This window comes from Clostridium paridis, assembly GCF_016765615.1.
GTDB lineage: Bacteria > Bacillota > Clostridia > Clostridiales > Clostridiaceae > Clostridium_T > Clostridium_T paridis.
Map to the genome: position 1 here is coordinate 57,672 of NZ_JAESWA010000023.1, position 57,671 is coordinate 115,342.

General features: G+C 29.6%; 50 protein-coding genes, 1 pseudogene and 2 other annotated features (2 of these 53 cut by a window edge). Of the genes and pseudogenes, 33 read left to right on the forward strand and 18 right to left on the reverse strand.

Translation table 11 applies throughout. From position 1 onward, the window contains the following. A protein-coding gene (locus tag JK634_RS13385; protein WP_202768181.1) for a TetR/AcrR family transcriptional regulator crosses the window boundary here: on the reverse strand, nucleotides 1-333 show its 5' portion. The gene continues 234 nt to the left of window position 1, outside the view; only the first 333 of its 567 coding nucleotides appear in the window; the start codon lies at nucleotides 331-333; the stop codon falls past the left edge of the window. A 216-nt stretch (nucleotides 334-549) separates the two neighbouring features. Here JK634_RS13385 and JK634_RS13390 point away from each other — a divergent pair, with 216 nt between their 5' ends. Next, nucleotides 550-1,251, forward strand: coding sequence for an ABC transporter ATP-binding protein (locus JK634_RS13390; protein WP_202768182.1), 702 nt, complete (start codon nucleotides 550-552; stop codon nucleotides 1,249-1,251). Nucleotides 1,252-1,263: 12 nt separating this feature from the next. Next, nucleotides 1,264-4,671, forward strand: coding sequence for an FtsX-like permease family protein (locus JK634_RS13395; protein WP_202768183.1), 3,408 nt, complete (start codon nucleotides 1,264-1,266; stop codon nucleotides 4,669-4,671). A 61-nt stretch (nucleotides 4,672-4,732) separates the two neighbouring features. On the opposite strand, the gene JK634_RS13400 is transcribed toward JK634_RS13395, so the two are convergent. Beyond that, nucleotides 4,733-4,942 (reverse strand): hypothetical protein, encoded by a 210-nt coding sequence (locus JK634_RS13400; RefSeq protein ID WP_202768184.1) that lies wholly within the window; start codon nucleotides 4,940-4,942, stop codon nucleotides 4,733-4,735. Nucleotides 4,943-5,046: 104 nt separating this feature from the next. Further along, nucleotides 5,047-6,351, reverse strand: a complete 1,305-nt coding sequence (locus tag JK634_RS13405) for an acetyl-CoA hydrolase/transferase family protein (RefSeq protein ID WP_202768185.1) — start codon at nucleotides 6,349-6,351, stop codon at nucleotides 5,047-5,049. Between the two features lie 382 nt (nucleotides 6,352-6,733). On the opposite strand from JK634_RS13405, the gene JK634_RS13410 reads away from it, so the two are divergent. Continuing rightward, nucleotides 6,734-7,696 carry a tRNA dihydrouridine synthase gene (locus JK634_RS13410; protein ID WP_202768186.1) on the forward strand — a complete coding sequence of 321 codons (963 nt, stop codon included), beginning with the start codon at nucleotides 6,734-6,736 and terminating at the stop codon, nucleotides 7,694-7,696. A gap of 52 nt (nucleotides 7,697-7,748) precedes the next feature. Here JK634_RS13410 and asnB read toward each other — a convergent pair whose 3' ends face one another. Then, a complete protein-coding gene (gene asnB, locus JK634_RS13415; protein ID WP_202768187.1) occupies nucleotides 7,749-9,338 on the reverse strand; it encodes an asparagine synthase B in 1,590 nt (529 codons plus the stop codon). A 50-nt stretch (nucleotides 9,339-9,388) separates the two neighbouring features. Next, nucleotides 9,389-9,646: a binding site (T-box leader), on the reverse strand. Nucleotides 9,647-9,786: 140 nt separating this feature from the next. Here asnB and JK634_RS13420 point away from each other — a divergent pair. Next, on the forward strand, nucleotides 9,787-10,716 hold the full coding sequence (locus tag JK634_RS13420) for an exonuclease domain-containing protein (protein WP_202768188.1): 930 nt from the start codon (nucleotides 9,787-9,789) through the stop codon (nucleotides 10,714-10,716). An 82-nt stretch (nucleotides 10,717-10,798) separates the two neighbouring features. On the opposite strand, the gene JK634_RS13425 is transcribed toward JK634_RS13420, so the two are convergent. From JK634_RS13425 to JK634_RS13435, 3 genes are all read right to left on the reverse strand, one after another. Beyond that, complete coding sequence (locus JK634_RS13425; RefSeq protein WP_202768189.1) at nucleotides 10,799-11,086, reverse strand: Dabb family protein; 288 nt, start codon at nucleotides 11,084-11,086, stop codon at nucleotides 10,799-10,801. Between the two features lie 32 nt (nucleotides 11,087-11,118). After that, complete coding sequence (locus tag JK634_RS13430) at nucleotides 11,119-11,682, reverse strand: oxidoreductase (RefSeq protein ID WP_243425616.1); 564 nt, start codon at nucleotides 11,680-11,682, stop codon at nucleotides 11,119-11,121. Nucleotides 11,683-11,760: 78 nt separating this feature from the next. Next, on the reverse strand, nucleotides 11,761-12,669 hold the full coding sequence (locus JK634_RS13435; RefSeq protein WP_202768190.1) for a helix-turn-helix transcriptional regulator: 909 nt from the start codon (nucleotides 12,667-12,669) through the stop codon (nucleotides 11,761-11,763). Nucleotides 12,670-12,953: 284 nt separating this feature from the next. On the opposite strand from JK634_RS13435, the gene deoD reads away from it, so the two are divergent. The 3 genes from deoD (at nucleotide 12,954) to JK634_RS13450 (ending at nucleotide 15,255) form a co-directional block, all read left to right on the forward strand. Then, nucleotides 12,954-13,661, forward strand: coding sequence for a purine-nucleoside phosphorylase (gene deoD / locus JK634_RS13440; protein ID WP_202768191.1), 708 nt, complete (start codon nucleotides 12,954-12,956; stop codon nucleotides 13,659-13,661). A 179-nt stretch (nucleotides 13,662-13,840) separates the two neighbouring features. Continuing rightward, nucleotides 13,841-14,764 carry a polysaccharide deacetylase family protein gene (locus JK634_RS13445; protein ID WP_202768192.1) on the forward strand — a complete coding sequence of 308 codons (924 nt, stop codon included), beginning with the start codon at nucleotides 13,841-13,843 and terminating at the stop codon, nucleotides 14,762-14,764. A gap of 83 nt (nucleotides 14,765-14,847) precedes the next feature. Then, nucleotides 14,848-15,255, forward strand: coding sequence for a DUF2752 domain-containing protein (locus JK634_RS13450; protein WP_202768193.1), 408 nt, complete (start codon nucleotides 14,848-14,850; stop codon nucleotides 15,253-15,255). Between the two features lie 48 nt (nucleotides 15,256-15,303). Here the strand turns inward: JK634_RS13450 and JK634_RS13455 are convergent, their stop codons facing one another. Beyond that, on the reverse strand, nucleotides 15,304-15,771 hold the full coding sequence (locus JK634_RS13455) for a GreA/GreB family elongation factor (RefSeq protein WP_202768194.1): 468 nt from the start codon (nucleotides 15,769-15,771) through the stop codon (nucleotides 15,304-15,306). A gap of 232 nt (nucleotides 15,772-16,003) precedes the next feature. Further along, a complete protein-coding gene (locus JK634_RS13460; protein WP_202768195.1) occupies nucleotides 16,004-18,349 on the reverse strand; it encodes an immune inhibitor A domain-containing protein in 2,346 nt (781 codons plus the stop codon). Between the two features lie 294 nt (nucleotides 18,350-18,643). Here JK634_RS13460 and JK634_RS13465 point away from each other — a divergent pair, with 294 nt between their 5' ends. The 6 genes from JK634_RS13465 to JK634_RS13490 all read left to right on the forward strand — a co-directional run bounded on the left by JK634_RS13465 (nucleotide 18,644) and on the right by JK634_RS13490 (nucleotide 25,412). Continuing rightward, entirely contained in the window at nucleotides 18,644-20,089 is a 1,446-nt protein-coding gene (locus JK634_RS13465; RefSeq protein WP_202768196.1) for an ATP-binding protein, read from the forward strand. Nucleotides 20,090-20,163: 74 nt separating this feature from the next. Next, on the forward strand, nucleotides 20,164-21,156 hold the full coding sequence (locus JK634_RS13470) for an acyltransferase family protein (protein ID WP_202768197.1): 993 nt from the start codon (nucleotides 20,164-20,166) through the stop codon (nucleotides 21,154-21,156). 269 nt (nucleotides 21,157-21,425) lie between these two features. Beyond that, entirely contained in the window at nucleotides 21,426-21,881 is a 456-nt protein-coding gene (locus JK634_RS13475) for a hypothetical protein (protein WP_202768198.1), read from the forward strand. A 149-nt stretch (nucleotides 21,882-22,030) separates the two neighbouring features. Continuing rightward, nucleotides 22,031-22,516: a carboxypeptidase-like regulatory domain-containing protein gene (locus JK634_RS13480; RefSeq protein ID WP_202768199.1), complete on the forward strand. Its 486-nt coding sequence runs from the start codon at nucleotides 22,031-22,033 to the stop codon at nucleotides 22,514-22,516. A gap of 126 nt (nucleotides 22,517-22,642) precedes the next feature. After that, nucleotides 22,643-23,773 carry a glucosaminidase domain-containing protein gene (locus JK634_RS13485; RefSeq protein WP_202768200.1) on the forward strand — a complete coding sequence of 377 codons (1,131 nt, stop codon included), beginning with the start codon at nucleotides 22,643-22,645 and terminating at the stop codon, nucleotides 23,771-23,773. Nucleotides 23,774-24,023: 250 nt separating this feature from the next. After that, nucleotides 24,024-25,412: a L,D-transpeptidase family protein gene (locus tag JK634_RS13490; RefSeq protein ID WP_243425617.1), complete on the forward strand. Its 1,389-nt coding sequence runs from the start codon at nucleotides 24,024-24,026 to the stop codon at nucleotides 25,410-25,412. Between the two features lie 141 nt (nucleotides 25,413-25,553). Here JK634_RS13490 and JK634_RS13495 read toward each other — a convergent pair whose 3' ends face one another. After that, nucleotides 25,554-26,552, reverse strand: coding sequence for a ketoacyl-ACP synthase III (locus tag JK634_RS13495; protein ID WP_202768201.1), 999 nt, complete (start codon nucleotides 26,550-26,552; stop codon nucleotides 25,554-25,556). Nucleotides 26,553-26,827: 275 nt separating this feature from the next. Here JK634_RS13495 and JK634_RS13500 point away from each other — a divergent pair, with 275 nt between their 5' ends. From JK634_RS13500 to hydF, 3 genes are all read left to right on the forward strand, one after another. After that, entirely contained in the window at nucleotides 26,828-28,294 is a 1,467-nt protein-coding gene (locus tag JK634_RS13500) for a methyl-accepting chemotaxis protein (RefSeq protein ID WP_202768202.1), read from the forward strand. Between the two features lie 147 nt (nucleotides 28,295-28,441). Continuing rightward, nucleotides 28,442-29,839 (forward strand): aspartate ammonia-lyase, encoded by a 1,398-nt coding sequence (locus tag JK634_RS13505; RefSeq protein ID WP_202768203.1) that lies wholly within the window; start codon nucleotides 28,442-28,444, stop codon nucleotides 29,837-29,839. Nucleotides 29,840-29,852: 13 nt separating this feature from the next. Next, on the forward strand, nucleotides 29,853-31,088 hold the full coding sequence (gene hydF, locus JK634_RS13510; RefSeq protein ID WP_202768204.1) for a [FeFe] hydrogenase H-cluster maturation GTPase HydF: 1,236 nt from the start codon (nucleotides 29,853-29,855) through the stop codon (nucleotides 31,086-31,088). A 37-nt stretch (nucleotides 31,089-31,125) separates the two neighbouring features. On the opposite strand, the gene JK634_RS13515 is transcribed toward hydF, so the two are convergent. From JK634_RS13515 to JK634_RS13530, 4 genes and pseudogenes are all read right to left on the reverse strand, one after another. Then, the gene (locus JK634_RS13515; RefSeq protein ID WP_202768205.1) at nucleotides 31,126-32,397 is read right to left on the reverse strand and encodes an aspartate aminotransferase family protein; all 1,272 of its coding nucleotides are present in this window, start codon (nucleotides 32,395-32,397) and stop codon (nucleotides 31,126-31,128) included. Nucleotides 32,398-32,408: 11 nt separating this feature from the next. Further along, nucleotides 32,409-34,343 carry a peptidase U32 family protein gene (locus JK634_RS13520; RefSeq protein ID WP_202768206.1) on the reverse strand — a complete coding sequence of 645 codons (1,935 nt, stop codon included), beginning with the start codon at nucleotides 34,341-34,343 and terminating at the stop codon, nucleotides 32,409-32,411. Nucleotides 34,344-34,395: 52 nt separating this feature from the next. Then, the gene (locus JK634_RS13525) at nucleotides 34,396-35,118 is read right to left on the reverse strand and encodes a phosphatase (RefSeq protein WP_202768207.1); all 723 of its coding nucleotides are present in this window, start codon (nucleotides 35,116-35,118) and stop codon (nucleotides 34,396-34,398) included. A 323-nt stretch (nucleotides 35,119-35,441) separates the two neighbouring features. After that, nucleotides 35,442-36,072, reverse strand: a pseudogene (locus tag JK634_RS13530) (SDR family oxidoreductase). Nucleotides 36,073-36,272: 200 nt separating this feature from the next. Here JK634_RS13530 and JK634_RS13535 point away from each other — a divergent pair. The 3 genes from JK634_RS13535 to JK634_RS13545 all read left to right on the forward strand — a co-directional run bounded on the left by JK634_RS13535 (nucleotide 36,273) and on the right by JK634_RS13545 (nucleotide 39,185). After that, nucleotides 36,273-36,623 carry a hypothetical protein gene (locus JK634_RS13535; RefSeq protein WP_202768208.1) on the forward strand — a complete coding sequence of 117 codons (351 nt, stop codon included), beginning with the start codon at nucleotides 36,273-36,275 and terminating at the stop codon, nucleotides 36,621-36,623. Between the two features lie 92 nt (nucleotides 36,624-36,715). Continuing rightward, on the forward strand, nucleotides 36,716-37,402 hold the full coding sequence (locus JK634_RS13540; RefSeq protein ID WP_202768209.1) for a PHP domain-containing protein: 687 nt from the start codon (nucleotides 36,716-36,718) through the stop codon (nucleotides 37,400-37,402). Nucleotides 37,403-37,562: 160 nt separating this feature from the next. After that, nucleotides 37,563-39,185: a glycosyltransferase family 39 protein gene (locus JK634_RS13545; RefSeq protein WP_202768210.1), complete on the forward strand. Its 1,623-nt coding sequence runs from the start codon at nucleotides 37,563-37,565 to the stop codon at nucleotides 39,183-39,185. A 47-nt stretch (nucleotides 39,186-39,232) separates the two neighbouring features. Here JK634_RS13545 and JK634_RS13550 read toward each other — a convergent pair whose 3' ends face one another. Then, the gene (locus tag JK634_RS13550; protein WP_202768211.1) at nucleotides 39,233-41,431 is read right to left on the reverse strand and encodes a sensor domain-containing diguanylate cyclase; all 2,199 of its coding nucleotides are present in this window, start codon (nucleotides 41,429-41,431) and stop codon (nucleotides 39,233-39,235) included. A gap of 382 nt (nucleotides 41,432-41,813) precedes the next feature. Beyond that, nucleotides 41,814-42,677 (reverse strand): class II fructose-1,6-bisphosphate aldolase, encoded by an 864-nt coding sequence (gene fba / locus JK634_RS13555; RefSeq protein WP_202768212.1) that lies wholly within the window; start codon nucleotides 42,675-42,677, stop codon nucleotides 41,814-41,816. Nucleotides 42,678-42,958: 281 nt separating this feature from the next. Between fba and JK634_RS13560 the strand changes: the two genes are divergently transcribed. The 6 genes from JK634_RS13560 to JK634_RS13585 all read left to right on the forward strand — a co-directional run bounded on the left by JK634_RS13560 (nucleotide 42,959) and on the right by JK634_RS13585 (nucleotide 48,817). Then, a complete protein-coding gene (locus tag JK634_RS13560) occupies nucleotides 42,959-43,099 on the forward strand; it encodes a hypothetical protein (protein ID WP_202768213.1) in 141 nt (46 codons plus the stop codon). Nucleotides 43,100-43,249: 150 nt separating this feature from the next. Beyond that, entirely contained in the window at nucleotides 43,250-43,681 is a 432-nt protein-coding gene (locus JK634_RS13565) for a DUF4489 domain-containing protein (protein ID WP_202768214.1), read from the forward strand. A 22-nt stretch (nucleotides 43,682-43,703) separates the two neighbouring features. After that, complete coding sequence (locus tag JK634_RS13570) at nucleotides 43,704-44,162, forward strand: DUF4489 domain-containing protein (RefSeq protein ID WP_202768215.1); 459 nt, start codon at nucleotides 43,704-43,706, stop codon at nucleotides 44,160-44,162. A gap of 129 nt (nucleotides 44,163-44,291) precedes the next feature. Then, entirely contained in the window at nucleotides 44,292-45,686 is a 1,395-nt protein-coding gene (locus JK634_RS13575) for a hypothetical protein (RefSeq protein ID WP_202768216.1), read from the forward strand. Between the two features lie 131 nt (nucleotides 45,687-45,817). Next, entirely contained in the window at nucleotides 45,818-46,645 is an 828-nt protein-coding gene (locus JK634_RS13580) for a PRD domain-containing protein (RefSeq protein ID WP_202768217.1), read from the forward strand. 168 nt (nucleotides 46,646-46,813) lie between these two features. Then, entirely contained in the window at nucleotides 46,814-48,817 is a 2,004-nt protein-coding gene (locus JK634_RS13585) for a glucose PTS transporter subunit IIA (protein ID WP_202768218.1), read from the forward strand. 41 nt (nucleotides 48,818-48,858) lie between these two features. Here JK634_RS13585 and JK634_RS13590 read toward each other — a convergent pair whose 3' ends face one another. Further along, the gene (locus tag JK634_RS13590) at nucleotides 48,859-49,554 is read right to left on the reverse strand and encodes a nitrite/sulfite reductase domain-containing protein (protein WP_202768219.1); all 696 of its coding nucleotides are present in this window, start codon (nucleotides 49,552-49,554) and stop codon (nucleotides 48,859-48,861) included. 138 nt (nucleotides 49,555-49,692) lie between these two features. Here JK634_RS13590 and splB point away from each other — a divergent pair, with 138 nt between their 5' ends. From splB to JK634_RS13630, 8 genes are all read left to right on the forward strand, one after another. Continuing rightward, nucleotides 49,693-50,703 (forward strand): spore photoproduct lyase, encoded by a 1,011-nt coding sequence (gene splB / locus JK634_RS13595; RefSeq protein WP_202768220.1) that lies wholly within the window; start codon nucleotides 49,693-49,695, stop codon nucleotides 50,701-50,703. A gap of 138 nt (nucleotides 50,704-50,841) precedes the next feature. Continuing rightward, nucleotides 50,842-51,213, forward strand: a complete 372-nt coding sequence (locus tag JK634_RS13600) for a GntR family transcriptional regulator (RefSeq protein WP_202768221.1) — start codon at nucleotides 50,842-50,844, stop codon at nucleotides 51,211-51,213. Nucleotides 51,214-51,218: 5 nt separating this feature from the next. Continuing rightward, nucleotides 51,219-52,076 (forward strand): ABC transporter ATP-binding protein, encoded by an 858-nt coding sequence (locus JK634_RS13605; RefSeq protein ID WP_202768222.1) that lies wholly within the window; start codon nucleotides 51,219-51,221, stop codon nucleotides 52,074-52,076. Then, nucleotides 52,069-52,866: a hypothetical protein gene (locus JK634_RS13610; RefSeq protein WP_202768223.1), complete on the forward strand. Its 798-nt coding sequence runs from the start codon at nucleotides 52,069-52,071 to the stop codon at nucleotides 52,864-52,866. Before JK634_RS13605 ends, JK634_RS13610 begins: the two co-directional genes overlap by 8 nt. Further along, complete coding sequence (locus JK634_RS13615) at nucleotides 52,863-53,495, forward strand: ABC-2 transporter permease (protein ID WP_202768224.1); 633 nt, start codon at nucleotides 52,863-52,865, stop codon at nucleotides 53,493-53,495. Before JK634_RS13610 ends, JK634_RS13615 begins: the two co-directional genes overlap by 4 nt. A gap of 106 nt (nucleotides 53,496-53,601) precedes the next feature. Further along, nucleotides 53,602-53,852 (forward strand) — a binding site (T-box leader). A gap of 62 nt (nucleotides 53,853-53,914) precedes the next feature. Then, on the forward strand, nucleotides 53,915-54,394 hold the full coding sequence (locus JK634_RS13620; RefSeq protein ID WP_202768225.1) for an Lrp/AsnC family transcriptional regulator: 480 nt from the start codon (nucleotides 53,915-53,917) through the stop codon (nucleotides 54,392-54,394). Beyond that, nucleotides 54,391-55,560, forward strand: coding sequence for an aminotransferase class I/II-fold pyridoxal phosphate-dependent enzyme (locus JK634_RS13625; RefSeq protein WP_202768226.1), 1,170 nt, complete (start codon nucleotides 54,391-54,393; stop codon nucleotides 55,558-55,560). Before JK634_RS13620 ends, JK634_RS13625 begins: the two co-directional genes overlap by 4 nt. Nucleotides 55,561-55,764: 204 nt before the next feature. Continuing rightward, entirely contained in the window at nucleotides 55,765-56,907 is a 1,143-nt protein-coding gene (locus JK634_RS13630) for a glycerate kinase (protein WP_202768227.1), read from the forward strand. A gap of 117 nt (nucleotides 56,908-57,024) precedes the next feature. Here JK634_RS13630 and JK634_RS13635 read toward each other — a convergent pair whose 3' ends face one another. Further along, on the reverse strand, nucleotides 57,025-57,671 hold the 3' portion of the coding sequence (locus JK634_RS13635; protein WP_202768228.1) for an EAL domain-containing protein. Its footprint extends 1,939 nt past the window's final position; 647 of the gene's 2,586 nt are visible here — the last part of the coding sequence; its start codon lies beyond the right edge, outside the window; its stop codon occupies nucleotides 57,025-57,027.

The following is a 57,671-nucleotide window of genomic DNA, read 5'->3' on the forward strand; positions in this document are numbered from 1 at the left end:
ATCTTTTTGTTTACAAAATAGTACTTTACATAAATCTTTATTAACATAAATCAATTCAAGAACCTTAAGTAATAATTGATCCTTATAATTTTCAATTGGAGTTTCATTAATGTATTCAAGTACCTTATCAAATAATTCATCTTCCATTGATTGAAGTAATTCAAAGGCATCATTATAATGAGAATAAAAGGTCCCTCTATTTATATCAGCCTTTTTACATATTTCAGTAACTGTAATCTCATGTATTTCTTTTGCTTGGAGTAATTCAAGTAAGCTTTCTTTGATTACACTTTTAGTATATAAAGTTCTCCGGTTTCCTTTAACACCAACCATAAGTATTCTCCTTTTATGAAATTATTAAATTTACATTAGATGCCATTAAATATACAAAATAGAGAATTGTGTACATTTAATAACAATGTAATTTTAGTTGACTATTGTCTATGTATAGCAGCTTATTTATACTATATATTGTATTATCAAATATACGCTATGTCTATTTAATAATATGTAATAAAGATTTAACTTAAAGAGAAAGGGGGCGAAATGATGCCTTTTATAGAAGTTATTAACGAACACAAAAGATATAAAATAGGAGAAAATATTGTTGTTGCAAACAATGGAATTGATTTTTCTATTGAAAAGGGTGAATTTGTTATAATTTTAGGGCCAAGTGGAGCAGGTAAATCAACAGTCCTTAATATACTTGGAGGAATGGATACTTGTGATGAAGGAAGTATATTAATTGATGACACAGATATAGCCAAGTTTAACCGAAAGCAGCTTACTAAATATAGAAGACATGATGTAGGCTTTGTATTTCAATTTTATAATTTAGTACAAAACTTAACTGCTAAAGAAAATGTAGAGTTAGCTGTACAGATTTCAAAAAATGCACTAGATGTAGATGAAACTCTTGAATTAGTGGGGCTTGGTCATAGAAAGGATAACTTTCCAGCTCAATTATCAGGCGGAGAGCAGCAAAGGGTATCAATAGCAAGAGCAATGGCTAAGAATCCTAAAATGTTACTATGCGATGAACCTACTGGTGCGCTTGATTATAAAACAGGAAAACAAATTTTAAAAACACTACAAGATACTTGTAAGAATACTGGGACAACAGTTATAGTAATAACTCATAACACTGCAATTGCTCCCATTGCCAATAGGGTAATAAGGATTAATGATGCTAAGGTTAGAAGCGTTGAGGTAAATGAGAATCCTGTTCCAATTGACGATATTGAGTGGTAGAGGTGAGCTTTTATGCAAGGTAAGTCGTACAAAAAATCAATAATAAGAGAAATTGCATCATCAAAAGCTAGATTTACTTCAATATTAGTAATAATTTTTTTAGGAGTATCATTTTACTCTGGAATTAAGTCAACTGGGCCAGATATGAAAAAATCTATAAATAGGTTTTATAATAGTCAAAATCTTATGGATAGTAAAATAGTATCAAGTCTGGGACTCACTGATAAAGATTTGGACATCCTTAAAAATAATGACAAAATATTAGATTATTACGGAACACATAGCATAGATGCAGGTCTTACAAATGTAAATAGTGTAGTAAGGTTTATGGAATATGATCCTCAAAATATAATTAATAATCTCATTATTTCAGAGGGGAGACTACCTGAAAATAGCGGAGAAATAGCTCTAGATGAAAAGGCTTTAAAGCAAGATAAGAATTTAAAAATAGGCGATAAATATGTAATAGAATCTGACAAAGATACAATGGACTCTTTTAAGAAAACTACTTTTAAAATTGTTGGTTTCGTAAGAAGTCCAATGTATGTGGATAATGAAGCAAGGGGAACAACGACTGTAGGAAAAGGAAGTATTGATTATTTTGCAGTATTAAATAAATCTGATTTTTCAATGGATGTATATACAGAAATATATGTAAGATTTAAAAATGTACAAAATATTGATACTTATAGCAATGAATATAAAGGCAAAATGGAACAAAATAATGAATATATTCAAAGTCTTTATTCAAAACGTTCAATTGATAGAATTGATGAAGTGAAAAAAGATGCGCAAAAAGAATTGGATAAAGCCTATAAAGAGATTGAAGATGGCGAAAATAAGTTGTCAAGTGCTCAAAAGGAAATAGAAGATGGGAAAGATAAGCTTGAAGCAGGTAAAAAACAATATGCTCAAGGAATAAAAGACTACGAGCAAAAGATTAAAGCTGGCGAAGCTAAACTTGCTGATGGGCAAAAACAATTAGAAAATGGTCAAATAGAAATTAATAATCAAAAAGAAAAGCTAGCAGAGGGAGAAGAGCAGCTTAATGGGGCAAAAACTCAGTTAGACAGTGCTAAAGAAAAGTTTTTGGCTCAAGGGATAAATCCTGATCAAGATACGAGTAATCTTAAAAATCAGCTTAGTGGACTTAAAACTTTAATTCAAACTTATGATGCACTTTCTAAAGATATAAATGATACCGTGAGTAGTACTCAAGATGGTGATATGATACCAACTCAAAAAATTCAGTATTGGAAAACTATTATATCGCAGCCAGGTTTAGGATTAGAGGGATTAAAAGGATTAATAGATCAATTAGAGACGGATCCCAGCAATAAAACCTTAGCGATCAGTATTTCAAAGGGAGTAGATGCAGCCTCAAAAAGTGCAAATGAAAATGCAACTAATTTAGAAACTTTAATAAATGGAATTACTAGTTATCAGCAAGGAAAGGCTCAATATGAGGAGCAATTAAAAGTACTTAATGGTGGTAAGTTACAGATAGATGCAGCTCAAAAGCAACTAGATGCTTCTAAAATAGAAATAACTAATGGGAAGAAGGAGCTTGAAGCAGGCAAGGTACAGGGGAAATTAGAACTCGACAAAGCTCAAAAACAATTAGTGGATTCTGAAAAGAAACTTATTGATGGTGAAAAAGAGATAGAGCAAAATAAACAAAAACTTTTAGATGCAAGAAAAAAAGTAGACGAAAATAAAGAAAAATTGAAAGACTTAGATAAAAGTAAGTACTATTTCTTTGATAGAAATGATAACCCAGGATATGGGGTAATTAAAGATTCAATTAAAAGTTTAGATAATATAGCATCTGTATTCCCGGTATTTTTCTTTCTAGTTGCAGTATTAATTTGCTTAACAACAATGACAAGAATGGTAGAAGAAAATAGAATTGAAATTGGTACATTAAAAGCTTTAGGATATAGCGACTTAGAAATATCTGAAAAGTTTGTAGTATATGCTGCATTAGCTAGCATTATTGGAGGTATTTTAGGAATATTAGTTGGATGTACAGCATTACCTAGTATAATTAATTCTGCCTATGGAATGTTATTTGTAATACCTAAGTTTAGTATATATTTCTATCCATCTTATATAATTCAGTCTATGGCGGCCTCAATATTATGTACCGTAGGTGCAGTGCTATTTGTTCTAGAAGTTGAACTAAAAAATAACCCTTCGGATATGATGAGACCAAAGGCTCCTAAGTTAGGTAAGAAAATCTTTCTAGAAAGAATTACTCCATTATGGAAAAGACTGAATTTTAATCAAAAGGTTACACTTAGAAATTTATTTAGATATAAGCAAAGAATGATAATGACAGTTCTAGGTATTGCAGGATGTATGGCTATGCTTGTTACAGGATTCGCTCTTCAGAGTTCTAACAAGGGTGTTTTAGATAGACAATTTAATAAGCTATGGCACTATCAAGCTATGGTAATTTTTAAAGATGATGTTAGTGAGAAAGATAGCAAGGAATATGATGATATTTTAAATGGACTAAAAGGATACAACAGCAGTTTAAATATTCATCAGGAATCAGTTACCTTTACAAAGGAAAACATGAACAAGCAAACAGCTACTCTGTATGTGCCAGAAGATGTAGAAAACTTTGATAAATTTGTTACACTAAGAGATAGAGTTACTGAAAAGAATTATAAAATATCAGATGATGGGGTTATTATTAATGAAAAGTTAGCAAAACTTTTAAAGGTATCCTCTGGAAATACAATAGTTATGAAGGATGAGGATAATAACTCTTATAATGTTAAGGTTAGTGAAGTATCTGAAAACTACCTTATGCATTCTATTTATATATCACCCACATACTATGAGAAGATATTTGGCAAAAAGCCAGTATATAATGCTCAATTTTTAAAACTAAAATCTGATGCTCAAAGTGATGATGAAATTTCTTCAAAGCTTATGGAAAGTAATAAAGTTATAAATGTCACCTTAACATCAAAGATAATAGATTCAAGTAAGGAATCTGCCAATAGTTTAAACATAGTTATGGTAGTTATAATCTTAGCTTCTGGTAGTTTGGCATTTGTTGTATTATATAACTTAAATAATATAAATGTATCCGAACGTATAAGAGAACTATCAACTATAAAAGTACTAGGATTTTTTGATAATGAAGTCACTATGTATATATTAAGAGAAAATGTAATACTTACATTATTAGGAGTTCTTGTTGGTTCCTTTATGGGTAAAATACTTTATTCGTTTATAATAGGAACAGCAGAAACTGACACTATGATGATGTTACCAGATGTATTTATGAGTAGTTATGTATTTTCTGCATTAATAACCATATTATTTTCATTATTAGTAATGATTATGATGCATATAAAACTAAGAAATGTTAACATGATTGATGCATTAAAATCAAATGAATAAAATTATAGCAAATCAAAAGAGCTGAAGTTACGCTAATTGTGACTTCAGCTCTTTTTTAAAGCTATTCAAATAATTCATTAACAACATCATCTATTCCATAGAAGCAAGTATCTACTAGCTTCTCACCATCACTAGCTTTAATTTCACTTATCATACTAAGTAGATGTTTTAATAAAATAGTATTCTTGTCCACGTCCTCTTTCATTTTTCTAACAGTTTTATTAGTTGAAGAAATCGCATCCATTATTTCTTTGTTATCTACAGTTCTCATTTTTTCATTCCTCCTTAATTTTTATTTAATTAACATTCTGAAGTACTAAATATTGTCATGAGAAAGATAAAATTTTAACAATGTCGGCTATTAAAACTCATAATTTATGCTTTACGAATATTAAATCTTTTTTCCCATTCTTCCATCAATGATTGTCTAAAGTCTGGATGTGCAATATTAATAAGTGCCTGACCTCTTTCTTTTAAGGTTTTTCCTCTAAGGTTAGCTACACCATATTCAGTTACTATATATTCAACATCATTTCTTGAAGTGGTTACTGCAGAACCCTCAGCTAGAGTTGGTACTATTCTTGAGATTTTCCCATTAGACGCAGTAGATGGCATAGCTATTATAGATTTACCATCCCTAGCCATATCAGCACCTCTTACAAAGTCTACCTGGCCTCCAACTGCACTAAATTGCTTTAAACCTATTGTATCAGCCACAACTTGTCCCAAAAAATCTACCTGTAAAGCTGAATTTATACATACCATTTTAGAATTTTGTGCAATAACTGTTGGATTATTTACATAGTCTACTGAATACATTTCCACCATTGGATTATTATCTAGAAAGTCATATAATCTCTTAGTACCCATAGCAAAAGTAATTACTACCTTATCCTTATGTAAGGTTTTTCTTTTGTTTGTGATTACACCAGCTTCTACAAGTTCAACAACTCCATCAGAAATCATTTCAGAATGAATACCTAAATCTTTTTTATCTTTTAAAAATAGAAGTACAGCGTCTGGAATTGCACCTATTCCAAGTTGTAGGGTAGAGCCATCCTCTATTAGAGAAGCACAATTCCTACCAATAGCCTTTTCTACTTCTCCTATTTTGGGTAGCTGTAATTCTGGAAGAGGGTAGGAGGTTTCAACTATAAAATCAATATCCGAAACATGAATAAAGGAATCACCTAAGGTTCTGGGCATTTTATCATTAACTTCTGCAATAACTAATTTTGCTGATTCAGCGGCTGGTTTTGTATAATCATTGGATACACCAAAGCTGCAAAAGCCGTTTGCATCAGGGGTGCTTACTTTGATAAGAGCAACATCAACGGGTAAATATTTATCTCTAAAAAGTTTAGGTATATTTTGAAAAAAACAAGGTGTGTAATCTGCATCTCCTTCTTTTACAGCGTTTCTTGTACAAGGACCTACAAATAATGAATTAAGTTTAAAGTTAGGTTTCATTTCAGGTTTAAGATATTCCCCTTTTCCTAAAGTAAGCATTTGAATAAGCTCAACATTCTCATACTTTTCTTTATTGGTTACTAAAGCGTGTACCAATTCCATAGGTTCACCTACAGCATGTCCTAAAACAACCCTATCATTAGATTTTATCATAGCTACTGCCGCTTCAGCGGTTACTAGTTTACTTTCATATATTTCTTTCCAATTCATAAGTTTTCACTCCCCCTAGTATTTTGTAAACTTTTGAAATAACAATATATTTTTTCTTTTGATTAATTTAATAATTGGTAAAGGATCCTTTTCGAACTAACTCGTTAAACATTTAACAACTATGTTAATAATATAACAATTAAAAAGGAAAATCAAGCATATTTTCAGAAAATTTAAAAAAAAGATTTGTATGATAAATTATTAGAGCAAATTATCATGTAAAAGCTATATTTAGGTAGGTAGTATGGAGTATTTAAAACAATCAATATTCAAATCAATCATATTAATTAACAATAGCAATGTAGTAGATTTTTATTTATAATAAATATAATGCAAAAATCATATTACAAAAGAAGTAGAAAATTAGATGAGGAGTTATTAGATGAAATATTACTTAGCACCAATGGAAGGAATTACTGGATACATATATAGAAATGCTTATGTGAAGTTTTTTAATAATATTGATAAATATTTTGCACCTTTTATAGTACCTAATCAGAGCAGGAGTTTAAAAACTAAGGAATTAAGAGACATTTTGCCTGAGAATAATAATGGAATAAATATAGTGCCGCAAATTTTAACAAATGATTCAGAAGGGTTTATTTCTACGTCTAGAAAGCTACAGCAATTAGGTTATAGTGAGATAAATTTAAATCTAGGATGTCCATCTGGAACAGTAGTTTCAAAAAACAGAGGGTCAGGATTTCTAGCTCATAGAGAAATATTAGATGTGTTTTTAGATGAAATATTTAAAATGGATGATATAAAGATTTCTATAAAAACTAGAATAGGGAAGGATAGTCCAGAAGAATTTTCAGAATTATTAAGGATTTATAACAAATATCCTTTAGAAGAATTAATTATTCATCCAAGAATACAGAAAGACTTTTATGGTAATAAACCTAATTTAGAAGTATTTAAAGATGCACTAGCTTTAAGCAAGAATCCCATATGCTATAACGGAGATATTTTTACATCCGAAGATCATAATGAATTGGTACAAGCCTTTCCAGAAGTGAATACAGTAATGCTAGGAAGAGGGATACTTGCAAATCCCGGGCTTATGAATATAATCAGAAATAAAGCAAGTATAGATAAAAAAGTATTAAAGGAATTTCATGATGAAGTATTTAATAAATACATAGAATTATTTAATGAAGAGAAAAATGCTATATTTAGAATGAAAGAATTATGGGGATATATGATTTACATATTTTCTGATAATAAAAAATATGCTAAAAAAATAAAGAAAGCACAAAAGCTTAGTGATTATAATGCTGCAATTTCAAGTTTGTTTGCGGAGCAGGAGATTATTGAAGGAGCAGGTTTATTTTATAATAAGTAATAAAAAAAACTATAGAAAACCCAGGATATTTTTATCCTGGGTTTTAATTAAATTATTTTCCGCTATCACCATAGTTTGATAATACTCTAGCACTAGGATCGTTAACGTTACAGCCTTCCCATTCTTTGTTTGGCATCCAGTAATCAACTATCATTTCTGCTTGTCCTGGATAGTATTTTTCAAAGATTTCTCTATATAGTAAGGATTCTTTTGTAAATGGAGCAGCATGATATTTATACTCTTCACATTTTCTTTCAAAATCTCTATCACTATATTGTGCTTCAGCGTATTCTTTTAAATAGTCTACCATAGAGTGTCCTACAGCATCACTAAATGCAGCTTTTTCACGATATAAAATATTGTTTGGAAGATAGTCACCTTCAAAAGCATGTCTTAAAAGATATTTTCCCATGTTGTATGTGTTTAATTTTTTTTCTGGATCTATAGCCATAACATATTTTACAAAATCTAAATCACCAAATGGTACTCTTGCCTCTAAAGAGTTTGAAGCTATACAACGATCTGCACGAAGTACATCATACATAAATAGTTCCCTAATTCTCTTTTGTGATTCCTTTTGGAATTCTGCTGCACTTGGAGCAAAATCTGTATATTTATATCCAAATAATTCATCAGAAATTTCACCAGTTAGAAGTACTCTAACATCGGAAATTTCATGTATTTTCTTACAAATTAAATACATTCCCATACTAGCTCTTATTGTTGTAATATCAAAGGTTCCTAGAATTTTAATAACCTCATCAAGTGATTCAAGAACTTCTTCTTTTGTCATATAAACAACAGTATGATCACTGCCAATATAATCAGCAACTTCTTTTGCATATTTTAAGTCAATTGCATCTTCTGCCATTCCTATAGCAAAAGTTTTAATTGGTTTTTCAGGGTACATTTTTTGAGCAATTGAACAAACTAATGAACTATCTAGTCCACCACTTAACAAGAATCCTACAGAAGCATCAGCATCCATACGTTTTTCTACAGCAGCTACCAATCTGTCATGGATTCCTTTGCAAATAACTTCTAAATCATCAGTGCAGTAATCCCCTTCTACTTTTGCGATATCAGAGTAGCAAGTAAATTGACCATCCGCATAATAGTGTCCTGGTGGGAATGGCATAATTTTATCAGTAAGACCTACTAAATTTTTTGCCTCGCTTGCAAACATGATTTTACCTGATTCAGAATAGCCATAGAATAGAGGTCGAATTCCAATTGGATCTCTTGCTGCAATAAAAGTATCCTTTTCCCCATCGTATATAACAGCTGCGTATTCTGCATCTAGTTTTGCAAACATATCTAATCCATATTCTAGGTACATTGGAAGTAATATTTCGCAATCACTATCAGAAATAAACTTGTGACCCTTTGCTATTAGCTCTTCTTTCAATTTACGGAATCCATAAATTTCTCCATTACAGATAGATGCATCTCTTTTTCTTGTGAATGGTTGCATTCCGCTAAAACTTAAATCCATAATAGCAAGTCTTTGAAATCCTAAAATACCAGAAGGTAAGGTAAGTATTTCTGTCATATCTGGTCCTCTTAGTTCAGTTCTCTGTAAAGCCTCAGCAAATTTTTCATGTTTCATGTCTGTTCCTGTATAACACATAATTGTACACATATAAATAGCCCTCCTACGTATATAAAAATAGCGTCAAATCGTCTTATAAATAATAGGACGAATTGACGCTTATCCGCGGTGCCACCTAAATTACCATTTTGGTCTCTCTTACCAGCTACTACTGGTGCCCAAATAACGCATGGATTACGGCGCGCCTACTTTATCAAAAATATTCTAAGAATACTTTATTGATATTTCAGTTTGCAGCTACGGAGTGTTATTCAAAAAAACTCTGCCACTGGGTTCACACCATCCCCAGTTCACTGTTGGTGAATATTTTTTTTACTTCTCTCCATCATTGCTTTTTCTTGGATTAATTTTAAACTGATTTGATATCTTTTGTCAATACTTTTTTTATTATTAATAAATATTGTAATGCAAAAGAGATAAATTATTATTATAATAAGTAAAGTAATATAAAATTAATACTATTTAATGGAGAACAGAAATGGATTTTATAGCGATAGATTTTGAAACAGCAAATGAAAAAAGAAGTAGTGCATGCTCAATTGGTATTGCTGTAGTGAAAAATGGACATGTAGTAGAAAGAATACATCACTTAATAAGACCTATGGAAATGAGGTTTATGCCTATTAATATCGGAATTCATGGAATAAGACCAGGAATGGTTGAGAATGAACCTGAATTTGACGAAGTATGGGAAAAAATTAAACATTATTTTCATGACAATTTAGTAATAGCACATAATGCCTCTTTTGATATATCAGTCTTAAGAAAATGTGCAGAGCTTTATAATATAGAACTTCCTAGTTTCGAATACATTTGTACAATGAAGCTTGCTAGGAACTTTTATAAAAGCATAGAAAATGCAAGGCTTAATACTGTAAATAATTTTTTGGGATATGAGTTTAAGCACCATGACGCTCTATATGATGCTCTTGCTTGTAGTAATATACTACTTAACATATCACAGGAATTAGAATGTACAGATATTAATGAAATTTCTACACTAATAGGAGTATCGATTGGAAAAGTAGAAGGGGATATATATAAGCCATCTTCAACTAAAGGTAGGGTAGCTAAAACCTCTAATAGAATCTATTATCTTAAAAAAGATAATGTATTGGATAGATTACAATTAGACGCATATAAAAATGAAGTAGTAGTGTTTACAGGAAAGCTATCTTCTATGTCTAGAGATGAAGCCATGAGTTTGGTTAGAAAGCTGGGAGGTAGTACAGGAAGTTCTGTTACTAAAAATACAACAATTTTAGTAACTAATACTAAGGATATAAAAGCCATGCGTAGAGAAGAAATGAGTAATAAACTCAAAAAAGCAACAGATTTGAATGCAAAAGGGCATAGCATAAAATTTTTAAGTGAAGAGGAATTTCTAGGTATCGATAATAGAATTTAAGATTAGTATTTATTTAATTCCTAATATAGCCTAAGAAAATCATAATGATGAATTTTCTTAGGCTATTAATATCTTAAAATGACTATACTTTATAGCATACAGATGCTTGAGTATCTAAAATACTTCCAATAAATTTAGCAACCTCAAGATGTGCTGGATGAGACAGATATACATCAAGGGCTTCTAAAGATTCAAATTTAGTAATAAGAATTAAATCATAGTTACTTTGTCCAGGGCGGATATTTACTTCTACTTGTATATCCATTAGAACTTCTATTTTCCCTCTCATACTTAAAAGTACTTCTTGAGTTCTCCTAATGGTATCTTCCTCCCTATTCTTTAATTTTAATAATAAATTATTAACAATCATATTTACCCCCTATAATATTTAATAATGAAATGTTAAATGGTTCTTATTATTCCGCCATCAATAATATGTTCACAGCCTGTAATATATGAAGCTCTATCTGATACTAAGAAAGCAACAAGTTCAGCTACTTCTTCAGGTTTTGCAGGACGACCAAGTGGTATACCACCAAGAGCATCCATTAATTCTTGGCGAGCACTAATATAATCACATTTTGAATTTTCAGCCATTCTTTCGATAAGGCGTTCGGCAGCTTTTGTTTCTGTAAAACCAGGAGCAACTGTATTTACACGCACCCCATCTGAGCCAAACTGTGTAGCTAAGTTTTTACTGTAGTTAGTTAATGCAGCTTTTGCAGCTGAATAGGCCATAGTCATCTTGTCAGGAAGTTTACGCTGGATGGATGAGATATGAATTATAACTCCTTTTTGCTCTTCAATCATGGATGGTAAAAATCCACGGTCTAGACGTACTGAGGAAAATAGATTTTGATTAAGGGTTTGAAGCCAATCTTCATCGCTTAATGATAGAGCACCCTCAGTTGAAGAGGAAGATCCACTAAGTTCTTTACTAATATCAAATTGTGAGAAATCATTCATAATTAAATCTCATTTACTTAGTTTATTTATATTACTAACTAAGTATAAAAAATTAAACCTGACTACAATGGGTCAAGTTTAATAAATATATTTAGAGATCAGTATATTAAGACGCCTCGCCATTTCATCTCGTATATTTTGGGGTTCAATTACTTCTAACATAGTACCAAAAGATAAGAGATAGTTATAAAGCCATTCACCTTCTGGCATTTGACTAATTACAGTATAAGAACCATCTTCATTTTTTATAATTTCTTTTTCTTGAAATTCATCATATACACGGTAAGCACCTTCAGAAGAAAATTTCAAATTAATATTAATGTTCTTGGTATGAAAATCCCCAGAAGATTTATGTGAAAGCTCATGTGAATCAGTGTGGGTACAAGATTTTTCTGTAATAAAGACATTAGCCATACGTATTATTTTAAAAGTTCTAACTGAATTTTTTTCAAGGCAATATCCTATAAGATACCAAGCTTTATCTTTGAAGAGTAGCTTAAAAGGCTCAACATTTCGATTGCTTTTTTCTCCTATAGAGTTAAAGTAAGAAAAGTTAATTACTCTCTTTTCAAGTATTGAACTTTTTAGGAGATTAAAAATGTCTTTCTGTTTCTCATAATTTCCCCAATTAGAGAAATCTACTTCAATCCAATTGATATTGCTTTTATTAAAGAAGCTGCTTAATTTTGAGAGGGTATCCTTGAGTTCAGGATATCCAGTAGCAGATAAGCTTTGAAGAGCAATAAGAATTTTATCTTGTTCTAATTGGGATAGTAGAGATTTATTCAATACATAGTTATCAATAAGTGAAATTCCACCACCTTTGCCTTGAGTTGAATAAACAGGTATTCCAGCTTCAGATAGTGCATCAATATCTCTATAAATTGTTCGTACGGAAACTTCAAAATGATCAGCTAATTCTCTTGCAGTTATGGATTTCTTTTCTAACAGGATATATATTATTTGAAATAATCTACTAATTTGCATTTTATCAATCACCTCATATACAAGTATACATAATATAATATGACAACGCTATGTCATGTTATATTAATAGTAAATATTCAATAGCATTTTAAGCATGATTTTCAAAAATAATGGTATTGGCATTTAAGCTATTAGATGGTAAAATTCAGTTAGGAGTTCAAAAGATGTTTTATAAATAGAACTCCCTCAAGAAAATTTAACGTAGATATTTTTAATATTAAAGTGAAAGCGATTTCGGAAATCTTTAATTAAGTCAATCTAAACAAAAATTTGGAGGAATAAAAATGAGTGTACACATTAATGCAAAAGAAGGTCAAATAGCAGAAACTATATTATTGCCAGGAGATCCTTTAAGAGCTAAATTTATAGCAGAAAACTTTTTAGAAGATGTAATATGCTATAACGAAGTAAGAGGAATGTATGGTTATACAGGAACATATAAAGGAAAGAAAGTTTCTGTTCAAGGAACAGGTATGGGTATACCATCAATTTCTATATATGCAAATGAATTAATTCAAAGTTATGGTGTTAAAAATCTAATTAGAGTTGGAACTTGTGGCTCTTATAAAGAAGAAGTTAAGGTAAGAGATTTAGTAATTGCAATGGCAGCATCTACTGATTCTAATATCAATAGAATTAGATTTAATGGTATAGATTTTGCTCCAACAGCTAGTTTTAAATTATTAAAAAAATCTTATGACATAGCTGTAGAAAAAGGGTTTGATCCAAAAGTAGGAAACGTGTTTAGTACTGATACTTTTTATAATGATAATCCTGAAGCATGGAAGAAATGGGCTAGTTTTGGATGCTTAGCAGTAGAAATGGAAGCTGCAGCTCTTTATACTATCGCAGCAAAATATAATGTAGATGCATTAGCATTATTAACTGTAAGTGATTCTCTAGTAACTAGTGAGGAAACGTCAGCAGAAGAAAGACAAAATACCTTTACTAGAATGATAGAAGTTGCATTAGAAACTGCTATCACACTTTAAAGAAATATCACTAAAATGACATTAATTAGATACAACTAATATACAATTAATGTACAAATAAAAAACATCTCCTTATTATGATTAATTCATAATGAATATAGGGGATGTTTTTTTATGAAGATAATTAAAATTTAAAAGGATATTTGCCTCATAAATTTAATAGATTGGAAGGTGATCCTTTGATTAAGAAACAAAAGATTTATAGAAAAAGAAAAAAGAGAAGACGACTAAGAAAATTTATTATTAGTCTACTCATAATAATTCTTAGTGTACTATGTTTTATTTTATATAAACAAAACAAGCAATTAAAAACAAAACAAGTACAAGCGCTGGCATCAAATAAAAAACCAGAAATTAGTGATAATAAAAATTTAGAAAATGATATAGGTTTAACTAATAATGAAATTAAAAGGGAAGTAAAGCAAGATTCAAATAGTTATGATGCTGCAAAAATACAAGATTACTTATCAAAAAATAAAAAAATTAATGATGGTGAGAAAATTGCTTTTTTAACTTTCGATGATGGACCATCTACCACCGTTACTCCAACAATTCTAAATATACTAAAACAGAATAATGTTAAGGCAACTTTTTTTGTAATCGGAAAGCAGGTAGATGAAAATGAAAATACTAAAGGAATACTTAAAGACATTTATAATCAAGGACATGCTATAGCAAATCATACATATTCTCATAATTATACCAAGCTTTATCCAAGTGGAATTGTCAATGTACAAGCATTTGTGGAAGAAATAGAAAAAAATAACAAAGCACTAAAAGATGTATTAGGAGAAGACTTTCAAAGTAGAGTAATAAGATTTCCAGGTGGACATGCATCCTGGAAAGGTGTAGAGAAATTAGACGAAGAGTTAGATAAGAAAGGGTATAAATATATAGATTGGAATGCTCTTATAGGAGATGCAGAAGGAATTACTAGAACAAAAGAGCAATATATTAGTAGATATAGTGAAACTTTTAATGGACAAGAAAAAGTAGTTATACTAATGCATGATACATATGGAAAGAAGAGTACAGCAGATGTACTTCAATACATAATTACAGATTTAAAAAATAAAGGATATGAATTTAAAACGTTGAAATAAAGTAGATAATATTGTAGAAAGAACTATTATAAGATATAATGTTCGAGAAAAATATAACTTAGATTATGGATGGATAGAATCACATGAAGAATTTAAAGATAAATGAATTAATTAAAATTGGACTACCTGTAACCCTACTGTATGCTATTTTAAGAGTAGTAGGAATTGGCTGTCCTATCAAATTTCTAACAGGTATTTCATGTGCAGGATGTGGAATGACTAGAGCATGGATTAGAGTTATTCATTTAGATTTTAAAGGAGCATTTTACTATCATCCGTTATTTTTTTTACCTCCAATATATCTTCTGTTATTTCTATTTAGAGATAAGATATCAAAAAAGATTTTTGTTATTTTAATAGCAATTGGAGTAGCATTATTTATAACAGTATATGTATTTAGACTTGTTAATCCGGATGGTATTGTTATTGATATAAATATTAAAAATGGTTTTATTTATAAGTTTATAAAAATTATAATAAGCGGGAAATAGATATATGAAAAGATGACTAATGTTTAGGATTCATTAGTCATCTTTTATTTAGGATAGAATTTCTAATACCTCTACTGTATAGCTTCCTCCTGGAGCATTGACTTCAACTATATCTTGAGCTTTATGGCCAGTTAAAGCTTTGCCTAAATCAGATTCAATACTTATTAGCATGTTCTCAGGATCTAGGTCCATTGTAGTTACTAATGTTATGATCTCTTCATCATCATCTTCAATAAATTTTATTCTAGCTTTACTATTAATTCCTAGGACTGATTTATCAGGACCATTATCATCGATTATTGTTGCAGTTGAAATCATAGTCATTAAATATTGAATTCTATTATCATTTTCTCTGTAATTTCTGCAAGCTTCTTTATATTCTGCATTTTCAGATCTATCACCATGAGCAGCAGCTACTAATTTTTCTTTAGCTATTTCGGCTCTTTTTACTGTCATTCTATATTCTAATTCATCTCTTAATTTCTTCATATTTTCTTCTGTAAGTAAATTATTCATAGAAAATTCCCCCTAATATATGTTATAGGGTTTTTGATAGGAAACTTAACTTATTCTTGTTTGAAAATGTTGGTTTCTGGACATTTTCAGGCATGAATAAGTTAATAGTTGAACTTAAAACCCTATATGTTACTATTATATATTATATATAAAAAAATAAAAGTTACTTAATAAATAATATGTAGAAAAAATAGCTTGGATAATCCATCCAAGCTATTTTGAACTAAAAAGATTATCTTAATTTAACAACTATATTTGCTTTACGGCTGTCATCAGTTTGATCAATTACATTCACTTTAATTCCAAACTGAGGTAATAGAAGACCTGAATCAGGGTTCTCTTTAGTAATATAAGTGTCTTTATCCAAAAAATCTGGATGTTTTGAATCTGAATCATCTCTTAGAGTAAGAGGTTGTCCAGGAGTACTATAATCTATAAGCATTTTTGAATCTTTGTTTGTTGAGAAGGTAGCATCATGCACTTGATATCTTGTTTCTGCAATAGAACCGTCACTCCATTTTAATATTTTTTGGTCAGCATCTACAACGCCTAAGAATCCATGACCAGGATGGTCTGCAACTATATTATCGCTATATAATTCATCAGCATACCATACCAATAGTCCAGGTTCATAATTCATAAGGCTTAATCCACGTTTAATATCCTGAAGACCTTTGTCAACACCTGAATGATTTCTTAATTCAAGTAAATAGTATTGGTCTGTTAGTTTTTTACCATCATTTTTACTGAAACCATCAAATGTAAAGTTAGAAGTACCTTCAGCATTATCAAAGAATGATACCTTTCCATTAACATTAAGAGTTATATCATCTATATAGAAGCCTGCCATTTCTGCAGCAACATCAGTCCAATAGTTTATTTTTAATTTTATCTTTTTGCCAGCGTATTGATTAAGACTAAAGTTTGCATCAATCCATCCATTAGATTTGCCTGTAATACCATTTCCAGGATTTTGTTCATTTGGATTAGTAGTTGTAGTGATATTTCCAGGAATGCTTGTCCAAGTATTTGTGCCATCTTCTTGTACTAAGATAGAGCCATAATCCCAATCTTGTTCAATATCATACCAAGTCTTAAAGTTAAAATCAGCAGTTGTTGCATTTGTTAGGTCTATACTAGTTGTCATAGAATTATTTAAATCATTTCCTTTTCCACTAAAGTATAGGTAGCTTCCACTGTATGGAGTTGTGATTGTTGTAGCCTTCTTTGGAAGCGTAACTTTGACAAAATCATTATTCTCAGCCTTTATACTAGAAGCATCTAAAGTATATTCCTTACCTTTAGTAGTAAGCTCGGATAAATCAACTGAATTTCCATGAGCCCAATTTCCACCATAGGTTTTTTGAAAATACTGTTTTGCATATGGACTGAAACCTACAGGTTCAGTTCCAGGTACTTTTCCAGCCCAACTACCACTAGACATAATGGACCAATAGCCTATTGGTTCACCTTTTCCAGAATAATTTATGTCATATTCATCAGGTAGACCTAAATCATGACCAAATTCATGGCAAAATACACCGGCAGCTCCGTCTTCGGGCATTGTTGTATAAGGATATGCTGACATATCTGTACCAGGAATTTTAAATGGAACAGCAGAGCCGTTAACTATATCATAAACTTTTGAACTATGTGACCATATTGCATTATCCCCTAAAGCTCCACCACCAGCTTCTTGTCCCATACCAGAGTGAATTACCATTAGATGATCGATTATACCATCGGGCTCATTAAGATCTCCATCTCCATCTAAGTCATAAGGGTCTTTTAAGTCATAATCATCAAGATTTGCATCTTTAGAAGCATCAACTAAGGCTTCTTTTATGAGGTCACGAATTTTTACATTATTGCTAGTTGCACTATCTGCACCATAATAAGCTGCTGGCTGACTAGCTTTATACCAACCATAAACATTTCCTTCAATATCATAACTTTTACCAGACTGTTGATCATAGTATTGTTTTAAAGAAACAAAATTTTCACCATTAGGACCAGCATATCCTTTACTTCCGAATATCATGTCTTGATAATGAGTTTTGCTGTAATCTTTATAATACATATCAGTATCATTAGAAGTCAATGTATTATGTGGTAAATCAGGAAATTCTATTAATAGAACAAGAGCCTTATCTTTAGTAACACTTCCATCCCAGGAAGTTTGAGGATCATTTTTCTTTTTCTTTTTATCAGAAGTCTTTTGTAATTTTCCATTTTTAATTGCCTCTTTTCCATAGGTCTTTAAGCCCTGAAGTGATTTAGAATCTAATTGTGAAGGATTATTGTTAGATGTAGCTTCTTTTTTCGATAAATAATCCTTAAGAATTTTATTCGCCTCTTCAGTGGTTGCATTACTTGGAATTGTTCCTTTTTTCTTTAGCATAGCCAATAATTTATCATCATTAGCTATAGCTAGGTCACCATCTTTCTCTATGCTTGCTATAGCTTCAGAATCTTGAGGTACTGTATTTGATGTAAATTGGTTAATGTTTAGAGTACCTGTTGTACTTAAAGTTACTACTGCAGCTGTCACTAATCCGATGATTTTTGATTTTAGCAAAATAAATTACCCCCTTTTTTTAATTTGTTAATTTATATTGTAAAGTCTAAACACATTACTTAATAAATTTACCATAAATTACATAATATGTAAAATGACTTTTTAAGATTTAGCCATTATAAACAAAACTTAATTAAAAAAAGTGCATTTTTTATTTATAATTATTAGATTCTTATTTAATTACACAAATTACTAGTGAATTTTCTTAGGAACTTATTTGACGATTAGCTATTGAAATAGTATCCTAATATTGGTTCGTAATTGATTTTGGTTTTCAGGAGGTACGAAAAATATATGTTGCAACATACAAGTGTAGAAGAAGCTAGTTATATATGTGAATCAAAAAATAAATGTAAAGAATTAGGCATGAATCCTAATGAACCTAGGATGCCTAAAAGTGTTATGACAGAAGAAGAACTAGCTAGGAAGAAAGAAGATTATAAAGAAATATTAGAGGTTGTAACATTTTTTAGTGAGAAGATAATTAAATCTTTGGAAAAAAGTACGCCGATATTAGTGGCTGTTTCTGATGAAAAGGGTTATTTATTAGAAACATTAGGTGATGAAGCTATAAAAGGAACTATGCTCCAATTAGGAATTAAACCAGGTATACAATTTACTGAAGAGGATATGGGTACGAATGTTGTTAGCTTAACTCTTGAACAAAATCAACCAATACAACTAATAGGAAGTAATCACTATCACACGTTTTTACATGGCACAGCTTGTTATGGCGTACCATTTCATTATTCGGACGATGATAACTTGTTAGGAAGCATATGTATAATGACTGCAGTGATACTTCACAACCCGTTTTTCTTAACTACATTAACTACTGTTGTTGATGCAATAGAGCGCGAACTATTACTTAGAAAACAAAATCGTAAAATTAATAAGCAACAGGAATTACTATATATGGCAGAAAGAAAGCAAAGAGAACTTCTTGAAAAAGACCTTATTATGAAGGATGAATTTATAACTACTATTACTCATGAATTTAAGACACCAATAAATGTAATTTATTCAGCTATACAATTAATTGAGCATGTATATATTAAGTTAATTCCTAAACAAGTAAGGAATCTTATTACCAGTATAAAAAGAAATACATTTAGGCAATTAAGACTTGTAAATAACTTATTAGATATAACTAGATTACATTCAGAACAATATAAATTAAATATGAGAAATGTTGATATTGTGTTCTTAACTAAATCAATTGTTGAATCAGTAAAGGAATATGCTGGGCAGAAAAAGATTAATTTATGTTTTGAAACTAATGTAGATAGCATCAGGACTGCAATTGATGATGAGAAATATGAACGTATAGTACTAAATCTCTTATCAAATGCAATTAAATTTACAAATGAAGGTGGAAGTATAACTGTTAAGGTTAAGGAGAATACAAGTGATAAAACCTTAGATATTTCAGTTAGTGATACAGGTATAGGAATTCCAAAAGAAAAGTATGAGATGATTTTTGAAAGATTTGGACAAGTCGATAGTAATCTTTCAAGGCAGGCAGAGGGCAGTGGTATAGGATTAACTATCGTAAAGCTATTGACTGAAATATTAGAAGGAAAAATAAGGGTAGATAGTGAAGTGAATATAGGAAGCACATTTATGGTAACTCTACCTATTAAAGAAGAGATAACTGAAAAGGAAATAGAAATTTTCTTAGATGCAGACAATAGATTGATTAATGCTATTAACGTTGAGTTTTCAGATATATATTTTTAAATAAATTATCAATTAAACAACTAATATGGTTTATAGCTAATTTGAGTGTTTTAATTAGAAAGGAATGCAATTATATGATTCAATATTCAGTTATAAGTAAATATAGAAATAAGCTTATGGGTATAGCAATTCTTTGGGTTATGCTTTTTCATGCGAAAATATCTTATACTAATAATGTAATTTCATTTATAAAAAAAATTGGATACGGTGGGGTAGATATATTTATTTTCTTATCTGGATTTGGATTATATTTGTCTCTTGAAAAAAATAGAGAAAACGTACTTAATTTTTACGAAAGAAGGATAAAAAGAATATTGCCATACTACATGCCATTTATTTCAATATGGATAATTTATAAAAAGTTCTTTAATGGTGGAATAAGTATTAGAGAAGCTTTAGGTAATATATTTATGTTTGGTTACTGGATTAATTTACAAAATCAATTTAATTGGTATGTACAAGATATTTTTCTATTCTATTTAATATCTCCTATTCTATATTTAATAATTAGTAAAAGTAAAAACCCATATAAAAGCATGTTTAAAATGATTATTATATTTTTTATTAGTTGCATTTGTTTTTTCGGTAAATTTAATCTGATAGCGATATCTAGATTGCCCCTATTTGTAGTAGGAATGTATTTTGCACATAATTTTACTAAGGGAAAACAAATAAGTTTAAATAAATTCATAATTTTACTAACACTAAATATAATTGGGTTAATTAGTTTATATTATTTTATAACTTATAAAGCTGATTATTTATGGAAATATGGATTGTGGTGGTATCCTTTTGTATTTATCACACCAATATTAATTTTTATACTATCATTTATATTCGGTATACTAGAAAAATTAAAAATGAAGCTCATTCTTAAATGTTTTGAGGTAATTGGAGTATGCTCTTTTGAACTATATATGATACATATTTTTTTCTATGAAATATTTGATAATTATAAGGTTGCACACAATTTGGGATTTATATTATTAATTATTGTTATTTTTATAGCTAGCATATCATATCATTATTTTATTTCTTATATATTAAAACTAATAAAGAAGAATTAAGGTTGATTTTTTGATGCATAAATAGAAGTTTATAATAGAAATAAAAGTCGTGCAAAAGAATAGTAATTTGCACGACTTTTTTAGTAGATGTCAACAAATGTTAACATAAAACTTAGTTACATAAGTTTCATGTAATTTCCATCCAGTAAAGCAAATAACTGTATTACGAAAAAAATAGATTTTTTATGTAACGCAAAATTACATAAATGCATACTATAAATTAGATAAACAAGAAGTTTATCAAATAAAATTGTAGGGAGAGATGGGATATGGCAGTAGATGTAAATAAAGTTAGAGATGAAGTAACTAGTTCTATATTAGGTTATATGGGAACAAGTATAGATCCTAAGGCATTTGCACTAGCATTTTCAGCAGCATTCGCACTAGCATTTGCAAAGGCAGAAGCAGAAGCTAAAGCAGAAGCAGAATCTGAAGCAGGAGCATTAGCATTAGCTGCAAATAGAAATGTAGATGTAGAAAGAGAATTCCACAAACAAAAACAATATAATGAACAAATTAATCATAACCATATAACTCAAAGTCAAAATCAAGGACAAACTTCTAAGAATGATGCTGATAATGATGCTGACACTGAAGCAGAATCAGGAGCATTAGCAGGAGCAAAAGCAGGAGCAGCAGCAAAATCAAAAGCAAAAGCAGAAGCAGAAAAACGTGTTGATGTAGATATAGATATAGATAAGAAAAAAGACGGACCTAAGTGGTAAGAAATAAATTATTCTAAAGTAGACATAGTGGAGATTTTCTCCACTATGTTTTTAACAATTAAAAGAATTTATCTAAATATGTTTATAATATATTTAGAGTCTTAAGTTTAAGTCAAATAGTTTTAAGAACTTAGCTTAGGAGGTGAAATATGATTAAAGATAATATACCAGATAAAGAAGAGGTCGAAGTTGAAGTCGTAAATGATAAAGAAGCAAGCTTAAGTACCCAAGAAAGTCACCAAAAGAATATACAAGATCTTGATCAAGAACAAAGTGTTGTTTCCAAACCGTTTCAATTTAATTCGCAGAATTTAAGTCTCATACTTGGTGAGGAAAAGAAGGATTATTCAGGTAAGATCGTTGGAATAACTTATCTTGATAAGTATAATCAAATAGTACCAGATGTAACTATTTTGCTATACTTTGGAAGTGATCACGAGTATCCAGTATGTAGAACAAATTCCGATAAAAATGGAAAATATATTATAGAGAATATTCCACCAGGGTATTACACTATAGAAGCATATATTGGCAAAAACTTTGTATACTCTTCTCATTTTATTAAGGTTTTACCTTGTGAAAAAGTTGAGCATTCAATTTTTTTAAAGTATATTAAAAAAAGGGAAAGTTATTAGATAGATAAGAATAAAATAATAAATCCACTATGCAAATGAGTATAGTGGATTTCTATTATTTAACGAAAGTGTTTATGAGAGATTATGGTATAATTACTTTTATAAAGGGGTACATAGGAGTTTATCATGGAAAATGTAATGAAGGAATTAGGGGCTAAAAAAGTTATAGACCGGCAAGATATACTTAAATTAAAAGAATATATAGAAAAAAAGTATGTAGACTATACAAAAAAAGAAAAATTGGATATTTTAAATAGAGCAGTTCACCAAGTTCTAGATAAAAGCATAGAAGGACTTGAAACTGAATATAAGCACGAAATCAAGATACAAGTGTTAAGAAATACTATATCTGGGGAAGCAGATACTACATCTTTAGCAGATATATTTAATATTTACATATCACTTGAAGGAAAGTCAGAAAATTATATTAGCACACTTGTGAAATGGACAAGTTTACATATAAAAAATGATAATTCTAAAGCAGAGTTAGAGTTATTAGATAAGAAGAATAATGCTCATGGAGTTGCGTTGCAAAAGGGAATAAGTGATAATCTATTAAAGAATAAATCATTAAGTGAAGTGCCTTATAACAGCGCACAAAATATAAAAATAGCTAATAATAATATAATTAATATACTTATTCAAAAAAAGATATTACTTTCATTCTTAACTATTACAATAATTACGGTAGGAATCATAGGTATATATAATATCAATAGTAGAAGAATTAAAGTCCATTTAGAAAATTCAAGTATAGGAAATAGTATTGATAATAAAGATGTAGACTCAGAAATAAAATCAGATTTATGGAAAGAATCTAATCTACCAGAAGATTTTAAATACAGGGATATTAATAAAGATAAGTTAAAGGAATTTCTAATTAAAAAAAATTCTTTATTAGCTGAAGAACCGTATTTTACAACTGTGATTACAGTATCTAAGGAGTATAATTTGAATCCTTTAATATTATTTGCCGTTTCAGGCCAAGAGCAAGGGTTTGTACCTAAGGATGAAGTTGATGCTAAGAAAATAGCAAACAATCCTTTTAATGTGTATACAAGCTGGAAAAATTATAACACAGATATTAGAGATGCTAGTAAGATAGCATGCGTGACAATAATAAATTTGTGTAAAGATAGGCCGAAAGATGAGGATGCATTCAAGTGGATAAATACAAAGTATTCTGAAGATAAAAATTGGTTTAAAGGAGTAAATCAAATATACGTAGATTTAAAGAATGAGTTAAATGTTAAATAATTGTAAAAGTAAAAAAAGTACGTTAAAGCCATCATATAATTGTGATGGCTTTTATTTTATCTCATGGATGATTTTTTTTCTTTCAAAAATATGAAATTTTTTATCTGAATTATATATACGAAACTAATCTCATAAATATAGAGTATAGTTTTTGAAATGAGGTTTTTTTATATGTATTACTTATTAAAAATATTACATTAACAATTAAAATTTGTAAGATTCGTATTAATGATTCAGGGAGGACGTCATATTGGAGAAGGAAAAAAATAAACGTAAAAAAACAATAAAGGGTATTATAATTTCTATAGGTATTTTGATTATTATATACTTAGGAATGACCATTTATTTTACTAATCATTTGTATTTTGGCTCAGAGGTTAATAGTATTAGTGTTTCTGGTAAAACAGTAGTAGAAGCTGAAAAACAGCTGCCGTCTGAACTTGATGCATATAAGTTAGTGATAGAGGAAAGAGATGGTAAAAAAGAAGAAATTAATGGATCAGATATTAAGTTAAAGTATGAGCCTAATGGTGAGATTCAAAAGCTAAAGGAGAGACAGAATCCCTTTGGATGGATTTCAGCATTTTTCAATTCTAGTAATAGTAAGATAAAAGAAGGTATATCTTATGATAAGGAATTATTAAAAAAGCAGATGGATAGTTTGGAGTGTTTAACAAATAAAAGCATAGTGGAGCCTAAAGAGCCAAGTTTCAAATATGAGAATAATAAATATATAATTATAGATGAAGTCAAAGGAAATAAGCTAAATAAGAGTATTTTAGAAGAGAAGTTAGCTAATTCCATAAACAATATGGATAAGACCATTAGCCTAGAATCAGCAGATTGCTACGAAAAACCCCAATATACTGCAGCTTCACAAAAGGTAATAGATACTCAAAATTTGCTTAATAAATATGTATCAACTAAAGTTACTTATAACTTAGGTTCAAAGAAACAAATTGTAGATGGTGCAATTATAAATAAATGGCTTCAAGTTAATGAAAAGTTTGAAGTTGTGTTTGATGAAACAAATATAAAAAAGTATTTAGATACACTTTTTGATGGTTTGAATACAGTTGGAAAAGAAAGAGATTTTCATACAACAATGGGAACTACTATAAAAATCAGCGGTGGAGATTATGGTTGGTTAGTTGATAAATCAAAAGAAGTTGAGAATTTGATAGCATCTGTTAAGGAAGGACAAACAGTAGATAGGGAACCTAAATATTCTCAAACAGCTATATCACAAGATGGAAATGATATAGGGAATACCTATGTAGAAATAAATATGACAAGGCAACATTTATGGTTTTATAAAGATGGTAAATTAATTGTTGAAGGGGATGTTGTTACAGGTAATGTAAGTCAAAATCATTCAACACGAGTGGGAGTTTATAGGATAAAATATAAGCAGACAAACACTATGCTAAAAGGCGAAGATTATAATGTACCTGTTAGCTTCTGGATGCCATTTGATGGAGGAATTGGAATTCATGATGCAAGATGGAGAAGTGCTTTTGGTGGAAATATTTATAGAACAAATGGATCCCATGGTTGCGTCAATGCCCCATACTATGTTGCAAATGCAGTATTTAATAGTATTCAGGTAGGAAATCCTGTGGTTTGTTATTATGAATAAGATAGAACTTTTATAGATTAAAAAACTTCTTCTAGTTACTCAATTACTAGAAGAAGTTTTTTAGCTTTTTATAGGATACTTAATTTATTAATGAATAAGTAAGTTATTATTTGAACTTACAACCCTATATTTTAAATATAACTAATATCTTAAAAGTATACATGAAGCAACAACACCTGCTCCCACTGTCCAAAGAATGACGTGGTCACCGCGTTGTATTTTATTTTTTTCAATAGAATCAGTAAGTGCGATAAATGGACTAGTAACTCCGGTATATCCAAATTTGTTTCCGACAAAAGGAAACTTGTGGTTAGGTTCCTTTAAGGCTTCTTGGATTAATTCAATATTTTTCTTAGCAAACTGAGATAAACAATAAAGCTTAATATCATCCTTTGAGAGGTTGTTTCTATCAAGAATTTCATTTATTGAATCAACAGAACTAGCAAAAGCTTCATCGGTATCAAAATCAATCCATTCAATTATTCTATTATCCTTTTCAGTGTGTTTATCTAATGGTAGAACCTTGGAAAAACCTGAGGGTGGGAAATTTATATATCCACTTAATGAGCTATCCACATAAGAGGAACTATCTAGAAAGTCTGATGGATGATTATCTACATTTTCTAGTAAAATGGCACAAGCTGATTCTCCAAAATTAGAATAAGTAATGGCTTCAGTTCGTCTTGAATATCTAACCAACTGGTCAGAGCCAATAACTAATGCGTATTTTATTCTATCATTAGTTTTCATAATTCTGCTGACTTGATCAACAGCAATTATCATTCCTGCGCAATTTCCATTCATATCATATGCAATTGCTTGCTTTCCTAGTCCTAATGCTTCATGAATTTTGACTGCATTCGTAGGTGATAAAAATTCTGGAGTTGTAGATACAAATACTACTAAGTTTATGTCATTTACATCAATATTTGCATTTTGTATTACCTTTTTTGAAGCTTCAATGGCCATAGTTAAAGAATTTTCATGGAAGTCCTCAGAAATATATCTTGAATCTCTTCCTGTAACTTCAAGTAGCCCTGATATATCTGTTCCTTGCTTCGAAAAATGCTTCATAAAGTATTCGTTTGAATATTTTGTTTCAGGGTGGTAATATTCTATTCTGTTTATTTTTACGTTCATTTCAATCACTCCTACATTAAATATTTCTAAAAATAATATTTATATATCTATATCGTTGGCAAATTTAATTACTTTAGGGATTTATTGTAAGTTAATTTGCTTTGTAAAATTATAGAAAGGATAAAAATGTTAATTCAGATGAAATATTTAGTAAGTTATAATAAAATATCAAAAAACAGAATAATATGGTAAATTATGTGGAAAAACATACGAAAATTAACTATAATTAATAAATATACGGAAATATTAATTATAGCTAAGATGGAGGAAGATTAATGGATTATAAAAAAAATGTAGAACTAAAAAATAAAATCATGTTAGTAGGATTTTTGCTATCAGTGTTATTAAGAGTAGTTTTTGATATTTTCTTAAAGACAGATACAAAGTCAATATTAATTCTTATAGGGCTTTCTGTGCCATTAATGCTGATTGCATTAATATTAATAAAAGCTAAATATGTTATTCCAACTATGCTTTATACAATATTTATGTATACAGTAGTTATATGTATAATGTTTTTAACAGATCCAAGCTGGGCAAATTTTATTTTAATTTACTATGGAGTAATATTAGTTAGTGTATATCAAGATTTAAGAGCCACAATATTAGAAGCCATTGCAAGTATAGCACTTATAGTTTATTTCTTTTTAACATATAAAACTACTTTGTTTATTTCGGTAGGCTATGAGGAACTAGTATTTTATGTGTTATACGTTGTTGCAGGTTCAGTTATTTTATCAATTAATGCAGTTATTACAAAGATTGTTTATAAGAATTTAGATGAAGAGCAGAAGTTAACAAACGATGCAAAAGCAAAGGCGGAAATGTTATTAAATAAAATTTATTACACCATAAGGACTTTAACAGAAGCAAATGAAAAAATTAAAAGTGGAATTACTGTCACTGGACAAATAGCAGAAGAAATAACAACTGCTACAAGTGAGGTTGCAGATAGAGCATCAAGACAAGTAAATATAATGGATAGTATGAAAACTTCAAGTAAAGTAGGAGTAGAAAAAGTAGGAGAAGTTTCAAATGCAATTAAAACTATGGAATCTCTATCAGTATCAACTGAGAATGTAGTTTCAGAAGGTACAAGCAAGGTAGATATACTTTCTTCAGAAATGAATAAGGTTAATTCAAATATTTTAAATGTAGTGGATATGATTAGTGAACTAAGTGAGGAAACTACAAAAATTGTTCAAATTATAAATAGCATTACAGAAATATCAGAACAGACTAATCTTTTAGCACTTAACGCATCAATAGAAGCAGCTAGGGCAGGAGAGCATGGTAAAGGGTTTGCAGTAGTTGCAGAGGAAGTGAGAAAGCTTGCAGAGGATTCCAAGATTTCTACAGATAAGGTTGAGGCAATATTGAGTAATATATCGCATAAAACTAAAGTTGTTGCAGGGGAAATACTTAAGGAAAAAGAATCTATTGAAATATGCAATAAACATACTGATGATGTTAAGGCATTATTCCAAGATGTAAATATTAATACAACAAATGTGCTTAATCATTCAAAAGATGTCAGTTCTCAGTCAGCTGTAGTGGAAGATACAATGAAAAGTACATTAAACTCTGTAAATGATATTAGCGAAGATGTAGAAACAACAGCAGCTGCAATGGAGGAAATATTTGCAGCAATAGATGACCTTAATGCTGGAATAATAGAAATAACAAATAGCTATAATGATTTAGATGAGATTTGTAATGAGTTAAATTCCATAAAACTATAAAGTTAAAATCACCATGAAAATGGTGATTTTTAATTTTAATAGATAAACGTAATTAAAAAGTTAACATTGGAAATTTAAAGTATACATATTGAAAAATCTCTATCCTTGATATAGCATAAATATATAATATCATCAAGGAGTATAGTTATGGATTATAGAATTGAAAAAGATATGCTTGGAGTGAAAAGCATAAATGATGAGAAATATTATGGCATTAACACAATAAGAGCTATGGAAAATTTTAATATTGGAGATAAATTTGTAAATATAGATTTTGTAAAGGAAATAGCACTTATAAAAAAAGCGGCAGCAATGGTTAATATTAAACTTAAAAAGTTAGATGAAGAGAAAGGGAAAGCAATAATTAAGGCTGCAGAGGAAGTAGTAAGTGGATTGTTTGATGAAAATTTTCACATAAACGCATTTCAGGGAGGGGCTGGAACCTCTACTAATATGAATGTTAATGAAGTTATAGCAAATAGAGCATTAGAATTATTAGGGAGAAAAAAAGGAGAATATGATATAATTCATCCTAATAACCATGTTAATATGTCACAATCTACAAATGATGTATGTCCAACAGCTCTTAGAATTGCAGCAATAAGAAAGATAAGAAAACTTGCAGATGCTTTAGCTAGTCTTCAAGAAGCCTTTCAGATAAAGGAAGATGAGTTTGCAAATATATTAAAATTAGGAAGAACAGAACTTATGGATGCTCTTCCAATGATGGCTGGTCAAGGTTTTGGTGCTTATGCTAAAGCCATAGAGAGAGATAGATGGAGAATATATAAGGTTGAAGAGAGACTAAGAGTAATTAATATTGGTGGAACCGCTATAGGAACAGGATTGAATGCAACCAATAAATATATATTCATGATAACTGATTTGCTTCAAGACCTTACAGGAATAGGATTAGCACGATCAGATTTTCCAATGGATATAACACAAAATGCAGATGTTTTCGTTGAAGTTTCAGGACTTTTAAAATCCTGTGCAGTTAATTTAATGAAAATATCAAACGATTTAAGATTACTAGGATCAGGCCCTAGAGGTGGTTTTGGTGAAATTTTACTTCCAATGGAGCAAGCAGGATCATCTATAATGCCTGGAAAAGTAAATCCTGTAATACCAGAAATGGTGGCACAAGTAGCAATGAGAATAATATCTAATGATAGTGGTATAACTTTTGCGGCAGCTAGTGGACAGCTTGAATTAAATGCATTTATTCCAATAATTACAGAAAATCTTTTAGAATCCTTAGAATTATTAGAAAGAACAATAATAATTTTTAGAGAAAAATGCATTGAAGGAATAGAAGTTAATAAGGACAAGTGCAAAGAAAACTTAGAGAAATCTACAGCTATGACTGCTGCGTTAATAAATCATATTGGCTATGACAAAGCAAGTGAAGTTGCAAAAAGATCTTTAGCTTCAGGAAAAACATTAAGGGAAATTCTAATTTGCGAAAAAATATTATCAGAAGAAGAAATAAATAAGATACTTAACCCATTAGAGTTAACAAAGCCAGGAATACCTGGAAAGTAAGGAGAGTAATAATATGAGTTTAAATTCAACACCTAGATCAGAAAGAGTACATATAGCCCTTTTTGGTAAAAGAAATGCTGGTAAATCAAGTATAATAAATGCAATAACAGAGCAAGAAATTTCTATTGTATCAGAATTCAAGGGAACCACTACAGACCCAGTATATAAGTCTATTGAAATACTTCCTATAGGGCCTTGCGTAATTATCGATACAGCAGGTTTAGATGATGAAGGGGAGCTAGGAGAATTAAGAAAAAAGAAAACTTTAGAAGTTTTAGATAAAACTGATGTAGCATTAGTTGTAGTAGATGGATTAATTGGGGTAACAGAATATGATATAAAAATAGTAAAGGAAATAAAAGAAAAGAATATACCAATATTAGGGGTACTTAATAAAATAGATTCTAATGACTCTTATACAGATATGGCTCAAGATATGGCTAGAAAACTTTCAATACAAGTTGTTCCAGCTTCAGCAGTGGCTAAAAAAGGAATTAAAGAAATAAAAAATAAAATAATTTCTCTATTACCACAAGAGGAAGATAAATTTAAGATAGTTGGTGACTTAATTAACCCAGGTGATTTGGTTGTTTTGGTTACACCTATCGATAAAGCAGCACCAAAAGGAAGAATAATTTTACCACAACAGCAAACTATAAGAGATATTTTAGAAAGTGATGCTATAGCAATAGTTACCAAAGAGTATGAGTTGAAGCAGACTTTAGAAAGTTTAGGAAGAAAACCTAAATTGGTTATAACAGATTCTCAAGTATTTCTAAAAGTTTCTGCAGATACGCCGAAGGATATAATGTTAACTTCATTCTCTATATTATTTGCAAGATATAAGGGTGATCTTGTTGAGATGGTTAAGGGAATTAAAGCCATAAAGAATCTTAAAGATGGAGATAAGGTGTTAGTTTCTGAAGGATGTACTCACCACAAGCAAGCTGATGATATAGGAAGAGTTAAGATACCTAGATGGTTAAGACAAATAACTGGTAAGGAATTAACTTTTGAGTATTCTTCTGGAATGGTATTTACTGACGATGTTAAACAGTATTCATTAATTGTACATTGTGGTGGATGTATGCTTAATAGGACTGCAATGTGCTCAAGAATTAATGATGCAAAGGAGTATGATGTTCCAATAGTGAATTATGGAATGTTAATCGCATATGTACAAGGTATATTAGAAAGAGCATTAGAACCATTTCCAATGGCTAAGCTTGAATATGAAGAATTAGAGTAGTATATGAAAAAGGTGGGAAGCAAATGCTTCACACCTTTTAATTTATTTTTTTAAATACAGTTTCTAGGTCTAATATCATAGAATCAATATCATCTTTAGTAATAACTAATGGTGGTTGAAATGCTACAACATCTCTGTTTAATCCATTTTTACCTATTAAGAATCCAAGATCCTTCATTTCCTCTAGTATGATATCCGTAATTTCGGCTGAATTAAGAGCTTCATTATTTGATTGAATTTGTAGACCTAACATAAGTCCTATACCTCTAACTTCTCGTATAAGTGGAGAAGTTAGGTTTTCAAGTTTATGTCTTAAATAGTCACCCAATTCCTCTGATCTTTGAACTAATGAATTTTTTTCAATATAGTTAAGAACACTTAAAGCAGTATAGGCTGTTACAGGGGTTCCTCCTAGTGTAGAAGCAGAAGGTTTATTAAAGGACTTAGCAATCTCATCAGTGGTTGAGAACGTTGAAATAGGAACTCCATTTCCCAAAGCCTTTGCAGTAACTATAATGTCAGGAATAACATCATAGTGCTCAATACAGAACATTTTACCAGTACGTCCATAGCCGGTTTGAACTTCATCAACTATTAAGAGTACATTATATTTCTCTAATAATTTTTTTACTTCTTTTATATAATTTAGAGGATATAATATTATTCCACCATTTCCTTGTAGTGGCTCTAATATCATTGCAGCAATTTTGTCTCCATGGTTCTTCAAAACTTCTTCAAGTTCTGCTAAGGACTTCTTCATAGCAATTTCATAACTAGTAGTGCTAGAATATGGTCTTTCAATAAAAAAGATATTTTCTTTAATTAAGTTATCATCTAATCTCCACATTGGTATCCCAGTAACGCTTAGTGTTAAGTGAGTTCTTCCATGAAGACCACCCGTTAAAGCTATAAATCCTGTTTTTTTAGTATGAAGCCTTGCTAGTGCCATCGCACCTTCATTAGCTTCGGAACCAGTAGCACAGAAGAAGGTTCTCTTAATATCTCCAGGAAGTATATTTGAAAGTTTCTCTGCAAGATCTACCATTGGTTGAGTTAAATATAATGTGCAAGTATGTTGTAATGCACTTAATTGTTCAATGGTATCCTTAAGTATTTCCGGATTGGAATGTCCACAATTCATTACTGATACACCTGAAAAGAAATCTACATATTTTTTATTATTTTCATCAAACAGATATTGCATTGAGCCTTTTACTATTTGAGGTGGATTTTTATAGAAGTTTGCAGTAGCGGGAAACATGTAATCTTTTCTTTTTTTTAGTATATTATCAGGTCCAATATAATTCATGATTTTACTCCTTATATAATTGTTTTAAATGATAAGGCTCCTAAAGTAAAGCCTGCTCTAACTGGCTTTAAATCCAAAAATAATTCATCACATTTTGATTTATCTTCTATTGCTTGTTTATAAATTTTAATTATATTTTCTAATTCACTAATAGAATAGGTTTGTCCTTCGATTCTTAAGCTTAGTGGATTATCAAAATTTAAGTCCTTTAAGATTGGCAATAAACAAAGTTCTTTTGAAGTAAATAAGTGATTCTTTCCATTCTGATCTATATATACAGGATTTTCACCTTTATCCGTCATCAATACTAAGATATTATTATCAACATATTTATTATCAGCTTTATCATATGGCTCTAATGCATCTATATTCTCATAAACATTATGATCTAAATACATAACTCTCATAGGTCCGTGTACAATTAATTCTAAGGAATCATTAGAGGAACTTATAAGTCTTCCAATTTCGTTATTCTTAGTTTCAAAAGATAATGTGAATTCCTTAACTCCTAAATTTTTATAGAATTCAACAGACTTATTGTTATAAATATTTAAATTGTAGTTTGTAATTAATGGGTATTTATTTGCATATTTTCTTATGGCACCTAAATTAGATACTAGAAGTCCATCAAATAGATGACCATGATTTGATAAATATTGATCAATAATTTCAAATTGAAGTTCATTCATCATTTGAGGTAAATCAAGATATATCTTTGTATTATTTTTCTTATTTACTAAATCATTTAACTGCTCAAGAGTGATAAATTCATCTGGACATAAAACTTCACTAGGAAGATAGATTCTATCAACACCTTGTTCCAAACACAACTTAGCTTGTTCATAATTATTTACTTTTACTGATAGCTTGTGTTTAGAAGTGGCATTTGAAGTGTAGCTGCTCAATTCTGATAAAACCTCGTTAATAGCCTTGTCAGTTATTTTTGGCTCTTCAGTTGGAGAAGAGAATACTTTACCTGTAGAATAGAACTTACCAGTACCTTCATAGCGAGTATTTATAAAATCTAATCCTGGTCTGCCAAAAGCATATGCAGTAGTAAAATCTCTTTTTCTGCCTTCAAATAATTCTTCAGCATGCTTCTTTCTATTAAAGCCTAGAGGATCTTCTATATATCTATCAATAGCTTCTCCGTAAATATTTATTAAATTAACGATAAAGTCAGCATCCCTCATTCTTCCTTCTATCTTAAAGGATGTTATACATGATTCAATAAGTTCAGGAATATGTTCATACATATACATATCCTTAGCAGCTAAAGGATATTCAGTAGCGTAGACATTACCATCTTTTTTTACTTTATAAGACCATCTGCATGGCTTAAAGCATCTACCACGATTTGAACTATTTCCTAAGACTACTGAACTATAATAGCAATTAGCGCCGTTAACTGTACACATATCACCATGCATAAAGTATTCTGTCTCTATACCAGTTTGGTTTTGTAAGTGTTTAGCTGTTTTGAGATCCATTTCTCTGGATAAAACAACTCTGGACACACCTAAATCTTTTAAAGCTTCAACCATTTCTATATTATGTACATTCATCATAACTGAAGAATGTATTTCAAAGTTCTTTAAATTATGCTCTTTGCAAATTTGTATAATTGCAAGGTCTTGAACGATGATTCCATCCACAGCTATATCATTTAAATACGTAAGGTATTCTATTGCTTCATCAATTTCAGAATCGTTAAGCATATTATTTACAGTCACATAAAGCTTTTTCTGAACCTCATGAGCTAGATCTAAAGCTTCCTTAACCTCTTCATCAGAAAAGTTATAACCCTTACGCATCATCCTCATATTTAGTGATTTACCACCAATGTAAATTGCATCGCAATTTGAATTTACAACGCTTCTGAATATTTCCATATTACCAGCAGGTGCTAATAATTCTATTTTCTTTCCGTTAAAAAATCTTGCCATAATTCCTCCTAAAGTATAACGCTTATATCATTTAAAGTATCTTAATGATTAGTTAAATATCTTTTCCTTTTTCTCTAAGAAAATCAAGAAAAGCAGATTTACTACCATTTATTATTAAATCCTCAGGCATATCTATATTCTTAAGAATTTCAATTGCAGCATCAAAATTGCCTATATGAAAACATGAGTGAGCATCACTATTTAAAATTATTCTAACTCCATGTTCTTTACATAAACGAGCAATTTTTGTACAGGTTTTGTCACTTCCAATTCTTGATCTGATAAAGGAACTATTATTTATTTCAATCAATATGTTCTTTTCTTTTGCTTTTTTTACTAAAGCTTCTTCATGTATTGGAAATCTTGGATTTCCTGGGTGACCGATAATATGTACATTGGGATTATCCATTGCGTTTAAGAATGCAGAGGTATTTAGATCTGCATCATCACTGGATTGCATCACTGGTTCATGAATACTTGCAATAATAATATCTAAGTTTTTTTGTACGTCCATAGGTAGGTCTAAATTTCCATCATAATCTATAATATTTGCTTCAGAACCATAAAGCATTGTTACGCCAAAAAGTTCTCTTGGCATTATTTTTATGTTACCAAAATACCATTCATGTGGAGCTCCTGGCATTGTAGGACCATGATCAGTCGTACCTAAAAGTTGAAGGCCTATTTCGCTAGCGTATTTTGCATTTTCTAACAATGTAGTATAAGCATGACCACTAGCTACAGTGTGGGTATGCATATCGAGAATATATTTCATATCTTCAAACTCCTTCCGAAATAATAAATTTTAACTAACCTTATTATATATTAAAAATTATACTTTTAGAGGTTAATTCACAATTTATACATATCTTTAAATGAAATAATGTGAAAACAAAAGAAATATATAGTATATGAAACTTAATGAATGCACATTACTTATTATAGCAATTTATGATTACAAATCATAAATAAATGCATTATTTTTATAAAAACTACAATTTTTTAATAAATTTGAGCTACTATAATTGAAAGCATATCTAATAATATATTAATCATTAGATATGCTTTTCTATAGTGTATATATTTACTTAGTAGTTATTAAGAGCTTGTATAACCACCACCATCCACATGTAGAATTTGACCAGTAACATAACTAGAATCATAAGAAGCTAAGTATACATAAGCTGGAGCTAACTCTACTGGTTGCCCAGCTCTTTTCATAGATGTATCATCTAGACCAAATGTAGAAACATTATCAGCTGAATAACTTGATACTATTAGTGGAGTCCATATTGGACCAGGAGCAATTCCATTTACTCTAATACCTTTTTCAACCAAGTTAAGTGCAAGTGATCTAGTGAAAGTTACAATTGCTCCTTTGGTTGAAGAGTAATCTATAAGAAACTTATTTCAGTTATAAGCTGTTATAGAAGAAGTATTTATTATAAAACTTCCACTTTTAAGATATGGTAGAGCAGCTTTGGTAACGTGAAAAAGAGGAAAAATATTAGTTCTATAGGTGGTTTCCAATTCCACTGTCTCCTCCAGTAATTAGCGCAACTTTATCTTTTAATTTACCACTACCTAAATAGTTAGGATTATCAAAAATTGGTTTAGGATACATAAGTGCTTCAATGCCAGGTTGCACTGGTTGATGTTGGGGTGGAAAAGTTTTAGGCTCATTTTTACATTCAACAGAATATCCGAAATATGGATAAGAATTAAACATTTATATCCTCCCTTAAATATTTCAATATAAGTATATGTTTCTTATTAAGTCAGAGTGAACATTTGTGCTATACTGTATCATAGGGTTTTTTATAGGAAACTTAATTTATTTTCATACAAATAAGTTATGAGTTGAACTTAAAACCATATAAGAATGTGATTATAAAAATCATTAATAACAATATAGGATAGGTATTTAGAATGAAAGTAGATAAAGTTAAAGTAATAGATTTAGCTAATGAATTAGGAATATTTCTTAAGGTTGTTACTTCAGTGAAGGCTTTTGAAAATTATAATAGTTTTTTTAATATTTATGATCAATTTGATGAGCCTTGCAGAAGAATTGTTGTATTAACTCCTTTTAATGAATTAGAGGAGGTAAATGACGAAAATCCTGATAAGGATATTTTAAAAGGTGAATTAATTGAAGGTAATGTATGGTTAGAAGAGTATCCTTTGTTAGTAAGTCCTAAAGACATAATGCTTGATAAAATAGAAATAGCAAAGGAACTGGCAGAAAAGATAAGAAAAATGTTTTTGAAAAGTCAATAAATAGAGTAAATATGTCATAGAAATTAAGATGAAACATTTTTATTGAAGTATAAATATAATATATAGATAATCATGAAATATAGAGGAAAAATATGTATACAAAAGGAGACTTTCATATCCATAGTATATTTTCAGATGGAGATTATTCGCCAACAGAACTTGTAGTTATGGCAAAAGAAAAGGGCTTAGATATAATTTCTATAACTGATCATAACAGCATTGATGGGGTTGAGGAAGCTATAAATCGAGGGAAATTAGAGGGTGTCAAAGTTATTCCAGGAATTGAGCTTTCTACAAGATTCAGAGGGAAAAAAGTCCATGTTTTAGGATATTTTAATGAAGAAATCCTTAAAAATAGTAACTTTAAGAGGGTATTAGAATATGTAAGAAGTAGGGATGTTTTATCATTACAGCAGTTACTTGATTTCGAAGTTAAATTTGATGATGAAAGCATCAAAAATAAAATTCATACTAATTCAGGAATAAAGTTATTGAAATATTTTGGAGGGGTAGCAGTTCTTGCTCACCCAATAAAAATTAAAAATGAAATAGTTAGTGATATACTTAACTTAGATTTTAATGGCATTGAAGCAGTGTATTGGAAAAACTCTAAAATAGATAATGAATATTTTAGAAGTAAAGCAAGAGAAAAGGGATGTTTTTATACTGCAGGATCTGATTTTCATTCAGATAAGAGGGTAGACAAACGACATGGAAAACTGGGAGAGGTATTTCTTAATAAAGAAGAAATTGAAAACTTTATAAATATAATAGAGTAATTATAGTAGTTCACCCGTGGAAACAGAAGCTTAGGCTTCTGTTTTTTTACTTATTTAATTTATAAGTTTTCACATAATTCTGCGACAATGTTACCACAGATTTTCCGAATTAATGTACTAAAATTAGTATATACTATTTGATAATAATAAGGAGGAGAAAATGGAATTTATTAGAAAGAATGTATTTAATATAATAATGATCATATCAATAATATTATCTATAGGTTTATGTGTTTATACAGTAGGTAATTATACTAAAAATACGGCTAATACCAATAATTATGAGCAAGGAAATTTTCAAGGAAGTGGAAAAGATCAAGGGAGAACGCAGCCAGATGGAAAAATGGGTAACGGAACTAATGAAAATATAAATCAAAATAATGGTGGTAATACAAATAATCAAGCTCAAAGACCACAGTTTCAAAGTGGTAATATGAATAGGGGGATGAGTTCTTCAGGAAGTAATAAGTACATATCACCTATACTTATTGCCTATATAATAGCATTTTTCGGGACATTCATAACTTTATTTACGTTTAGAAAGAGAAGAAGAGTTGCCCTTTCAGATAAGAATAAGAAAATACTTATATATGGGCTATTAGCATTAGGATTATTATTGAGAATTTCACTAGGATTATATTCCCAAGGATTCATTTCTGATATTAATTTATTTAAAAATTGGGCGACTACAGCAGCTAATAATCTTACAGGTTTCTATTCAGGCTCCAGAACTAGTGATTATCCGCCATTTTATATTTATATACTATTCTTAACTGGAAAGCTTGCAAGTTTGTCTGCAATTAATCCTTACTTTACTTTTTTAATAAAGATTCCATCGATACTTGCAGATATAGTAACAGCATTTTTTATCTATAAAATTGGAAAGAAGTATATTAAAGAAGAATTAAGTATGTTGATCTCTATATTTTATATATTTAATCCCGCAATTTTTATTAACTCAACAATATGGGGGCAAGTAGATTCATTTTTTACAATGATAATAGTGCTTGCAGTATATTTAATGACAGAGGGCAAAATTGCATTATCTTCAGTTGTATTTACTATAGGAGTACTGATGAAGCCTCAAGGAATAATATATCTTCCAGTATTATTTTTTGAATTAGTTAGACGGAAAAGTATTAAAAGCTTTCTTGTATCTGGAATATCAGCATTAATTACAGCTTTAATTATTATACTACCATTTTCTATTACTCAAGGATTTACATGGATAATTAATCTATTCGCTAAAACAATAGGCGAGTATCCGTATGCTTCAGTAAATGGTTATAATTTTTTCACTTTGTTAGGTCAAAATTATACAAGGGATTCCCAGAGTTTTATCTTTTTTAGTTATCATACATGGGGAATTATTTTTATTATATTAATAACATTTTTTACTTGGTTTATTTATATTAAAGGTAATAGCAAAATCATTGCGCCCCTAGCAGCACTAATACAGATTGCTGGTGTATTTACTTTCTCCACAAGTATGCATGAAAGATATCTTTTCCCGGCAGCTGCCTTAGCACTTCTAGCATATATTTATATTAAAGATAAAAGACTTCTTATCTTAGCAAGTGTATATAGTATGACAATTTATTTAAATACCCAAGATGTTCTATTTAATTCTGGGAATGGTATGGGTAGCGCCCCTTCAGGATTTCTACTATTTATTACATCACTAACAAATGTTATAGCTTTCATTTACCTTGGAAAAATAGCATGGGATATAGCAGTGAAAAAGAGAATATATGAATTAGAAGAAAATAAAGAAGTAAGTTAGAATATAATTTTTAAAGACTCAATTACAAATTAGTAATTGAGTCTTTATTAAACTATAGCAATTTGATTTCTACCACGTTTTTTGGCAATATAGAGAGCAGTATCAGCCTTTTTAATAAAATCTTTAATAGTAATATTTTTACTTGGAACTATTGAAGTTACTCCAAGTGATAGTGTTACCTTGTCAGATACCTTAGAATAAGCATGAGGAATATTTTTGAATTTAACTATTTCTTGAAGATTTTCGCATAGCTCTCTAGCCTTATTTAATGAACATTCAGGCAACACGATTATAAACTCATCTCCACCATAACGTGCAGCAAAAAAGTTTTCATTTTCAAAAGTGGACAAAATTTTAGCTATCTTAACAATACATCTATCTCCCTCTACGTGACCATAATTATCATTATATTCTTTAAAATAATCCACATCAAATAATACCAGTGAAATACGATTACCGCTTTCTAAAGTTCTATTCCATATATCCTTTAAGTAACTGTCTAATTTTCTCCTATTTGGAATTTTAGTCATGCTATCATTTTCTGACAAGAAGAGAAGCTTTTTATTTAATTCCTTAAGTTGTGCTTGCACGGCGTGAGTTTTTTCTATTTCCTTTTCTAGTTCAGACGATTTTATTGCATTGTTAATCGCAATAGAAGCATAAGAAGATAAAGATTTTATCATCTCAATATGATAAGCAGTAAAAGCATGTTTTTCTTTACTTTGGATAGACATAATGCCTATAACTTTAGTGTTTATTATTAACGGGCAAAATATAAGCGAGTTCAATTCTTGATCTTTTTTGTTTATTTTAAAACGATAGGTTTCTTCATCCATATGATTTAGATATTCAGAACTCATATCATTCACAATGATAAATTCTGAATTAGTAATGCATCTACTTGTAAAACTTTCATACTCAGCAATTGATAGACTAGCTTTTTTTCTTTTTTTGCCGTCATCAAAAACATCTAAATAATTTACAGTGGAATTTTTTTCATCATATAAACCAATTCCTAGATATGTGAAATCTATTAGGTTTTTTATACTTGAATGAAGTATATCTATTATTTTGTTTAGATTTAAAGTTGAGGTGATTTCTTGTCCTAATTCACTTATTATTGAAATTTTCTCTATAATAGTTTGAAGTGAGTCAGATTTACTTTTTAGATTTTCATTATTAACTATCATTTCGTCCATTCGTTTTTTAATTTTCAAGTTATTAGCTAAATGATTATGAAAAGCATACAAATTTTCTTTTTCATTTTCATAATGCATTTTTGAATATTTATATGAATTTTCATAGTCGCCTAATTCACCATAAAACATGGCAAGTAAACTAGAAGTTTCAGATATTTTTTCTGTCATATTGCTCTTTATAGCTAAAATACAAGCTTCTTTTAACTTATTTAATGCTTTATTGAAATTACCGCGTTCCTTAAGATACTCAAAATAATTTATTAATACGTCAATCTTATAAAAAACAGGTGAGTGATTTTTATTAATATTTAAAGCAATATCAAAATAATCTTCTGCCTTTATAAAATCAGATTTCTTCCAATAGGATAAAGCTAGTAGCTTGTAACAATCTGATTCGGGAATTTTATAATTATATAGATTGAAATATTTTAAAGCAGTATAAGAAAGTTCAGTAGATTTATCATAATCTTCTAATAAATAGTATAACTCACCTAAACTTAAAAGCGTTATTCCCTTAGAAAAAGAAAAATCAAACTGCTTATCAATTTCATATGCAGTATTACAATAATTTAGGGCTTCATGATAATCCTGAAGAAATTTATAAATCTCTGAAATATTATTCAATGTTCGAACCATTGATTTTTTTGTAGAAGAATTTTCATCAAATTTTTTATTACTATCAATCAAAGCAGCAGTTTCTTCAGCTTTGCTATAAAAATCCATACTCCGATCATATTCTCCTAATTCACTAAAGATAATACCTAATTGGTTATAACAACCACATTGAAGGTCATATAATCCTTCTTTTATAAAGATATCTAATGAATAATAAGTTAAATCTATAGAGTTTTCATAGTTTCCAGTATTATAATATGCTTCTGATAAAAAGTATTTTGATATTGCGATTCCAAGTTCGTACCCAATCTTTTCTGACACTCCAAGTGTTTCTTTAGCAAGGGTTAAAGTTTTTTCGTAATTAACATATTTTATTTTATTAATTTCATGTAGAAGCAAATCGATTGAATCTCTATTTATAGTATTATTCATATACTAGCCCTCATAACTTAAATAATTTATCAATAATAAATAAGAAAAAATATTATATTTAAAAATAATATATCATAACTGTGGACTTGCATACAATATTTTCCGTATAAAAACATAATTGGTATTTTTATCAACATAAAGGATTAAAAATGAAAATAAAGAATAAATTTGTAGTATTATAAAATATTGAGAAGCTAAATAAACTTAATTATTACATTAATATAAAAGCGTGGTAGCTTATTGTCGTTTTTTATATTAAAATGAAAGAAATTTTTTTTATTAATTAAAATTTATAAATGTTTTTATTAAAATAAAAACACCTTAAATTTATAAAATATAAATTTAAGGTGTTGAATTTTTAGTTTAGTATATCTAATAAAAACTAAGCTTTGTTTACAGATCCGAATAGTTCCATTTTTTCTTTAACAGTTGCTTTTATAGCTTCGAATCCTGGTCCTAATAACTTACGTGGATCAAATCCTTTTCCTTCTAAGTCTTTTCCAGCTTCTATATATTTACGAGTAGCTTCTGCAAATGCTAATTGACATTCAGTGTTAACATTTATTTTAGCAACTCCTAATGATATAGCTTTTTGAATCATGTCTGCAGGAATTCCAGTACCACCATGTAAAACTAGAGGAACATCACCAGTTGCATCTTTGATAGCAGCTAATGCAGTGAAATCTAATCCCTTCCAGTTTGCAGGGTATTTACCATGGATATTTCCAATACCAGCAGCTAACATAGTAACTCCTAATTCAGCTATTTGTTTGCATTCAGCTGGATCAGCTATTTCACCTGCTCCAACAACACCATCTTCTTCTCCACCGATAGAACCAACTTCTGCTTCAACAGAGATTCCTTTTTCTGAAGCGATTCTGATGATTTCTTTAGTCTTTTCAATGTTTTCTTCGATTGAATAATGTGATCCATCGAACATTACTGATGAGAAACCAGCTTCGATAACTTTTAAAGCACCTTCGTAGCTGCCGTGGTCTATGTGTAATGATACAGGAACAGTTATGTTTAATTCTTTAATTAATCCATTAACCATACCAACAACAGTAGTGTAACCACCCATATATTTTCCTGCTCCTTCAGATACACCTAATATTACAGGTGAATTGTTTTCTTGAGCAGTTAATAAAATAGCTTTAGTCCATTCTAAATTGTTAATGTTGAATTGACCAACAGCATATTTCCCTTCTCTAGCTTTGTTTAACATTTCTTTTGCTGAAACTAACATACGAAACCTCCATGAATTTAAGATTTTACAAATACTTCCATAAAGAAGACATTTGTAATATATTTCATTTCTTAAGGCTTATTATAATCCAAAAATAAAAAAAAGAAAACATTAAATTTGTTGAAATATCAAACAAGTTAATAATTTAACAATCTGAGGAAGAAGAATATTAATAATAAATAATCACAAATTATATATTTTTAGAGTATAATTATTCACTCTAAATTTTGTCAGAATAACTTTTGTGTAATATTCAAAAGATAAATTTGGAGGTGATAAATTTGACACAAAAACTAGGAAAAAATAATAAAACTGGCGAGAAATCTTATTATAGAAATAAGAACAATAAATCAGCTGCAAATCCTGTTAACACAAATGAAGATAATGATATGACAAAACCAGTAAGAGGATTACCTAAATAAAATATTTAAAAATTCACTAGGACTAAATTTAGTTTTAGTGAATTTTTTTATTTACATAGTTAATTTGCAGAAAATGTAACATCATGTCGAGAGCGTGAATAACTTATATAAGACACTAATATATGCAAAATCTAATTAGGAGGAAAGTAAATGAGTGAAGTTATTTTAAGGGCAAACTCAGGTGGTGTTGGACCATTTCCAGTTTTCACGACTCCACTAGTAGAGGAAATGCCTGTAGTAAGTGTTTCAATAGATACTACACAATTAAGAAATCCAGCGACTCTTTTAACTTTTACAGCTCAGATAAATATGCCAGCAGAATTAAATGTAAATTTAGCATTTACCATAAAAAAATATAGTTCACAAGGTGGGGTACAAACAATTGGGGGAACTTATGTATTTTCATCTATAGCTGAATTATTAGAAGCTGAGGCTTTTTCGTTCCAATTCTTTGATAATGGTAATGCTAGAGGAAATTTCACCTATGCAGTACAAGTAGCACCAAATTCCTTTATAGGTATTGCGCCAGGATTAACTATTACTAATGCAGTTTTAAGCGCTTTAGCTGTAGAACAAGCATGATAAAATTTAGGGGGCTCAAAATATGAATTTAATTTGCGAAGGCTATGATAATAGGGAATCAAATGTAGTATTAAATGCTGCTACTGGAGGAGTAGGACCATTTCCTGTTTTTACAACGCCACTTATAAAAAATGTTCCAGTAGTAAGTGTTACAATCGATACTACAACACTTAGAGACCCTTCAGTATTACTATCATTTACGGCTCAAATAAATATGCCAGCAGAGCTAAATGTAAATTTAGCATTCACAATAAAGAGATCAAATAACCAAGGGGTAGAACAAGCAATAGGAGGAACCTACGTATTCTCATCAATAGCGGAATTACTTGAAGCAGAATCATTTGCATTTCAATTTTTAGATACTATAAATACAAAAGGAATTTACACCTATAGTGTACAACTAGCTGCAAATTCCTTTATAGGTATAGCACCAGGCTTGACAATAACAAATGCAACACTAAGTGCATTAGCAGTAGGTTGATTTTTGAACAGGGATTATTTCTTATATTGATATAATCCCTGTATTTTTATTTAGAAATTAAAGAACAAATTTGATACATTTTGAATAAATATATTAATAGTAAGAAAATTTAAGGCTGGGGGATGGAGAATGAGTGTATTAAAGATTATACCTTCTAAAGAAAGAACTATAATGAATGGAGTAGTACAATTTTATCTAAGAAAATCTTTAATTGGTAATTTTCACAACTCTTCAAAAATATATAAAAGTGTATATAGCTTCGAATTAAATGATTATCAAAATAAAGGGCACCTAAAAAAAATAACTCTTAATTTTTATTTAGAGAGCTTATTTAATTGTGAGAATTTAGATATAGGAATGACTTTAGTAAAGAAATATAGGGATAATAGTTTAATTAAAAGAGAACTAAAGAAAATTGTTACACAAGAAGATACTAGAAAATACTTTAAAGTAGACTTAAGAAACGTTTTTGATGAGAAAGAATTAATGTTAACTGAAGAAATTTATTTAGGCGTATATAGTAATTCTATAAGTGGAATAGCTATATTTGAATCAAAAAATAGCTCAAATAGTCCCTTTATATTAATAGAATGGGAAGATAGAACTGAAAAAATACAGGGTAAAAATGTTTTACAGGATTATAAAATAGTAAAAGCAAAGAATTATGAAGAAAACATAGATATGAAAAAAGATGAGCTAGAAAGTACATATGAAGATAAAGTTTGTGATGAAGATTTTAAAATAGAGAAGACTACTGTGTTTAAGGAAATGGAAGAATTTGAAGAGGAACTAGATAGTTCAGAGTTACAAGAGGTAGATGGAAATGATGAAGTGGATAAAAGTATATTAGTTGAAGAACAGAACATAAAGGCGGATGAAGTAGAGGGGAAAAATGAAGAATGTAATGATTATAAATTATTAGAGGAAGTAAATAAATTAGAGAGTTTAGACGTAAGTACAAAAACACAAGGTATTAATAAGTTTAAGGCAATATTTATTAAAAATAAAGTTTCTAATGAAAATATAAGTATATATAAAGAATTATTAAAAAGTCTTATAGGAGAAAGCATTGAGGTAGAAGTTGAAGATAGAGAAGTAAGAATATTTAAGGGGATAGTTAATTCAATTAATGGAGATTATGTTCAATTAAAGAGAAATGAAGTATTTAATGTAATTTCAATATTTTATATATCAAAAATATCTGGTGGTGAAAAATTAAATCAGATTAGAATAGAAAATTTATATAGAAATCAAACTAACAAAACAAATGAAGGGCTCAATAGCGTACTATCATATTTAAAAGATAAAAATGTAAGTTTAATACTTGATGAATCTCCAATGAATATTGGAAAGGTTCAAATTCTAGATATATATGATGGAGCAGTAAAGGTTAAAAAAGTTAATAATTGCTTACATCCAAAGTATTATATTCTAAATACTAATTATATTAAGGTAATAGAAAATATTGCATTAGATGAAGAATATTTTAATAGAAGTATAGAAAAAATTGGACTTCATGGATAGTGAAGTCCATATTTGTTTTCATTTCTAATTGATTAATAATCAAAGCTATTATAAAATAATACAATGTCCAGATATAAATCTTACTAAAAATATGTATAGACTAATATATTTTTGTGAGTGAGGAGGAAGTAATGGAGGAGTACGTAATAAAAAAGGTTTTAAATAATAATGTTGTAATTGCTGAAAAAGATTCTAATGAATTTGTTTTAGTGGGTAAAGCTATCGGATTTAATACAACAAAAGGTACTAGACTTCCAGAAGACAAGATAGAAAATATATTTATAAAACAATCATTTAAATCAAAAGAAAACTTTAATAGAGTTTTGCAGAATATAAATGGTGAAATAGTAGGAATTTCAGAAGAAATAATCTCATTATGTGAAAAGGAATTAGATGTTAAAATCAATGGTGCAATACATGTATCCCTTCCAGACCACATCAATTTTGCAATTACAAGAGCAAATGAAGGAATACGAATTGAGAATCCATTTTTACATGAGTTAGAGGCTTTATACCCAAAAGAATATGTACTTGCTGAAAAAGCTTTAAATATGATAAATGAAAGATTTAATGTTAAATTACCTAATGATGAAATTGGTTTTATCTGCATGCATATTAATGCAGCTATAGGTGAGCAAGAAGTTGGAGCAACCTTAGCCTATACTAAAAAAATAGGTGAAATTATGGATTTCTTATATAGACTTTTAGGAAAAGCCCCAGATAGAGGTTCTCTAAGCTATGTGAGAACAATTACTCATTTGAATTTTATGATTGAGAGAGTTATGAATAAGAAATTCATTAAGAATAATTTGCTTGACATAATAAAAAAAGAATTTTATAATCAGTACGATATTGCGATTAAGGTTGCAATTAAAATGGAAAACTTATTTTCTATTAAGATTCCAGAAGATGAGATAGGATATATCGCTCTTCATATAAATAGAATTAAAGAATTATAAGTAGTATTACTATTAAATTAGGCACGAGCTTAAAGAAATAACTATGGCATAGTTATATTCTTTTGCTCGTGCTTTTCTTTTTGTTTTTATACTGAAGTAAATAAATGACTAATAATATTTTTGCTTCAGATATATATTTTTTATACATAAAACATAGGAGGAATCATAATGAAGAAACTATTTTCAGTGCTTCAAAAGATAGGTAAGTCATTAATGTTACCAGTATCAGTTTTACCAGCTGCTGGATTACTATTAAGATTTGGTCAACCAGACTTACTAAATATACCTTACATGGCTCAAGCTGGTGATGCAATATTCACTAACTTACCAATGATATTTGCTGTTGGTGTAGCCATAGGATTTTCAGGGGGAGAAGCCGTAGCTGCTTTAGCTGCTGTAGTAGGTCAATTAATATTACAAGCAATTATAAAAGTAGCAAGTGCTAATGCTGCTTTAGCGTTAGCAACAAAAACTGCATCAGAGCAACATATTTCATTAGATGTTTTTGTTAATTCAGCAGCATATGCTGACGTAGTATCAAAAACAACTATTAATATGGGTGTTTTTGGTGGAATAATAATAGGTTTAATTGCAGGTGCTTTATATAATAGGTTCCATGATATAAAATTACCTCAAGTATTAGGATTTTTTGGTGGAAAAAGATTTGTTCCAATTATAACATCTATTGCAGCTTTAATATTTGCAACAATTGGAGTACAAGTATGGGGACCAATTCAAGATGGAATTAATACATTTTCACAATGGGCAAGTACATCAGTGTTAGGACCAGCATTTTATGCTGCTGGTAAGAGATTACTTATTCCTGTTGGATTACATCATATGTACTATCCAGCATTCTTATATCAATTTGGTGAATATGTTTCAAATGGCGTAACTTACTTTGGTGACTCAGGAAGGTATTTCCATGGAGATCCAAATGCGGGTATATTTATGGCTTCGGAATATCCAGTATTAATGTTTGGACTTCCTGGAGCAGCTGTTGCTATGATTGCAGCTGCAAAAAAAGAGAACAGAAAGAAAGTTGCAGGTATGATGATTTCAGCTGCATTTGTTGCTTTCTTAACAGGAATAACTGAGCCAATAGAATTCTCTTTCATATTCGTAGCACCAATACTATTTGTATTCCATGTTGCAGCAGCATTCTTATCTGGAATAATTACTAGCTTATTACATATAAGATTAGGATATACATTCTCAGCATCATTTATAGACTATTTATTAGGATTTAAATTTGCAGGACATCCATTACTTATTTGGTTAGTAGGTATAGCATATTTTGTATTATACTTTGTTGTATTTTACTTTACAATTAAAGCTACAAATGCTAAAACACCAGGTAGAGAAGATGAAGACGAAAATGCAATAGCACCGATTAATGTCAAAGGAAGCGAAAGAGCAGCAAAGGTATTAGAGGCAATAGGTGGGAAAGATAATATAGAAGTTTTAGATGCTTGTATTACAAGATTAAGACTTACTTTAAAAGACCCTTCAGTAGTTGACCAGGCGACACTAAAAGCTCTTGGAGCAGCAGGTATATTAGTTGCAGGAAGTAATGTCCAAGCAATTTTTGGAACTGAAGCAGAAAAAATTAAAGATGACATAAAAGCTATAATTGCTAATGGCGGATACGTTCCAACAACAAATGCAGTTCAAGCTAATGAAATAGTAGAAGATACTAAAAAAGTAGCTAGCGGAACAGTTGCTAATTTATCAAATCCAATTGATGGAGAAATAGTTACATTAGATAGAGTACCAGATGAAGTTTTTGCAGGTAAAATGTTAGGGGACGGATTTGCAATAATTCCAGTAGGAAATGAAGTACATGCACCAGCTGATGGAGAAGTTAGAGTAGTATTCCCAACTAAGCATGCGGTAGCAATTGAAACTATTGATGGGCTTGAAATATTGATTCATGTTGGTATTGATACAGTTGAATTAAATGGTGAGGGTTTCATAGCTCACGTAAGACAAGGAGATAAAGTTAAAAAGGGTGATTTATTATTAACTTTTGATCAAGATATAATTAAAGAAAAAGCTAAGAGTAATATTACCCCAGTGATTGTTACAAATATGGATGTTGTAAAAGAAATTAGCGTTCAATTAGGAAACAAAAAGAATGGGGAAATTTCAGCAGATATAACTTTAAATTAATAAAGAAAGGCTTCTCAAGGTAATTTTGAGAAGCCTTTTAACTATACAATTTCGTTTTGATGATTGTAATCAAATTCCTTAGGATCTTGAGAATTTACTCCTTTTTTAAAATCATTTAAACCAATTCTCTCAATAAAATCGCTAACTTTTTCTCCAAAACTTGCATTCTTTTGATAGAAAGCAAATGTTTTCTCTACTAATTCATAAGCTGTTTCTTCTGTGACATCTATGGCAATTATGTCTGCAATTCTAGGATTATAGCCAGAAGATCCACCAGCGGTTACTCTAAAACCAGTTTTGTCAGCAATTACACCAACATCTTTTGAATAAACACCACCACAGGCATTTCTACAACCTGCAACTCCAATTTTAGCCCTATTAGGCATAGATGCTCCGTGAAACTTTTTTGAAAGTCTCATTCCAATAGTCATGGTATTTGCCTTTGATCTTTTACAGAAGGCAGCAGGGCATATTTCAACATTTTTTACTGAGTAAATATTTTTAACAGCTGGTTCCATGCCTAGTTCATTCCAAATATTTTCTAAATCTTCTTCCTTAAGATTAGTAATTAATATTCTTTGTCCAGAAGTTATTTTTAGAACTGCATTATACTTTTTTGCTACTTCAGCTATTTTTATAAGATTATCAGGAGTAATAAATCCACCAGGGATATGTGGTGTTATCCCAAAAGTCCTTTTCCCATCTCTAACTTTTTGCAAATTACCATAGTGTGGCATATCCTCATCCTCCAATTAATATCATTAGTTTAACTTAAAACCTATATATCAGTATTTTAATATATAAATAGTATTTTGTCTGTAATCTAAGATACATTTAAAAATTAAATTGAAACATAATAAACTTGAGGTGATTATATGTTTATACCCAAGAGAGTGATATTCGAAAATGATGCATTAAATTATCCTTTAGGAGAAGAGTTATTAGAAAGATTCAAATCCAATAGTGATATCGAAATAATGTACTCTAAAAATGGAAGAATCACAGGTATTCCAGGTACAAATCCTAGTGAGAAATATTTAGAGAGCAAAAGTACATTAGTTGTTGGAGTGAGAAAAACTTTAGATTTTCAGTCCTGTAAGCCTTCTGCACATTATCAATTACCATTAGTAAGTGGTTGTATGGGAATGTGTGAATACTGCTATTTAAATACTCAAATGGGGAAGAAGCCCTATATAAAGATTCATGTAAACATTGAAGAGATTTTAGAAAAAGCTCAGAAATATATAAACGAAAGACTACCTGAAATTACAATTTTTGAAGGAGCTGCAACTTCAGACCCTGTACCTGTAGAAGGGTATACTGGAGCTTTAAGAACTGCAATTGAATACTTTGGTGAAAATACTAATTCAAAATTCCGCTTTGTGACTAAATACAATGATATAGATGGACTTTTGAATTTAAAACATAATGGAAGGACAACAATAAGATTTAGCATAAATGCAAGTGAAGTTATTCGAAAATTTGAACATAATACATCACTTTTAGATGATAGGCTTGATGCGGCATTAAAAGTATCAAATGCTGGTTATCCATTGGGATTTATTATAGCTCCTGTTTTCTTATATGACAGTTGGAAAGAGGATTATAATATACTAATGGACAAAATTGATAAGTTGTTTATTGGGAAAAATTTAATGTTTGAAGTTATATCCCATAGGTTTACTAAAAGAGCAAAAGACAATATATTAAGTATTTATCCCAAAAGCTTATTACCAATGGAGGAGGAAATAAGAAAATTTAAGTACGGACAATTTGGTTATGGTAAATATGTATATAAGGATGAGGAATTAAAGAATATGAAGGAGTTCTTTAAAGAGAGAATTACTAAGAGTTTTGGAGAGGGAGCTATAAATTATATAATATAGAAGATTAGGGGCTAATCAGTGTTTGATTAGTCTTTCTTATTTTTTTATGGGTTTAAATGTAAAAATTGACAAAAAATATTACAAATGATATTGTGTGTATATACGATATACACGGTTAAAAATGCAAAGGAGGAGTTTATGAATATAAATATTGATTATAGCAGTGATTTACCTATGTATGAACAGATCAAAATTTGTATAAAGGAAAATATACTTTTAGAAAAAGTTAAATTTAATGAAGCTCTTCCTTCAGTAAGGCAATTATCTAAAGAATTAAATATTAGTACAATTACCACTAAAAGAGCATATATGGATTTAGAACGTGAGGGGTATATTTACACCATTTCAGGTAAAGGAACATTTGTAAATAGTGTTGATACCACTAAGCTTTTAAATGAGAAAAGAGACAAACTTATAGATGAATATAAGATAAAAGTACTTGAGATTAAAGAAGCTGGTGTAAGTAAAGAGAGTATCATAAAGATAATTGATGAGCTATATAGGGGGTAGTTATTTTGGAGAATATATTAGAGGTTAATAATTTAAGCAAAGAATTTCGAGGTTTTAGGTTAGATAATATATCATTCAAACTTGAAAAGGGTAGCATAATGGGCTTCGTAGGTGAAAATGGAGCAGGAAAAACAACAACAATAAAATTGATTTTAAATACTATAGGGAAATCCTCAGGAGATATAAAAATAATGGGTAAGGATAATGTTGAGGATGAGATATTTGTAAAGTCACATATTGGATATGTTCCAGATGAAAGTTATTTCATGGAAGGCTCTACTTTGATAAATCATTCAAAAGCCATAAAAACTTTTTATGAAGATTGGAATGAGAATAAATTTAGAAAATATTCATCCTTGTGGAAGCTCCCTTTAGATGTTAAGATAAGTGATTTTTCTAAAGGTATGAAGACTAAAGCAATGCTAGCATTAGCATTAGCACATGAACCTAAGCTATTAATTTTAGATGAGCCCACAGCTGGGCTAGATCCAATAGCAAGGATTGAAGTGTTAGATATGCTTAGAGAATTTGTAGAAGAGGGTGAACGTTCTGTATTTTTTTCTACACATATAACTTCTGATTTAGATAAGATAGCAGATTACATTACTGTGATTCACAAAGGGAGAATATTACAAAGTATAGCAATGGATAATTTTGAAGAAAACTATATCTTACTATCAGGTGGAATTGAGGAACTTAAGGGGCTAGAGGAGGAATTTATAGGCATAAGAAAAGGTGAAGTGACATTTGAAGGGCTTATTTTAAGAGAAAAAGCAAATAAATATTTTTCTAATATTAGAGGAACTAAACCTAATGTTGAAAATCTTTTAACATTCAGTGTTTGGGGGAATAACTATGAGTAGAATATGGAAGATAATAAAAGTTCATTGGAATCTTCTTGATGGACTTTATAAATTTTTGACAATCTTTTATATAATAATTTTGACCATGATGACCCAGCTAGATTATAAAGTTATAAAGGAGGAAATTGAATACTATATAAATGCTAATAAGTACGTAAATTTTGCAAGTACAATTTCCCAAAGTTTAAGTTTAATGACGTTTTGTATGATTTTATATACTTATTTTATTAGACGAGATCCTATAGTTAAAAAATATAGAAAATACTATAACAGGGATTTCTTTGTGCAATTACCTATACTTAAAAAGGATATACTTCTTGGTAAATTTTTGTTATATATCTGTTCAAGCATTCCAGCTTTATTTGTAATGACAACTTTTATATCTTTAAATATCTATTATGGACAAACAAACGTTGTATCAGCATATTCAGGATTACTAGTATTATTATTATTTCTTTGGTTTTTAGCTGCTAGCATTTCTAATTTATTTGAAGAAGTATATAAAGATAAATTTAGTATATTTAAGTTTTTAGATTTGTGGTATATTCTTATTGTTAATTTTTATATATTACATTCATTCACTTCTCAGCCTATATATGTTGGAACTATAGCCAATGATACAATTATGTTTAATTCATTAGGAGAGAGATTTGTTCCTATATTAAAAATGTTTAGATATATTGGGGGTATTTGGGGAATACCTGTAATAATCATCTCCATAATAATAAGCTACTTTATAAGCTGTAAGTTACCTATTTATATTTTAGGTAAGAAGGAGAAATTAAAATGAAGGATCTAGTTTTAAACTATTTTAAAATGATAAGAGCAGGATTTTTTTATAGAACTTTTTTATTATCATTGTGGTTAATAATTCCTTCTATCCTAAATATAGTAGTGGAAGGAACTAATTTAGCAAGTGTTTTCATAGTATGTATGGTTGCATTTATTATACTTCCAGGAATAATGGAGGAGTCAATAGAAGGTTATATATTTTACGCAGCTATTCCAATAAGAACAAAGGATATAGTGAAATATATGTATGTGAATACTTATATAATATTTATAATTGGCTTAGTAATGCACTTGATATTTTCGTATATAGCTAACAAACCATTATCAATGCTATATATTATATCAATAGGAATGATGTTATTAATTACAAATGTATTTTATCCATTTTACCCTATTGGGGGCAATACAGACACTATATTTATAAATGAGAAATTAATATCTTTTAAAAGTGTTGTTATTATTAGTTTATTTGTGGCCACTTTTTTGTTAGAGATTATTTTTAATTCATCACTGAATAAAGGCAGTATAGTAATTTTTCAGTGGATATTAATGATAGTTATACTTTTAATAACCATAGGAACAGCGAAAATTTCTTATAGAGCTACAATTAAGAGGATAATGGAGTAGAAAATAATATTAATTAGGAAAAATATTTTTAAAATTCTTAATATATTGTTAAAGACTATTGCAATTAATTGATTAATTGATTATAATATAAAAAATAACAAGATATCTAAAGATAATGATAAGGAAGAGTACACTTAATTGACTTTTAAGAGAGCTAAAGATTTGGTGGAACTTTGGTAAGAAGATTTAGTGGAAGCAGCCTTTGAATCTTACATTGAAAAATAAGAATTTCATTCTTAACTAGATAGTAACGTATCCTCACGTTATAGAGGTGGAATATATTTATATATTCTAGCTGAGTGAGCAATTTTATTGCTTATTAGGGTGGTACCGCGGAGTTATTCCTTCGTCCCTTTATTGGGATGAAGGATTTTTTTATTTTCTAAATTAAACAATATTAAAAATTAGGGGGCATTAGAATGGAAGAAATATTAGAAATTTTAGAGAAGAATAGTAGATACACAGATGAACAAATAGCCACAATGGCAGGAAAATCTGTAGAAGAGGTTAGAGATGCCATTAGGGATTTTGAAGAAAGAAGTATAATTGCTGGATATACAACATTAATTAATTGGGAAAATACAGGTAAGGAAACAGTCACTGCATTAATAGAGGTGAAGGTTACTCCACAAAGAGGTGAAGGCTTTGATAAGGTTGCAGAAAGAATATATAATTTTCCACAAGTTAAAGCATGTTACCTTATGTCAGGTGGCTTCGATTTAACAGTAATAATTGAAGGAAAAACTATGAAGGAAGTTGCTCTTTTTGTTTCAGAAAAGCTAGCTGTGCAAGAGTACGTATTAAGTACAGCAACTCACTTTGTGTTAAAAAAATATAAAGATCATGGAACAATATTTAAGGAGAAACAAATAGATGATAGGGAGGCAATATTTATATGATATTAGAAAATATGATTTTAGATAATGTGAAAAATATGCCTCCATCTGGTATAAGAAAATATTTTGATTTGATTAATGAAATGGAGGATGTTATTTCATTAGGAGTAGGGGAACCTGATTTTGTAACCCCATGGAATGTAAGGGAAGCTGGTATTTATTCACTTGAGCAAGGACATACACACTATTCTTCAAATGCTGGTTTTATTGAGTTAAGATATGAGATATCAAAATACCTTAATAGAAGATTTAATCTACAGTATGATCCTAAAGAAGAAATTATAGTTACAGTAGGAGGAAGTGAAGGAATAGATATAGCGTTAAGAGCATTAGTTGGTCCTGGAGATGAAGTAATCGTTCCTGAACCAAGTTTTGTAGCATATAAGGGTTGCACTGCTTTTACTGGAGCTACAGCAAAAGTGCTAAACTTAAGGGCAGAAGATGAATTTAAGTTGACTCCAGAAATATTAGAAAAAGCTATAACACCAAAAACCAAAGTAGTAATAGTACCATTTCCTAACAATCCAACTGGTGCTATAATGACGAGAGAAGAGCTCTCTGGAATTGTAGATGTATTAAAGGATAAAGATATAATTGTAATTTCAGATGAAATATATGCTGAATTATCTTACGGAAATGAGCATGTTTCAATAGCATCTTTCCCAGAAATGAAGGAAAAAACTTTAGTTATAAATGGATTTTCAAAGGCTTATGCTATGACTGGTTGGAGATTAGGATATATATGTGGACATCCAATATTAATTGATGCTATGAAGAAAATACATCAATATGCTATAATGTGTTCACCAACAACAGCTCAATACGCAGCTATAGAAGCGTTAAAGAACTCAGATGCAAGTGTTGAGGAAATGGTTAAGGAATATAATAGAAGAAGACGGGTATTAGTTGATGGATTTAGAAAGATGGGCTTGGAATGTTTTGAACCATTAGGAGCTTTTTATGTATTTCCAAGTATAAAATCCACCGGAATGTCTTCAGATGAATTTTGTGAAAAGCTGCTTATGGAAGAAAAGGTATTAGTGGTTCCAGGAAATGCATTTGGTGACTGTGGAGACGGATTCATTAGAGCATGTTATGCTTCATCTATGGACAATATTATGGAAGCATTAAGAAGAATAGAAAGATTTCTTAAAAAGCATAATAGTTAATTTATTTAAGGATTACTGTGATAATATAGGTTATATATATATATAATGCAAAAATCATATTACATCTCAAGGTCCAACTCTTATTTGAAACGTCTAAAAGCTTAACAGTGACATGTAAATTCTTTAATGCATTATATAGAGGAAACTTAACTTAAAACCCTATATGTCAGTAGTCCTTATATTTGCAAATAGAAGGTGATAAAAGTGAAAAAATTAAAGATTGTTATTGCTCCAGATTCATTTAAAGAAAGCATAGATGCCTTTAATGCAGCAGAAGCAATAAAAGAAGGATTTATTAAAGTATTTCCTGAAGCAGAGTATGAGGTTATTCCCATGGCTGACGGTGGAGAGGGGACTTCAGAAGTAATCATAAATGCCCTTAATGGAGAATTTATTGATGCAAATGTAACAGGCCCTTTAGGAAATATAATAGAAAGTAAATTTGGATATATAAATGAAGAAGATAAAGCAATAATAGAAATAGCAGCTGCATGTGGTCTTGCTTTAGTTCCCATAGATAAGAGAAATCCATTAAATACTACGAGTTTTGGAGTAGGAGAAATGATACTAAAAGCATTAGATAAAGGTGCTAAGCGTATTCTTATTGGGTTAGGTGGATCTTCAACAAATGATGGAGGCCTTGGTATGCTAGTAGCATTAGGGGCTAAAGTATATGATAATGAAGGAAATACTATAAATGGATATGGACAGGAATTAATTAAAGTAAATAATATAGATTTTACTTCAATAGATAAAAGAATTTATGAAGTAAATATTGAAGTTGCATGTGATGTTGAAAATCCATTAATAGGAGAGAAGGGTGCTACCTATACATTTGGCCCACAGAAGGGAGCAACAACTCAGATAATGCAAGAGCTAGAGTTAGGCATGAAAAACTATTCTAATAAAATAAAAGCATCTACAGGGATTGATATTGGTAATATACCAAAAGCTGGCGCAGCTGGAGGACTAGGAGCAGCATTTATGCTAATTGAAGGAAATATGAAAAAAGGAATAGATATAGTGCTAGAAAATATCAAGTTTGAAGAAAGAATAAAGAATGCTGATTATATAATCACTGGAGAAGGAAGTATTGATTCTCAGACTAAGTATGGAAAAACTATAGCTGGAATAGCAAAAATATCAAAAGCAAATAACATCCCAGTTATTGTAGAAGCAGGAAGAGTGAGTGATGATATTTCAGAACTCTATGAGATGGGAGTGACTGCAGTTTTTGGAATTGTTGATGAGCCTAAAACATTAGAAGACGCATTAGTAGATGGATACAATTCGTTAAGAAAAGAATCAGAAAACATAGCAAGGTTATTAGCAGTAAAAAAGAACTAAAAAAGTCGTTGTCACAAAATCACATTTGAGACAACGACTTTTTTATAGGAAATTTAATTTATTCTTGTTTGATATCAGGCATGAATAAGTTATTTGTTGAACTTAAAACCATATATTTTAACTAATTATACCCTCATTAATTAATTGAATTGCAGCTTCTTTCTCGACAGGTCTACTAAAATAGTATCCTTGAATTTTATCACAATTATAATTATCTAAAAATCTTAATTGGTCTTGAGTTTCAACTCCCTCAGCAACAACATTCAAATCCATCTTGTGTCCTATATCTATTATATTTTCAACTAAAGAACTTTTATTAGAAATGATTATATCATCTATAAAACTTTTATCTATTTTTAAGGTTGTTATAGGTAGTTGCTTTAAATAACTAAGGGAAGAATAACCTTTTCCAAAATCATCTAAAGCTATTTTTACTCCCATTCCACGAAGCTGTTCTAATTTACTATTGATTAATTCATAAGATTCTATAAATATTGACTCAGTTATTTCAATTTCTAGTTGTGATGGTGAAACTGAAGTTTCATTTAATATTCTAAGAACAGTATCGATAAAATCACTCTGCATTAACTGAATAACAGAAACATTAACTGAAATATAACAATCACTATTATGATTCGTATGGATTTCTTTAATAAATTCACAAGCAGTTTTTAATACCCAAGTACCTATTTCGATTATTTTGTGATTCTCTTCAGCGATGCTAATAAAATCTAGAGGAGAAACAAAACCAAGTTCAGGGTTGT

Coding starts and splice junctions, on each gene's coding strand:
- JK634_RS13390 (WP_202768182.1), top strand. CDS start 550: ATGCCTTTTATAGAAGTTATTAACGAACACAAAAGATATAAAATAGGA.
- JK634_RS13395 (WP_202768183.1), top strand. CDS start 1,264: ATGCAAGGTAAGTCGTACAAAAAATCAATAATAAGAGAAATTGCATCA.
- JK634_RS13400 (WP_202768184.1), bottom strand. CDS start 4,942: ATGAGAACTGTAGATAACAAAGAAATAATGGATGCGATTTCTTCAACT.
- JK634_RS13405 (WP_202768185.1), bottom strand. CDS start 6,351: ATGAATTGGAAAGAAATATATGAAAGTAAACTAGTAACCGCTGAAGCG.
- JK634_RS13410 (WP_202768186.1), top strand. CDS start 6,734: ATGAAATATTACTTAGCACCAATGGAAGGAATTACTGGATACATATAT.
- asnB (WP_202768187.1), bottom strand. CDS start 9,338: ATGTGTACAATTATGTGTTATACAGGAACAGACATGAAACATGAAAAA.
- JK634_RS13420 (WP_202768188.1), top strand. CDS start 9,787: ATGGATTTTATAGCGATAGATTTTGAAACAGCAAATGAAAAAAGAAGT.
- JK634_RS13425 (WP_202768189.1), bottom strand. CDS start 11,086: ATGATTGTTAATAATTTATTATTAAAATTAAAGAATAGGGAGGAAGAT.
- JK634_RS13430 (WP_243425616.1), bottom strand. CDS start 11,682: ATGAATGATTTCTCACAATTTGATATTAGTAAAGAACTTAGTGGATCT.
- JK634_RS13435 (WP_202768190.1), bottom strand. CDS start 12,669: ATGCAAATTAGTAGATTATTTCAAATAATATATATCCTGTTAGAAAAG.
- deoD (WP_202768191.1), top strand. CDS start 12,954: ATGAGTGTACACATTAATGCAAAAGAAGGTCAAATAGCAGAAACTATA.
- JK634_RS13450 (WP_202768193.1), top strand. CDS start 14,848: ATGAAGAATTTAAAGATAAATGAATTAATTAAAATTGGACTACCTGTA.
- JK634_RS13455 (WP_202768194.1), bottom strand. CDS start 15,771: ATGAATAATTTACTTACAGAAGAAAATATGAAGAAATTAAGAGATGAA.
- JK634_RS13465 (WP_202768196.1), top strand. CDS start 18,644: ATGTTGCAACATACAAGTGTAGAAGAAGCTAGTTATATATGTGAATCA.
- JK634_RS13470 (WP_202768197.1), top strand. CDS start 20,164: ATGATTCAATATTCAGTTATAAGTAAATATAGAAATAAGCTTATGGGT.
- JK634_RS13475 (WP_202768198.1), top strand. CDS start 21,426: ATGGCAGTAGATGTAAATAAAGTTAGAGATGAAGTAACTAGTTCTATA.
- JK634_RS13480 (WP_202768199.1), top strand. CDS start 22,031: ATGATTAAAGATAATATACCAGATAAAGAAGAGGTCGAAGTTGAAGTC.
- JK634_RS13485 (WP_202768200.1), top strand. CDS start 22,643: ATGGAAAATGTAATGAAGGAATTAGGGGCTAAAAAAGTTATAGACCGG.
- JK634_RS13495 (WP_202768201.1), bottom strand. CDS start 26,552: ATGAACGTAAAAATAAACAGAATAGAATATTACCACCCTGAAACAAAA.
- JK634_RS13500 (WP_202768202.1), top strand. CDS start 26,828: ATGGATTATAAAAAAAATGTAGAACTAAAAAATAAAATCATGTTAGTA.
- JK634_RS13505 (WP_202768203.1), top strand. CDS start 28,442: ATGGATTATAGAATTGAAAAAGATATGCTTGGAGTGAAAAGCATAAAT.
- hydF (WP_202768204.1), top strand. CDS start 29,853: ATGAGTTTAAATTCAACACCTAGATCAGAAAGAGTACATATAGCCCTT.
- JK634_RS13515 (WP_202768205.1), bottom strand. CDS start 32,397: ATGAATTATATTGGACCTGATAATATACTAAAAAAAAGAAAAGATTAC.
- JK634_RS13520 (WP_202768206.1), bottom strand. CDS start 34,343: ATGGCAAGATTTTTTAACGGAAAGAAAATAGAATTATTAGCACCTGCT.
- JK634_RS13525 (WP_202768207.1), bottom strand. CDS start 35,118: ATGAAATATATTCTCGATATGCATACCCACACTGTAGCTAGTGGTCAT.
- JK634_RS13535 (WP_202768208.1), top strand. CDS start 36,273: ATGAAAGTAGATAAAGTTAAAGTAATAGATTTAGCTAATGAATTAGGA.
- JK634_RS13540 (WP_202768209.1), top strand. CDS start 36,716: ATGTATACAAAAGGAGACTTTCATATCCATAGTATATTTTCAGATGGA.
- JK634_RS13545 (WP_202768210.1), top strand. CDS start 37,563: ATGGAATTTATTAGAAAGAATGTATTTAATATAATAATGATCATATCA.
- JK634_RS13550 (WP_202768211.1), bottom strand. CDS start 41,431: ATGAATAATACTATAAATAGAGATTCAATCGATTTGCTTCTACATGAA.
- fba (WP_202768212.1), bottom strand. CDS start 42,677: ATGTTAGTTTCAGCAAAAGAAATGTTAAACAAAGCTAGAGAAGGGAAA.
- JK634_RS13565 (WP_202768214.1), top strand. CDS start 43,250: ATGAGTGAAGTTATTTTAAGGGCAAACTCAGGTGGTGTTGGACCATTT.
- JK634_RS13570 (WP_202768215.1), top strand. CDS start 43,704: ATGAATTTAATTTGCGAAGGCTATGATAATAGGGAATCAAATGTAGTA.
- JK634_RS13575 (WP_202768216.1), top strand. CDS start 44,292: ATGAGTGTATTAAAGATTATACCTTCTAAAGAAAGAACTATAATGAAT.
- JK634_RS13580 (WP_202768217.1), top strand. CDS start 45,818: ATGGAGGAGTACGTAATAAAAAAGGTTTTAAATAATAATGTTGTAATT.
- JK634_RS13585 (WP_202768218.1), top strand. CDS start 46,814: ATGAAGAAACTATTTTCAGTGCTTCAAAAGATAGGTAAGTCATTAATG.
- JK634_RS13590 (WP_202768219.1), bottom strand. CDS start 49,554: ATGCCACACTATGGTAATTTGCAAAAAGTTAGAGATGGGAAAAGGACT.
- splB (WP_202768220.1), top strand. CDS start 49,693: ATGTTTATACCCAAGAGAGTGATATTCGAAAATGATGCATTAAATTAT.
- JK634_RS13600 (WP_202768221.1), top strand. CDS start 50,842: ATGAATATAAATATTGATTATAGCAGTGATTTACCTATGTATGAACAG.
- JK634_RS13610 (WP_202768223.1), top strand. CDS start 52,069: ATGAGTAGAATATGGAAGATAATAAAAGTTCATTGGAATCTTCTTGAT.
- JK634_RS13615 (WP_202768224.1), top strand. CDS start 52,863: ATGAAGGATCTAGTTTTAAACTATTTTAAAATGATAAGAGCAGGATTT.
- JK634_RS13620 (WP_202768225.1), top strand. CDS start 53,915: ATGGAAGAAATATTAGAAATTTTAGAGAAGAATAGTAGATACACAGAT.
- JK634_RS13625 (WP_202768226.1), top strand. CDS start 54,391: ATGATATTAGAAAATATGATTTTAGATAATGTGAAAAATATGCCTCCA.